Here is a 57,671-nt window from a genome sequence, read left to right on the forward strand (position 1 = left end):
ACGATATTATTTTTACGGCAAGCTGCAATCGCATTATTGGCTGTTACGATAACGTGTTCACTGTCTTTAACAGCCAGTGCACCACCACGACAAAAATCATTTTGTAAATCGACTAATAATAAAGCAGATTTCATTTGACCCTCAGTATCATCATTCATCGGAATAGCTTAATTCACCACGTAAGTTATTTTGCATTAATTCGCGGATAAGCGTGGGAGTATAATCTTGGCTCAGTAAGTAGTGTAATTTACTTAATGCGGCTTCAAATGTCATGTCATAACCACTGATTACACCCGCATCTGCGAGCGCGTGGCCGGTTGCATAACCTTCCATATTGACTCGGCCTGAAATACATTGCGTTAGATTTACAACGATAATTCCACGCTTAGTCGCTTCTCGAAGGATCCTTAATAGTTCAGGTTGTTGTGGCGCGTTACCCACACCGTATGAGCGAAGTATTAATGCTTTAACAGGTTGTTGTAAAATATTACTAACAATATCAATGGATAAGCCCGGATAAAGAGTGACGACGCCAATGGGCTGTGGCGTAATACGATGCGTCTTTAAGTCGCCAATACCAATAGGTGCAGGGCAGGTATTGAATGCGCGAATATGAATACCGGCTTCCATTAACGGTGAGCAATTGGGTGAAGTGAAAGCTTCGAAGCCATCGGCATGGGCTTTTACGGTACGGTTACCACGATAAAGCTTATTATTAAAAAATAATCCCACTTCATTGACGGGGTAATTTGCCGCCAAATATAACGCATTTAAAAGGTTAGTTTGTCCATCAGAGCGTAAAGCCTCTAAAGGAATTTGTGACCCTGTCACGATAATAGGTTTCTTTAAATTTTCAAACATGAAAGATAAAGCCGAGGCCGTAAATGCCATGGTATCTGTGCCGTGAAGGATCACAAAGCCATCATATAAATCATAATGTTGGCTGATATCATCTGCAATATATTGCCAGTCTTCTGGGGTGATATCTGACGAGTCGATCAGTGGTTTTAATTCACGGATAGTAAATTCAGGCATTTCAGGGCGGTGGAATTCTGGCATTTTGGCCAACTGAGCTTGCAAGTGACCTGAAACGGGGATATAGCCTTGAGCGGAGTGGCTCATCCCAATAGTGCCGCCAGTGTAGACAACATAAATGGATTTCTTCTGCATCTTTTTACCTAAGTCATGTACAGAGTAAGTAAGTTTTACTAAGTAATTATCTGGGATTATACACATCCTATCCCAATATGTATGGTTGGTGGATAGACCTCTAATGCTTTTTGTACGCGTTATTTTAATCGAAATTTTATTTCTAATATTGAATAAAGCCCCCTCTAATAAATATTAGAGGGGAAAATATTTAATTAATATCAGCGCAGTTTAAGCAAAAAGCATAACGATTTTGTGGGTCGTTCATTTTTAAAAAGAACTGTGCTTGCTGGCGGATATCGGTTGCAACAGCCGGAGGGAGAAAAGCTTGAAGTACATCAGGCATTGCGGCTTGAACATTGGTCGTTAGCTCAAGTAATAGTTGATCCATAAATGAAAGCTCTGGTTTCATCCAATCTAATTCGACGGAATCAATTTTAGCGAGTTCAGCTGCTTTCATTACGGCATCATCGAAATCACCTAACTGATCGACAAGGCCATTTTTCAATGCATCTTGTCCAATCCACACACGGCCTTGGGCTATTTTATCGATTTCCGCTGGGGTTTTATGACGCGATTGAGCCACTAAACCTATGAAGGTTTCATAGCCATTTTCAATGGTAATTTGCATCATATCAGCGAACTGAGGACTAATTCCTTTTGTCAGTGAAATATCAGCTAATGGTGAGGTTGATACACCATCAGTATAAACACCAATCGATTCTAATGAGTTCTCAAAGGTATTGATAACGCCAAAAATACCAATAGAGCCAGTAAGCGTACTTGGGCTAGCAATAATATAGTTTGCTGGCGTTGAGATCCAATATCCGCCTGATGCAGCCATACCGCCCATAGAAACGACGATGGGCTTTCCTGCTGCACGAACAGAGGCTAATTCACTGCGAATCAAATCTGAAGCACTAACACTTCCCCCAGGGCTATTTACACGTAATACAATGGCTTTGATATTATCATCAAGGCGTGCATCACGGATTTGTGCTGCGATGGTGTCGCCACCTGCAATCCCGGGTGTTTGTGGGCCATCCATGATTGCGCCTTGCACGACAATAACGGCAATATTTCCCGTATTGCTCACCGCTGTATTAGCGGTTTGTGCTGAGTAATCATAGATACTGATATTGTTAAATTGTTTGTCTTCTTTATTCCAGCCAAAATGTTTGCTCAGAATATTTTCCGACTCTTCTCGGGTATAAATTTTATCGACTAATTTTTGCTTTAGCGCATATTGAGCGCTGTTGCCTTTTGCTGCACGTAGCTGAGCTAATATGGTATCAGCGCCCGGGAATATTTGTTTATCGGTTGTTTTCCTATTATTTGAGAGTGTTGATAAATAGTTACCCCACAGGGCATTTAACCATTGTTGGTTAGCATCACGTGCTTCTGGTGACATATCATCACGCATCAGTGGCTCAACCGCTGATTTATAAGTACCCACTCGGAAAATATGGCTGCTTATTTTTAATTTTTCTAATAGTGATTTGTAGTAAATACTATTCGTCGAAAAACCGAATATACCAATTGAACCTTGTGGTGACAGGTAAATATCGTCAGCAAAACTGGCTAAATAGTATTGAGGTTGGCTAAAGCTGTCACCAATGGCGTAAACCGGTTTGCCCGATGTTTTGAACTCTTCAATTGCTTTACCAATATAGGCAAGGGAAGGTTGGTCGGCGCCGACTAAGTTATCTAAGCGTAATACCATACCGGTAACACGATCATCAGTAGTGGCAGTACGAATAGCATCAACGATATCAAACAGTGAATTTTCCTGCATACGGCTGCTCGATGTACCGAGCAGTTCACGGCTCATTCGGCCAAATGGGTCGGGGGTCGAAACCTGGTCAACGACAACGCCTTGAAGATCGACGTAGAGTGCACCAAAATAATTTTTTTCTGGCTTTGAGTCTGACTGGTACAGAGCAACAGAACCGATGACTAATAAAAATAACAGGATAAAAATCGTGTTAAAAACTAGTTCCCGAATAAAATTCAGTACCCGCCAGCTAAACTTAAAAACGGTAACAATAATTTCCCATATTGGGCGCATAACTTCTCCAAGACGCAATCTATACGGTGATCTAAACTTTACAATACAGTTATCTGCTAATGAAGCACATGATTATCCATAACAAAACTGCTATGAGCGATGTACAATGTAACGATTATATTTTTCAATACAGACAAATGATACAATTCAATGAATTAATAATGCTTTTACCCATAATTTTATGTGTTAGGTTGACCGCATAAGCTGCGATACCTTGTTGTATTAACTGTCTTACTTGATAAATTTAATAACAATAATTGCTGTTTTAAATGAATATCATATCAGTTTACTCTTAATCGGAGACGAATATGGATGCTTTAACCCTTTTGTTGAATCGTCGTTCAGCTTCAAGGCTGACTACGCCAGCCCCTCAAGGCGAAGAACTCGAAAATATATTAGCCGCAGGCATGAGAGCGCCAGATCATGGCGCATTACGCCCATGGCATTTTGTAGTGATGCAAAATGAAGGAATAACCCGTTTCAGTAAACTTCTTGAAAAAGCGGCAATTGATGGAAAATTGGGCAAAGAAGTTGAAGAAAAAGCCCGTAATGCGCCTTTTCGTGCGCCACTTATCATTACCGTTATTGCTAAAGTTCAGCAAAGCCCTAAGATCCCTCAATGGGAACAAATTGTTGCAGCAAGCTGCACTGTGCAAGCAATGCAAATGGCCGCAGTTGCTCAAGGTTTTGGTGGAATTTGGCGGTCGGGTTCATGGACGGAAGATCCCATTGTTCGTGAAGGTTTAGGCTGTGAAGAAAATGACCATATTGTTGGCTTTCTTTACATTGGTACGCCAGAACTTAAAGCACCAACTAAAGTTCAACGTCCTGACATGACTGAGTTCGTGACTCATTTTTAAAGAGATTGAACATGACTGAAAAAATTAGATTAACTCAATATAGCCATGGCGCAGGCTGTGGGTGTAAAATTGCACCAAAAGTTTTAGAGCAAATTCTACACACAGAACAAGCGAAATTTCATGACCCGCATTTATTGGTAGGCAATGAAACTAAAGACGACGCTGCGGTTTATGACTTAGGTAACGGCATTGGCATTATCAGCACGACCGATTTTTTCATGCCGATCGTGGATTCACCTTTCGAGTTTGGGCGTATCGCCGCCACTAATGCCATCAGTGATATCTATGCCATGGGGGGTAAACCCATTATGGCGATCGCTATTTTAGGATGGCCAATTGCTAAATTATCGGCAGAGGTTGCTCGTGAAGTTATCGAAGGTGGGCGAGCGGCTTGTGCTGACGCTGGGATTTCACTCGCGGGTGGTCACTCAATCGATTCATTAGAACCTATTTTTGGCCTAGCGGTAACGGGTGTAGTGAATACAGATTACGTGAAGAAAAATAGTGCTGCGATAGCGGGTTGTGAGTTGTTTTTAACTAAACCACTCGGTATTGGTGTGCTAACTACAGCAGAGAAAAAAGGGGTATTAGCACCAGAGCATCAACATCTTGCTGCAGAAACTATGTGCCAGTTGAATAAATTAGGCGCTGTCATCGCTCCTTTTGAGGGCGTTACTGCCATGACAGATGTCACTGGGTTTGGTCTATTAGGTCATTTAAGTGAGATTTGTGAAGGTTCTGGTGTTTGTGCGGAAATTTCGTTTAGCCAAGTTCCTAAATTGGCGGATGTTGAAAAATACATAGAAGCGGGTTGTGTTCCCGGTGGCACACAACGTAACTTTGATAGCTATGGTCATCTGATTGCACCCATGACGGAGCTTCAACGTAAATTACTTTGTGACCCACAAACATCAGGCGGGTTACTTATTGCAGTGAAACCTTCTGAAGTCTCTAAAATTAAAGACATTGCACATGAGCAAGGTGTTTTGTTACAGTCTGTCGGGAAATTATTACCCCAAACGGGCAATGGACCTTTAATTAAAGTGATTGATTAATTCATGCGTTTGTTTATTGCGGAAAAGCCCAGCCTTGCTAGGGCGATAGCGGATGTATTACCAAAACCTCATAAACGAGGAGATGGTTTTATTCAATGTGGTGATGGCCAAACAGTAACTTGGTGTATTGGCCACCTATTAGAGCAGGCGGAGCCCGATGCTTATGAGCCTCGCTACGCCCGTTGGAATCTACAAGACTTGCCTATTATTCCCGATAAATGGCAATTAAAACCGCGCCCTTCAGTAAGCAAACAACTGAAAACAATCGATGTACTGTTAAAACAAGCAACTGTCATTGTCCATGCAGGAGATCCTGATAGAGAAGGACAGTTGCTGGTGGATGAAGTTTTTGACTTTTTAAAGCTACCGGATGAAAAGCGAAAAACTATCAAGCGCTGCTTGATTAATGATCTCAACCCACAAGCGGTAGAACGTGCTATAGAGCGCTTACGAGAGAATAGAGAGTTTATTCCGTTGTGCGTATCTGCTTTAGCAAGGGCCCGTGCAGATTGGCTTTACGGCATCAATATGACTCGAGCCTACACCTTGTTAGGTCAACGTGGCGGTTATCAAGGGGTTCTCTCTGTTGGTCGCGTCCAAACGCCCGTACTTGGTTTGGTGGTAAGGCGTGATGAAGAAATAGAAAACTTTGTTCCCAAAGATTATTTTGAAGTTAAAGCGCATATCGTTACGCCACAAGATGAACGTTTTATTGCGGTATGGCAGCCAAGTGAATCCTGTATTGATTATCAAGATGAAGAAGGGCGTTTGTTCCATCGACCGCTTGCGGAGCATGTGGTATCTCGGATAGAAGGTAAGCCCGCATTCGTAACACAATATCAAGACAAACGAGAGTCTGAAATAGCACCATTGCCTTTTTCATTATCGGCCTTACAAATTGAAGCTGCCAAAAAATATGGTTTAAGTGCCCAACAAATTTTAGATATATGCCAGCGTTTGTATGAAACGCATAAATTAATTACTTATCCCCGTTCAGATAGCCGTTATTTACCTGATGAGCACTTTGCCGGTCGCCATTCTGTGCTAAATGCTATCGCGGTTCATCAGCCGGATTTAACCGAGTTTGAGTTACCTGAGTTGGATAAGAAAAATCGTTGTTGGGATGATAAAAAGGTCGATGCTCACCATGCGATTATACCCACGGCAAAAACCGCATCGGTGAAGCTTACTGAAAATGAAGCGCAGGTTTATCAATTAATTGCTCGCCAATATATTATTCAATTTATGTCAGATGCCGTTTTCCGAAAATGCACCATAGAATTGGAAATTGATAAGGGAAAATTTATTGCTAAGGCGAGGTTTCTTGCTGAAGCCGGTTGGCGTGTTGTCCTTGGTGGTAAAGAACGTGACGCTGAAAATGATGGTTTGCCATTACCCGTCGTTAATAAAGGTGATGAATTGTTGTGTGAGAAAGGCGAAGTGGTTGAACGTCAAACACAGCCTCCTCGACCTTTTACTGATGCGACTTTATTATCGGCTATGACAGGAATTGCGCGGTTCGTACAAGATAAAGCATTAAAAAAAGTATTGCGTGAAACGGATGGTTTAGGGACTGAAGCGACAAGAGCAGGGATTATCGACTTATTATTTAAGCGACAGTTTCTGTTTAAAAAAGGGCGCAATATTCACTCATCACCGGCAGGAAGAGCACTTATTCATGTTCTACCGGATATGGCGACTTTACCGGATATGACGGCGCATTGGGAATCACGGCTAACACAAATTAGTGAAAAAAAGACGCGATATGATGATTTTATGACGCCATTGAGTCAAACACTGATCCAATTGATCCATCAAGCTCGGCAATACACAAATTTACGTGCATTTAGAGAATTACCTCCCGCACCGACTAATAAAGGCAATAAAAAATCACCAAAAGCAAAAAGTACAAAAGGCGAGAAGAAAAGCAAGAAAGCGGGTGAATAGCAAAATAAAAAAGGAGTCTAAGACTCCTTTTACTCGATAGAAATAATGATTATTTAGTTAAATCAAAATCAGCCCATACCGGGGCATGGTCAGACGGTTTCTCCATTCCACGGATTTCGTAATCAATACCTGTATCAGTACAAAGCGCAGCAAGTTTTTTTGAGGCGAGTAGTAAATCTATACGTAGACCGCGGTTATCATCAAAGCCTTTTGAGCGATAATCAAACCAAGAATAGCAATCTGCAACATCAGGATTTTTTTCTCGATAGGTATCAATTAACCCCCAATCAAGTAATTTGCCTAGCCATTCACGCTCTTCCGGCAGGAATGAACACTTGCCTGATTTTAGCCAACGTTTGCGGTTTACTTCACCAATGCCAATATCAAGATCGGTCGGGCTAATATTTAGGTCTCCCATGACGAGAAGCTGGGACTCTGGTGTTTGTGTGGACGTAATATAGCTTTGTAAATCTTGATAAAATTTTTCTTTAGCTGGAAATTTAGTGGGGTGGTCTCGGCTTTCTCCTTGAGGAAAATAACCATTAACAACAGTTAATACACCTTGGTCTGTTTCAATATCCGCCATGATAATGCGTCGTTGGGCATCTTCATCATCGCTTGGGAAGCCTTTTCTTACGGCAATCGGCGCATTTTTCAATAATAATGCGACACCATAATGTGCTTTTTGCCCATGGTGGTAAATATGGTAGCCTAATTTACTCACTTCATCATAAGGGAACATATCATCATGAACCTTGATTTCCTGTAGACCAATCACTTCTGGTTGATGCTTTTCAATGATAGCGGCGAGCTGATGAGGCCGTGCTCGAAGGCCGTTAATGTTGAAAGAAATAAATTTCATGGATATTTGCCACCTAGTATTTTTTAGTTATCACTTTATCTGATTCTAACAGATGACAACATGAGTGTAACCATCGCTATCATCATTCAATCTACGAGATTATCACTATTTTGTAGGTTGGTCTCATGGATAATAATTAACTCGATATCAGTTTAGTGCTAATAAAATATATTATGATTATTTTTAATGTGGGCATAAATTATAAGACTATCCTAAATTTATTAGTTGAATTTAAAATTTATTAACTATAAAGATATTAACCTTAATTAAAAAATGATTATTTATTTTATAATCAATGAATCTGAATTTCATTTGAAGTCAATTGGTTATTTGTATTTTAATGTGATTTAATAGTGGAGCAATAAAAAATAATCAACCGAAACAGTATAATATATTGCTTTGCTATGTCGAAAAATATAAAAATACTTTTATGAAATATTGTTATTCATTCAATGAAAAATTAGATTTGGCTTTTTATTTAAAATCGAAATTTTTGGCTAACCTACATATTATTTTATTAATAATTATGTTTGTTAATATTTTATTAAATAGAACGAGGTCATAGATATGTTCTTTTCAAGAAAATTAGAGGCGTTTATGGCAGTTGTTGAGAATGGCTCGTTAAGCAAAGCCGCAAGGGTGATGAACAGGACGACACCTCCCATCGCGAAATCAATAAAAGACTTTGAAACTAGCTTAGGTAAACGGCTTTTTAAACGAGAAAAATTTGGAATGACATTAACTAAGGATGGCCAAGAACTTTATAATGATCTTAGAGATCTCTACTTGCAGGAGAAGGAAATCACTAAAAAACATTTTTCAGGTTACATTGTTAATGAAGCGAATATTTATTATGACTGGGGTAAGGAAAATCATTTAATTAATCTGTATCAAGCGGCACATCAAAACAATGTTCAAGTGAATATATTGCGATTTAATTATGATGAGGTAGATGAAATTATTGACTATGATGGCAACACATTAATTTTAAGTTCGGAATTAGTGATTAGCGAACGATTTTCATTGCAAAAGAAAATAGAAAATTCACCTTTAGGCATTTATTGCCGAAAAGAACTTTATGATAAATTTAATCATAATATGATAGAACTATTACAAAAAAGCACATGGTTGTGTGACCCTGCATTTTATAAAAGCTCATTGATGAGTGATTTGCTCGCTAAGGTAGATACAACAGATAGTAAATCAAGTATTCGGCAAATGGATAATATCGGGTGTTGCCTCAGTTTTATTCAGGATGGCGATTTTATTGGTATTATTGATCATTATCCAGAAGACGAATTAAATGATAAATCATTAACATATATCTCTTTGAATAGGCTACTCGACAAGTCTGATTGCTATATATACAAGTCAAAGGCACATTCAAGTGTTTTAAATCGCTTTATGGGGGTAGTTGATAGCTTAGGTAAGAACTGTGCTTAGATGGTGGTGGGAGAAGGATTCGAACCTTCGAAGTCTGTGACGGCAGATTTACAGTCTGCTCCCTTTGGCCGCTTGGGTATCCCACCAGATTTTTAATTGCTGTAATCGTTCACAGCGGGCGGCATCATATCAAATGACGCGCCCCTGTAAAGCATTTATTTTATAAAATCGTGCAAGTGCTGTATTTTTATACTTATTGTTTGTATAAACAACAGTTTACTGAGTTTATAAAATAATAGTACGGTTACCATAAACAAAAACGCGCTGAGCTAACACCCAGTATAACGCATGGCTAAGTACATTTTTTTCCACATCTCGACCAGCGCGCATCATGTCATCAGCAGTAAACGTATGATCGATGTTAATCACATTTTGAGTAATGATTGGCCCTTCATCCAAGCTATCATTTACAAAGTGCGCTGTTGCGCCGATTATCTTCACGCCACGTTCATATGCTTGATGGTATGGACGAGCACCTATAAAGGCAGGCAAGAATGAATGATGAATATTGATAATTTGGTTAGGGTAATGCTGAACAAACGCAGGCGTCAGTACACGCATGTATTTTGCCAATACCACATAATCGGGTTGGTATTGGTCAATTTGCGCTACCATTTTTTCATCATGTTGTTCACGCGTTAAGCCTTCGTGGCTAATGTGATGGAAAGGAATGTTGAACTGCTCGACCAAATGCTTCAGCGTATCATGGTTGCCGATCACGGCTGCAATCTCGACATCAAGGCCGTCATAGGCGCTTTTCATGAGTAAATCGCCAAGGCAGTGAGCTTCTTTTGTTACCATAATGACAATGCGGCGGCGACCCGAAGAATTCAGTTCTCGTTTAGAACCTACAGGTAGCGCATCGTCAAGGTCAGCTAACAATGTTTCATCGTTAAAAATACCTTCAAGTTCAGTTCTCATGAAGAAACGACCAGTGCGATGGTCAACGAACTCGTTATTTTGCACGATGTTGAGCTGGTGTTTGTAACAAATATTGGTAATTTTAGCGATTAACCCTTTCGCATCAGGACAAATAGTTCTGAGGATTTTTTTCTGTACATTTTTGTGTTGCATGAAGCTGTCTAATCCTTAACTTGCAAAAGCCTAATAACTTAGGCTAAAGGCGAACTGAGCATTTACGTTTGTTAATAAAATTGATGGTTAACTATTATTGCAGCATTTTTTGAATTTTTTACCTGACCCACAAGGGCATAAGTCATTCCGACCTATTTTAGGGGTTATGCCATCAATATAATACCAACGCGCATTAATGCGAATAAAACGGGAACGTTCATGAATAAGTTGTTTATGATCAGCTTTTTCATCAATAAAGCAAGCCGAAAATTCGACATATGCCTCATCTGGATTTTTAGCATAAGAAGAACTAATAACACGGAGGGCTATCCATTGGGTCTGTTCAAAACTTTTAGCTATTTCATCTTGCCATTCCTGTGCCTGACAATCGGGATGCCAAGTTTTAACCAGATAGTCCACATTTTTATGAACATAGGCGCTGTATCTAGAACGCATCAGTTGTTCGGGGGTTTCAGGGACAGCATTATCTAATAAGTACGGTTCACAGCAATTGCTAAACTCTTGCTGCTCACCGCAGGAACAAATATTTTTTAATTGTTGCTTCATTTTTTTCTCAATAAAAATACGTATAAAATGTAAAAATCACTATACTTGAAAAATGGGTAAATAATGATTTTGGCGTATTAATAATAGTATTGTTAATTAAACAGGGTTTTGTAGTCGCAGGGTGAATGATGATAAATAAAAAAATACTCATAATTGAAGATGAAAAAATTTTTCGTACCATCCTAGGCGATTACCTTAAAAGTATCGGAACAGAGGTTTATACGGCAGATAATGGGCAGTTAGCAATAGAAATGTTAACGATTGAACATATTAGTCCTGACGTTATCCTGTGCGACTTAAACATGCCGGTTATGAATGGTGAAGCGTTTATGGCGGAGCTTGTTGCTAGGGAGATTAATATTCCAGTCATTGTTATTTCTGCAACTACAGATTTTACCCAATTAGATAGAATGTTTCGTTTAGGTGCAAAAGATGCTCTTCTTAAACCGATTAAAAATTTAGATGAAGTGAAAATGACGATCCATGCCGCGCTATATCCTGAAAAACACGATACTGAAAGCGCCATTGAGCATGAAATACAAAATATATCGTCATTATTACAAAATGAAAAGCTTGATATGATGGCGATATTAAGGCAGTTACAACCGCCAGTGAATCAACAAGTAAATGGGTATCGGATTAACTATAGGCAATTAAATGAAGCTAACCGTTTTGGTTTATTGCTTGATTTGGCCGCTATTTCCGATAACCAAATAGGTTTTTATTGCATTGATGCGGAGCGCTCTCCGCAAGAGGGGGTAATGGCTGCTTTTTTGATAAGGGTTGTTTTTAACGATTTATTAAAAAGTGCCGTTAGTTATCCAGATAAGAAATTACCTAAAATTGATAAAATAATTAGCCAAATAAATCATTTATTGGAAGACTCTGGTTTCAATGGGCAATTTCCTTTGCTGTTAGGTTATTTTAATACTAAGAATAAATCTATCATACTTGCAAGCGCTGGGTTAGAGGCTGAAATTACCACCGAAGAAAACCATTATTATCTCTCAAGAAGCATGCCTTTAGGGACGTTAAAAGAGTATCAGTCTAATCAGTTGGATATTAAAGGAACATTTTGGAATTGTTTAATACGTAATAACAACCAAAAAATTAAACTGATGTTTAACCCAGAAAATTAGATTTAGCTTGAATTTATGACATAACACCCTTCTAAGACTCTGAAATAGGCATGGCGCTATTTATTCGATGTTGATTCCTGATATACTTCCGCGCACTAAAAATGCACTGCGATATACGCTTTAAATATCGGTAAAGGGTGCTTTAAAATTTCTGGAGTTATGACTAATGATAAAACGCAAAGTGCGTAAAGCAGTAATCCCAGTCGCAGGATTGGGTACACGTATGCTTCCAGCAACAAAGGCAATTCCAAAAGAAATGCTGCCAATTGTTGATAAACCGCTAATTCAATATGTAGTCAATGAGTGTATCGCTGCCGGTATTAACGAAATTGTCTTAGTGACTCACTCGTCAAAAAATTCCATTGAAAACCACTTTGATACCAGTTTTGAACTTGAAGCTATTTTAGAAGCACGTGTAAAGCGTCAGTTGCTTGAAGAGGTTCAGTCAATTTGCCCAAGTCACGTTACGATCATGCAAACGCGGCAGGGTATCGCTAAAGGTTTAGGACATGCGATTTTATGTGCTAAGCCTTTAGTTGGCGATGAGCCTTTTGCGGTTATTCTGCCTGATGTTATATTGGACCGTTATAGTACAGATCTCACTAAATTTAATTTGAGTGAAATGTTAGATCACTATGAGCAATCAGGTGCAAGCCAAATCCTTGTTGAGCCAGTACCTGAAGATGAAGTTTCTAACTACGGCATTGTTGATTGTAATGGCGTGACATTACAACCAGGGGATAGTAAGCCGATTGCACGTATGGTTGAAAAACCACGTAAAGAAGAAGCACCTTCTAATTTGTCTATTGTAGGTCGTTATGTTTTATCTGAAAAGATCTGGGACGCATTGGCTAGAACGGCACCCGGTGCTGGGGATGAAATACAATTAACGGATGCCATTGCTATTATGATGGAAAATAAAGAACCTGTTGAAGCATACCACTTATGTGGTAAAAGTCATGACTGCGGAAATAAATTAGGTTACATGAAAGCCTTTGTTGAATATGGCATGCAGCATGATTCTTTAGGGGATGATTTTACTCAGTGGATTAAAACATTAGCAAATAAATAAAACACATCGGTTTTTTCGTAATACTGTATCTATTTATTCGATGTTTATTAAAGGTCAACTATCAATAGTTGGCCTTTTTTATACACACTAAATAGGTGTGACATTTCCTTTGTGATGCATCGGTTAAGATAAATTATTTAACATTATTTGGTTGTTTTTTTTGTAAAGGTAAAATTTATAAGATATTAAGTAGTTATCTATGGAATGGTATTTTTTATCTTAATTAACATTACATTTCTTTACTTTGATTTAGCCTTGTTAATTCTGTTTTTTATTTAAAGAACGCTAAATAATGCATTGAGATGCTAAATACGATGAGTAAATTAGGGTTTCATTAGCGCTATATGTAGTGAGAGAATTTTTATGGCAGGGCTAATATAAATAATTATATAAGGCTATAAACAAAAACACCCTTATAAAAAGGGTGTTTAGAATAGATGCTGAGGCTATTAGATTAAGAAATCATCTAAAGATTTGCCTTGCTCTTCAATGGCAACTTTGATTACAGCAGGAGTACGGCCTTGGCCTGTCCAAGTTTTAGTTTCGCCATTTTCGTCAACATATTTGTATTTAGCTGGACGAGCAGCGCGTTTAGCACGGGTGCTAGTTGCTTTACTTGAGTCCATTGTTTGCAGAAGGTCGTTTAAGTCTACGCCTTGCTCTAAAATCATTTCGCGAACTTTATCAAGTTTACGAGTACGCTCTTCTAATTCAGCGCGAGCTTGGCTTTCTTCATCACGGCGTTCTTCAACAACGACAGTTAATTTTTCTAGCATCTCTTCAAGTGATTCTAAAGTTGCTTCGCGAGCTTGTGCACGAAGAGTACGGATATTATTTAACGCTTTTAAAGATTCGCTCATTTTCCTGGTCTCAAATTAATTGTTGGCATGTGTACAGTAATAATAGAATGCTATTTTAAATTCTGCAATAGCTAAATTACTTTACTAGTTTAAAAGTTATCTTTAACGAATGCAATTTTTTTACAAAAGAAATATAAACTTTTCGTTGATATATATATAGCACTATTATCAATAACAGAACTAATGAAAAAAAATGGTAATATAGACAAGAATTATCTTACTTAATATTTTGCGAAGTAACATGTGATTCATCGGTTTACTTTATGAATTTAGTAAAAGTGTGAGGAAGGACTAACTTAAATTTTCTTTTTTTGATGTAATAAATTAGCGATATGTGCCTTAGTTAAAACTGTTTATAGTTTATATCAAATTGGTTTTATTGCTTATAAGTCATCCATTTTACATAAAAACTGCACAATAAATGCTTAAAAATAAATTTTCAATAAGTAACAATGCTATCGAGTTGTTGCTAATCTAATGCTGAGTTTTATGATAAAATTATTAGGTATATTATTTTTGAGGAAATCGCCGGATGGCTCAGTTATATTTTTATTATTCAGCAATGAATGCAGGAAAGTCAACGTCATTGTTACAGTCATCGTATAACTATAATGAACGGGGAATGCGGACAGTTATTTTTACTGCGGAAATTGATAACCGCTTCGCGAAAGGGAAGGTTGCATCACGTATTGGTTTATCAGCAGAGGCTTTATTATATTCACCGACAACAAATATGGCTGAAATCATCAAACAAGAAAATAGTGCACAAAAAGTACATTGTATCCTTATTGATGAATGTCAATTTCTAACAAAAAAGCAAGTCGAAGAATTATGTGACATTGTCGATAATACCGATATTCCCATTTTATGTTATGGGCTGCGCACTGACTTTTCAGGGCAATTATTTGAAGGGAGCCAATATTTACTCGCGTGGGCCGATAAATTAGTCGAGCTTAAAACAGTTTGTTACTGTGGACGTAAAGCGAATAAGGTCTTAAGGATAGGTAGTGATGGCATTGCAATGTATGAAGGCGCACAGGTCGATATAGGCGGTAATGAAAAGTATATCTCTGTATGCCGTAAACACTATTCTGAGGCAATTGAGCAAGCTCAATTAATGAATGCTGGGGTTATTCCTAAAAAACCGATTCATTTTAGTTAAATATATTATTGATATTTATAAATTGGTCGTCTGTTGATTAATTTATTTCATTCAACGTGTATTTAAACGGAACGTGCTGATTTATTTTAAAATGTGAGTGCCTCTGAGTCAGTGTTATTATAAATAGGTTTCGCTAAAGTGGTATACCCGCTAAGAGAGAAAAAGGCACTGTAGAATATACAGTGCCTTTTAATTTAACTAACTAATAAGTTATTTTTTAGTGCTTTTCTTTTCGGCTTTTGCTGGCGGGGTAACTTCAACAATTGCCTCTTCCGAAAATTCGCGGCCATAATAACAATCTAATAATAGCTGCTTAATCTCAGAGATCAGTGGGTAGCGTGGGTTAGCACCAGTACATTGGTCATCAAATGCGTCTTCAGACAGTTTATCTACGTGAGCTAAAAAGTCGGCTTCAGCAACACCCGCTTCACGAATTGATTTAGGGATCCCTAAGTCAGCTTTAATTTCGTCAAGCCAATCCAACAGTTTTTGAATTTTAACACCGGTACGGTCGTCGGGTTTTGTTAATTTCAAGTGTTCGGCAATTTCAGCGTATTGACGACGTGCTTGTGGTCGGTCGTATTGGCTAAATGCCGTTTGTTTAGTTGGATTATCATTGGCATTGAAACGAATAACGTTACAAATTAACAGGGCGTTAGCGAGACCATGTGGAATATGGAACTCAGAGCCAAGTTTATGTGCCATTGAGTGACAGACACCTAAGAATGCGTTAGCAAAGGCGATACCTGCAAGTGTTGCCGCATTATGAACACGTTCTCTTGCGACTGGGTTTTTTGCCCCTTCATGATAACTAGCGGGTAGATATTCTTTCAGTAAGCTTAAGGCCTTAAGTGCTTGTCCGTCAGAAAATTCGTTTGCTAAAACAGAGACGTATGCTTCTAATGCGTGAGTGACAGCATCTAATCCACCGAATGCAGTAAGTGATTTAGGCATATCCATCACTAAGTTAGCATCAACAATAGCCATGTGAGGGGTTAGTGCATAATCGGCGAGTGGGTATTTTTGGCCTGTTTTATCATCAGTAACAACGGCAAATGGAGTTACTTCTGAACCAGTACCTGAAGTTGTTGTGATAGCGACTAATTTCGCTTTCACACCCATTTTAGGGAAGCGGTGAATACGTTTACGGATATCCATAAAGCGTAGTGCCAACTCTTCAAAGTGGGTTTCAGGATGTTCATACATCACCCACATGATTTTCGCCGCATCCATTGGTGAGCCGCCGCCTAAAGCAATAATGACATCAGGCTTAAATGCATTCATTTGCGCAGCACCTTTACGTACGACAGAAAGTGTTGGGTCAGCTTCAACTTCGAAGAATACGTCTGTTTCGATATGATGTTTTTTCAGAACGTTAACGACTTCATCAACATAACCATTGTTAAATAAATAGCTATCAGTGACGATCAGAACGCGTTTTGCGCCGTCTGTCGCAATCTCTTCTAGCGCGATAGGTAAACAACCACGGCGGAAGTAAATTGAGTTAGGAAGTTTATGCCATAACATATTTTCAGCTCTTTTCGCCACAGTTTTGGTATTAATTAGGTGTTTTGGACCTACGTTTTCAGAGATGGAGTTACCCCCCCAAGAACCACAACCAAGCGTTAAAGATGGCGCGAGTTTAAAGTTATACAGATCACCAATACCACCTTGTGATGCAGGTGTGTTGATCAATATACGCGCGGTTTTCATTTTCTGGCCAAAATAGTTAACGCGTTCATGCTGATTATCTTGGTCGGTATATAGACAAGATGTGTGTCCAATGCCCCCCATCTCGACCAGTTGTTCTGCTTTATCAACGGCATCTTCGAAGTTTTTACCGCGATACATAGCCAGCAATGGTGATAATTTTTCATGAGCAAAAGGCTCGGATTCATCAATCGCTTTTACTTCACCAATAAGTATTTTGGTTGTTGTTGGCACGGTAATACCGGCCATTTCAGCAATTTTGAATGCAGTTTGACCAACAATTGCTGCATTTAAATTGCCATTTTTCAGAATGATATCCTGAACGGCTTTAAGTTCTTTGCCTTGCAGCAAGTAACCGCCATGGTTAGAAAAACGTTCACGAACTTGGTTATAAATTTCATCAACGACAACAACGGATTGTTCTGATGCACAGATAACACCGTTATCGAATGTTTTTGACATCAAAATAGAAGCGACTGCACGTTTAATGTCAGCAGTTTCATCGATCACAACAGGTGTATTACCTGCACCAACACCAATAGCCGGTTTTCCTGAACTATAGGCAGCTTTAACCATACCGGGACCACCTGTCGCTAAGATCAGGTTGATATCAGGGTGGTGCATTAATGCGTTAGAGAGCTCAACAGAAGGGGCGTCAATCCAGCCAATAATATCTTTTGGCGCGCCAGCAGCAATGGCGGCATTTAATACAATTTCAGCGGCACGGTTGGTTGCATTTTTAGCACGAGGATGGGGAGAAAAAATAATGGCATTACGCGTTTTTAAGCTAATTAACGATTTAAAAATAGCCGTAGAGGTTGGGTTAGTTGTTGGTACAATACCGCAGATGATACCGATAGGTTCTGCAATGGTGATGGTACCAAATGTTGGGTCTTCAGAGAGAACGCCACAGGTTTTCTCATCTTTATAGGCATTGTAGATATATTCAGAAGCAAAGTGGTTTTTGATCACTTTATCTTCAACAATACCCATACCGGATTCTTCAACCGCGAGTTTGGCTAGAGGTATGCGAGCATCTGCGGCAGCAAGGGCAGCAGCGCGGAAAATTCTATCCACTTTTTCTTGAGAAAAATTGGCGAATTCGCGTTGAGCTTTTTTGACACGAGCAACGAGTTCATTGAGTTCGGTAACGTTAGTTACGGACATATAGATTACTCCTGATAAATGTTAAAATTTTTAAGCCAATGAGCAATGTGTCTATAATAATTGTTGAAATAAGACCACCTAAAAAGAAAAGTATAGATAGTTTTATTAATAAGTCTGCTCGATATCGCCTATTGGCTTAAAAATCTCTCTGTGAATAAACAAAAATAGCATTTCTTGTTATATCTGGCCTATCAGTTAAGAACAGATTAACAAATCAGTAATTTAATAAAGTGATCTAAATCACAAAAAATACAAGCTGACACCTTTCAGCAGGTGGTGTTTTGATGAAGTTACATAGATGATAACGATTGACGAATTAATTTATCATTAGGGAGTTATATCCCCTTTATATTGGCGTATATCGGATATAAATGCTTTATTTTTACAATTTTATCCCATTGGTTATGTAAACCCTTTGATTAGAAAGTGAAGCCATTAATAAATAAAGTAATTGATTTAAAGAAAATCATGCTTTGCTCAAGGAATTTTATAGTATCAATGATAAACTTAAATATAGGTAAAAACTTCTCTAATGAGAATATTTTGAGGGTGTTAATGGGTGAGCGCTGCATTACTGGATTTATCGGGCTATATTAAGTTTTTTATCGGTCTATTTGCGCTAGTAAACCCAGTTGGGATCCTACCTGTGTTTATTAGCATGACTAACTATCAAAGTAGCGCAGGTCGAAATAAAACGAATACGGTAGCAAATACATCCGTTGCTATTATTCTTTGTACATCGTTATTAGTTGGGGACTCAATTCTTCAATTATTCGGTATTTCTATTGATTCATTCCGCATTGCCGGAGGAATATTAATCGTCACCATCGCAATGTCGATGATCAGCGGTAAAATAGGTGAAGATAAACAAAATAAACAAGAAAAAACAGAAACTGCTATACGCGATAGCATTGGCGTTGTTCCGTTAGCACTTCCACTAATGGCAGGGCCGGGGGCGATTAGCTCTTGTATTGTTTGGTCTTCGAGGTGGCATGGCTGGCAAAATTTTATTGGTTTAGCGGTAACCAGTATTTTATTCGCTTTTTGTTGTTGGTTATTGTTTCGTTCCGCATCTTTATTAGTACGTTATTTGGGGCAAACCGGAATCAACGTTGTCACTCGTATTATGGGACTATTATTGATGTCATTAGGCATTGAGTTTATTGTGACCGGAGTGAAATCCCTCTTTCCCGGCTTATTGTAATTTATAAAACTTTTCCTATCAAAGATAGCCGCGGAGTCTCTGGCGGCTACCTTCCTACTCGTTATTCCTAATTTAAGCCAAAGCTCTTTCATGTGATTACTAGGGGCTGTTGATCTTTGCTGCTTATTTTTACAGCATAAAAAAAGCAATAAAAAACCAATTAAACTAAGGTTTATATTGATTATTAACAATAATCACTTCTCCAACTAAAAAAGGATACCGAAAGCTGCCCTTCGGGTTCGATTAAAGAACGTTTCACTCATTTTATTCTACGTTGAGTGGCTCTTTTAGTTCACTAAGCGGCGAACCTCTCGCCTTGCCTAAAAGGTCTTTAATTCGAATAAAAATTGACCTTCAAAGATCAACAGCCCCTAATAAATATTCATTATTTAGATAAAAATAGTTTAAATAAAGAACAGTCAGTTAACTAGGTCATCAGTATCAGTCATTATATGCCGCATTTTTTGCTAAAACAGGCATAAAAAGTATGGAATTGTGAGCTAAGTAAAATTATTCACTATTCTAATTGATGTTTGTTAATGATATGTTTGGATACCGATTTGGGGATAGTCGATATCTAAATAAAGTCATTTTTATAACTTCATGTAAAATAAGTGTTATGCCTTGATTTAACCAATGTTGGTATTTTTTGTGGTAAATTTTTAGTCGAAAATGTTAATTAATTGTTTCTGTAATTGGTCGTTTGTTCGTGAACGCGTTACGTTGGGTAGGGATTTAGTTTTTCAGTCAATGGATGCAACTTCTCCTTATATTGGAGATAGCGAAAGACGTGATATATCGCCAATAATTGAAGAGGGCATAATGATTAATTCGACCAAGGGTTTAAGTTTACTTTCATTATTATTTATAGCGCTATATACAAATGCTTCTGACATCTCTAAAAATATACCACAAGTTATTACCATTAATAACGGCTCAGAAGTTGTCTCACTTGACCCTCATAAAGTTGAGGGAGTACCTGAAAGTAATATTATTTTAAATTTGTTAGAAGGTTTGGTTTATACGGACGTTGATGGTAAAACCGCCCCAGGTGTAGCTAAAAATTGGCGTAATGAAAATTATACCACTTGGATCTTCACTTTACGGGATGATGCGCGTTGGAGTGATGGAACGCCAGTTACGGCTGAAGATTTTGTCTATAGCTGGCGACGATTAGCTGACCCAACTACTGGTTCCCCATATTCGAGTTATTTACAAAATGCGTATATTGAAAATGCGAATCAAATTTTAAAAGGTAAAATGCCCGTTGAATCGTTGGGTGTGAAAGCTTTAGATCCTTTACATCTGCAAGTCACATTAAGTCATCCAGTTCCTTATTTTATTGATATGCTTTCGCATACTTCGATGAAACCAGTTAATAAAAAAGCTATTGAAACATTTGGCGATAAATGGACTCAGCCACAAAATTTCATCGGTAATGGTGCTTATTTATTAGACTCATGGATTGTAAATGAGCGAATTGTGGTTAAGCGTAACCCAATGTATTGGGATAATAAAAATAGCCGAATTGAACAAGCAACATTTTTATCGATTACATCTGAAGTTAGCGATATTAATCGTTATCGCAGCGGAGAGGTCGATATTTCAAATTCTGCGATCCCACCTGCTTTATTTAAAAAAATGCAGGCTGAAAATCCAAAAGAACTCTATGTGCGCCCCTATCTTTGTACTTTTTATTATGAAATTAATAACCAAAAAACCCCGTTTACTGACAAAAGGGTTAGAAAAGCAATTAAATTAGGCTTAGATAGAGAAATTATTACAAATAAAATTATTGCTCAAGGGCAAACTGTAGCTTACGGTTTTACACCTACTTTTATTAATAATGGTCATTTTGATTTGCCTGATTGGGCTAATTGGAAAGATGAAAAACGTCATCAACGGGCAAGGGAATTATTAGCTGAGGCTGGTTTTACACAAGATAATCCGTTGAAGTTTGCACTGTTATACAACACGTCAGATCAAAATAAACAGCAAGCTATTGTTGCTGCCTCTATGTGGCAAAAAAATATTGGCGCCCAAGTTTCATTACAAAATCAAGAATGGAAAACGGTACTGCAAAGCCGTCATGAAGGCAATTATGATGTTGCTCGAGTAACTTGGTGTGCAGATTATAATGAGCCAACATCCTTCTTGAATATGATGCTATCTGAAAATAGTAACAATACCGCATTTTATAAAAACAAATCGTTTGATGCTTTACTAGAAAAAGCATTAATTGCGCCAAACGACCTCGCTCGTAAGCAAATTTATCAACAAGCAGAAAGCGTATTAGATGCTGATTCTGCAATAGTTCCTGTCTATTATCGCGTGAGTGCTCGAATGGTAAAACCTACCGTTGGGGGATTTAAAGGCAATGACCCTCTTGATTACACCGACATTAAGCGGTTATATATAAGTGAAGTTAATAAATAACATTTAAATAATTAAAAAAAATGGTTACCAAAAATAGGGTAAGCAGATACATAAACAACACAATCATAATAATAGTATGGGAGTAGCTGATACGATGAGTAAATTAATGAATAAAACGCTTATTGCATTAAGCGTCACTGCGGGATTAATGGCAGCGGGTATCACAAATAGTTTTGCAGCAACAATACCAGCAGGTGTTGAACTTGCAGAAAAACAACTTCTTGTGCGTAATAATGGCTCGGAGCCCCAATCATTAGATCCGCATAAAATTGAAGGAGTGCCTGAATCGGCACTCTCAAGAGACCTATTAGAAGGTATTACGATTGTTGGGCCCGATGGTGAAATATTACCCGGTTCAGCAACAAGTTGGGAAAATAAAGATTTTACTGAATGGACTTTTAAAATTCGTGAAGGCGCAAAATGGTCAAATGGTGACCCTGTCACTGCTCAGGACTTTGTTTATAGCTGGCAACGCTTAGCAGACCCTGATACAGCCTCTCCTTATGCCAGTTATTTGCAGTATGCGCATATTAAAAATGTTGATGATATTATTTCAGGTAAGAAAAAGCCTGAAGAACTTGGTGTCAAAGCCCTTGATGATCAAACCTTAGTTGTTTCTTTAAGTGAAGCCGTACCGTATATCCCTAAATTATTGGCACATCCCTCCATGTCACCAGTCAATAAAAAAACAATTGAGAAAAATGGGGCTAAGTGGACTCAGCCACAAAACTTTGTTGGTAATGGTGCTTATAAGCTAAAAGATTGGACAGTCAATGAGCGTATTGTTTTAGAACGTAGTCCAACCTATTGGGATAATGCCAATACCGTGATTGATCAAGTTACTTTCCTGCCAATTTCATCGGAAGTCACCGACGTTAACCGTTACCGAAGTGGTGAAATTGATATGACCTACAGCAATTTACCGATAGAGCAATTCAAAAGCTTGAAAGAAAATATGCCGAATGAATTGCGCGTCAGCCCTTATCTTTGCACTTATTACTATGAAATTAATAATGAAAAGCCGCCATTTGATAATCCTAAAGTAAGGGAAGCATTAAAACTTTCTATGGATAGAGATGTGATCACTTATAAAGTGAAAGCACAAGGGGATATTCCGGCTTATGGCTTTACACCTCCATTTACCAATGGGGTAAAAACAGAGAAGCCAGATTGGTACGCCAATATGACTCAAGAACAGCGTAATGAAAAAGCCAAACAATTGCTTGAAGAAGCCGGTTACAATAAAGCAAATCCATTAAAATTCAATTTGTTATACAATACCTCTGACTTACATAAACGTATTGCTATCGCTGCCGCATCTATGTGGAAGAAAAATATTGGCGCTGAGGTAAAACTTGAGAACCAAGAGTGGAAAACATTCTTAGATAGCCGACACCAAGGCACTTATGATGTTTCTCGCGCTGGATGGTGTGCAGATTACAATGAGCCATCTTCTTTCCTAAATATGTTACTTTCTTATAGTAGTAATAATACCGTTCACTATAAAAATACCGATTTTGACGCTGTAATGAAAAAAACATTACAGGTTAAAACCGATGAAGAACGTGCAGATCTTTATAATCAAGCCGAAAAATTACTCGATAAAGATTCTGGAATAGTTCCCCTTTATTACTATGTCAATACACGTTTGGTTAAGCCCTATGTTGGTGGTTATAGCGGTAAAGATCCATTAGATAATTTGCATACAAAAGATCTCTACATTATTAAGCACTAATTATAGCAATCTGGCTCTAATAAAGGAGCCAGATATTAGCCTAATAGGCAACAGAAGTAGGAAAGGGCAATGTTTAAATTTATTTTGCGTCGCTTCCTTGAAGCGATCCCGACTCTTTTTATTCTTATCACCATCTCATTTTTTATGATGCGTCTGGCTCCGGGAAGTCCTTTTACGGGTGAACGTAAACTCTCTCCTGAAGTGATGGCAAATATTGAAGCTAAATATCATCTTAATGACCCAATGTATAAGCAATATTTTAGTTATCTTTTTCAGCTCTCTAAAGGGGATTTTGGCCCGTCGTTTAAATATAAAGATTATAGCGTAAATGAATTAGTCGCTAAAGCCTTCCCAGTATCGGCAAAACTCGGGGCAACCGCATTTATCGTTGCGGTTATTTTTGGTGTATCAGCCGGCGTGATTGCCGCGCTGAATCAAAATACTAAGTGGGATTTTACAGTCATGGGCTTTGCCATGACGGGGGTTGTCATCCCAAGCTTTGTTGTCGCACCGCTATTGGTGCTTATTTTTGCCATACATCTTAAATGGCTGCCCGGAGGTGGTTGGGATGGTGGTAATCTCACCCACATTATTTTACCGATGGTTGCACTTTCGTTGGCGTATATCGCCAGTATTTCGCGTATTACCCGTGGTTCAATGATTGAAATTATGCATTCGAACTTTATCAGAACAGCGAGAGCAAAAGGTTTACCGCTAAGAACGATCATTCTACGCCATGCGCTTAAGCCTGCGTTGCTCCCAGTGCTCTCTTATATGGGACCTGCGTTTGTGGGGATTATTACCGGCTCAATGGTTATTGAAACTATCTTTGGTCTACCGGGTATTGGTCAGTTATTCGTTAATGGTGCCTTAAACCGTGACTACTCGTTAGTGCTCAGTTTAACAATATTAGTGGGTATTTTAACCATTGCCTTTAATGCCATCGTTGATGTGCTTTATGCCGTCATTGATCCAAAAATTCGTTACTAGGTCGGAGAAGCGCTATGTTAGTCAACAAGAAAAATAGTGAAGCTCTGGAGCATTTTTCGGAGCAGCTCGATATTGAAGGGCGCAGTCTTTGGCAGGATGCTCGACGCCGATTTATGCATAATCACGCGGCTATTTTTAGTTTATGTGTCTTATTTTTAATTACGTTATTTGTCATTTTTGCCCCAATGTTATCGCCATTTCTTTATGATGATACCGACTGGGAAATGATGTCTACCGCACCGGATATGGCAACAGGACATTATTTTGGCACAGATGCCTCGGGTCGTGACTTACTGGTTCGTGTTGCTATTGGTGGGCGTATCTCATTGATGGTCGGTGTTGCTGCGGCGCTAGTCGCCGTTATCGTCGGAACATTATACGGCTCGTTGGCGGGATATGCAGGGGGGAAAATTGACTCCCTTATGATGCGGATACTTGAAATCCTTAATTCATTCCCCTTTATGTTCTTCGTTATTTTATTAGTGACCTTGTTTGGTACCAATATTTTACTGATATTTGTCGCCATCGGTATGGTGTCATGGCTGGATATGGCGCGTATTGTTCGAGGGCAGACGCTCAGCCTTAAACGTAAAGAGTTTATTGAGGCAGCATTAGTTAGTGGTGTGAGTACGCGCCATATTATCCTGCGGCATATTGTCCCTAATGTGCTTGGTGTTGTGGTGGTTTATGCTTCGTTATTAGTACCAAGTATGATTTTATTTGAATCATTTTTGAGTTTTCTCGGGCTAGGCACACAAGAACCGTTGAGTAGTTGGGGGGCATTATTGAGTGATGGTGCCAACTCAATGGAAGTGACACCATGGTTATTACTTATTCCCGCAGGGTTCTTAGTCATAACATTATTTTGTTTTAACTTTATCGGCGATGGCTTACGTGATGCCCTCGATCCGAAAGACCGTTAGAGGGGATAGCTATGTCAACAATTACATCAAAAAGCCCTCTGTTATCCGTAAAAGATCTCAATGTGACTTTCTCAACGCAAGATGGCGATGTCACGGCGGTTAATAAACTTAATTTTGAATTAAGTGCAGGGGAAACGCTGGGGATCGTCGGGGAGTCAGGTTCCGGTAAGTCTCAAACCGCTTTTGCGCTAATGGGACTACTGGCAAAAAATGGCCATATTGGTGGTTCAGCCATTTTTAACGGGCGAGAAATTCTTAATTTAAAAGAAAAAGCGCTGAATAAGATGCGAGCAGAAGAAATATCAATGATATTTCAAGACCCAATGACATCTTTAAACCCTTATTTGAAGATAGGGATCCAACTTTCTGAAGTACTTATGCTTCATAAAGGCATGAGTAAACATGAGGCTTTTGAAGAATCCGTTCGCATGTTAGATGCGGTTAAGATGCCGGAAGCTCGCAAACGAATGCATATGTACCCTCATGAGTTCTCAGGTGGAATGCGCCAGCGTGTCATGATAGCAATGGCATTACTTTGCCAACCAAAGCTACTCATTGCTGATGAGCCAACGACAGCGCTTGATGTGACTGTACAAGCTCAAATTATGACATTATTGAATGAGCTAAAACGTGAGTTTGATACAGCGATTATCTTAATTACGCATGATCTTGGGGTTGTTGCGGGTGTCTGTGACAAAGTATTAGTGATGTATGCAGGACGCACGATGGAATACGGTACTGCGCGTGACATTTTTTATGCACCATCACACCCATATTCCTTAGGCTTATTAGCTGCCGTTCCGCGTCTTGATGGTGATGATGATAGTTTAGCCACTATTCCGGGTAATCCACCTAATTTATTGAGATTACCTAAAGGTTGCCCATTTTCCCCGCGCTGCCAGTATGCGGTTGCGCAGTGTGTTGAAACGGAACCCCAATTGTCCGCATTTTCTCAAAGCCGGTTACGAGCCTGCTTCAAGCCGGTGGAGGAGCTAGTATGACAGTCCAAGAAAATAGACCCGTCTTATTAGAAGTGAATGATTTAAAAGTTCATTTTTCAATTAGAGAAAAAACACAGTGGTTTTGGCAGCCAGATAAAAGTTTGAAAGCGGTTGATGGTGTGACATTGCGTCTCTATGAAGGTGAGACGCTAGGTGTTGTCGGTGAGTCGGGTTGTGGTAAATCAACATTTGCTCGTGCCATCATCGGCCTTGTTAAAGCGACAGGGGGAACGGTAAGTTGGTTGGGTAATGACCTTCTTGGCATGAGCGATAAAGAATGGCGCAATGTGCGCAGTGATATTCAGATGATTTTTCAAGATCCTCTGGCGTCGCTTAATCCACGAATGACAATTGGCGACATTATTGCTGAACCATTAAAAACCTATCATCCAAAAATGTCATATGCTCAGGTCACTGAAAAAGTGAAAACTATGATGATGAAAGTCGGTTTATTACCCAATCTGATCAATCGCTACCCTCATGAGTTTTCAGGTGGACAGTGCCAGCGAATTGGTATTGCAAGAGCGCTTATTCTAGAACCAAAACTGGTTATTTGTGATGAGCCAGTATCTGCTCTCGATGTTTCTATTCAAGCACAAGTTGTTAATTTACTGCAAGAACTTCAGCGAGAAATGAAACTGTCGTTAATTTTTATTGCACATGATTTGGCTGTGGTTAAACATATTTCTGACCGTGTTCTTGTGATGTATTTAGGCCATGCAGTTGAATTAGGGACTTATGATGAAGTGTATAACAATCCATTACACCCTTATACTCGAGCCTTAATGTCAGCGGTGCCTGTCCCGGATCCAGATAAAGAGAAAAATAAATCAATTGAATTGCTTGAAGGGGAGTTGCCTTCACCGATTAATCCGCCATCAGGTTGTGTCTTTAGAACACGCTGCCCGTTAGCGGGTGATGAGTGTAGTAAAACGCGGCCGTTGCTTGAAGGGAGCTTTAAGCATGCAGTGTCATGTTTAAAGATTGATCCGCTTTAATCCGTATTCAGATAAAAACGAAAAAGGGCTAAGTTAAATTAGCCCTTTCAAGTTATTTTGACGTCTTGGGAACTATTTTTTCCATAAAATATGGTGGAATGGCTGAGCGGGATCTCGGCTAATCAGAATACGTGCAAAAATATCGTTGATTTCGTCATCAGCGGTTTTCGCTAAGCCAATAATAACCTCACTGCAGTTGTCTAAAACCAGCCCTATAGTATTAATGCTCTGCCAGCTAAGGCTGAGGGGGACTGTTTCTGCGGCACCACATTCTTCAAATTGCAAAGCAAAAATGAGCTGATCAGCGGGTTCTAAATTATCCATTGCGCCTTCGAGAAAATAGTCATAGGCGATTTCGATGATTTCATCTTCGTCGATTAAATTTGTATTTACTGAACCAGTCATGATGCATCCTAAAAATTACAATTATAACAATGGGCTGAAGAAATAGCACAGGCGCTCAACCACACGATTCCAAAACGGTCGTTGTTCCCATTCCTCAATCTCTAAACGGGTAGAACGTGCGATGTAATCATACTGTACCAGTGTTAAATCGCTACCAAAACTTTTGTCATCAATCACAACTGTGATTTCAAAGTTTAACCACAGACTACGCATATCTAAGTTTACGGAGCCAACTAAACTTAATTCACCATCGACAAGCACGCTTTTAGTGTGTAACAAACCATCTTCAAATTGGTAAATTTTCACACCAGCTTCAAGTAATTCAGTGTAAAATGAACGACTTGCCCAACGAACAAGAAATGAATCATTTTGGCGTGGCATGATAATATTGACATCAACACCGCGCATTGCCGCTGTGCATATAGCATGTAATAAATCGTCACTTGGCACGAAATACGGTGTTGTCATGATTAACTGCTTACGAGCAGAAAACATGGCGGTCATTAAAGATTGTTGAATAAGCTCATCAGGGAAGCCGGGTCCAGAAGCAATGACTTGGGTTGTATGACCGTTATCACGCTCAAATGGCATAATATTGGCATCAGGTGGCGGTGGCAAGACTCGCTGGCCGGTTTCCATTTCCCAGTCAAAAGCGTAAACAATGCCAAGTGTCGTACTCACAGGGCCTTCCATTCGGACAAGAATATCAATCCACTCCCCAACACCGGAATCTTGCTTAAAATAGCGAGGGTCAACCATATTCATACTTCCGGTGTATGAAATGTAGTTATCAATAATTACTATTTTACGATGCTGGCGTAAGTCCATACGACGCAAGAAAAAACGCATTAAATTGACTTTGAGTGACTCAACAAATTCAATGCCAGCTGCCCGCATTTTTGCTGGGTAATCACTACGAAAAAAGTGCCAGCTTCCCGCAGAGTCAACCATTATACGGCATTTCACACCCCGTTTAGCGGCATTAAGTAGGGCATCTGTAACGCCATCAACTAAACCACCTGGCTGCCAAATATAAAACACCATTTCAATAGAATGTTGTGCGTTATTAATATCATTAACAATTGCTTTAAGTGAATCCTCGCAAGTTGTTAGCAGTTGAATTCGATTACCTTTAACGCCCGCTATACCTTGACGTTTTTCACATAACTGAAATAACGGCTCGGCAACAGGGCTATTCTCTGAGGTGAAAATATGTTTTGAATGGCGTAAATTTTCTAACCATGTTGCGACAGAAGGCCACATATGATGGGCTTTATCAACACGGCGTTTACCTAAGTGCAATTCACCAAAGGCGACATACGCAATAATCCCCACCAAAGGAAGAATATAAATAATTAATAACCATGTCATGGCAGAAGTGACAGGCCTTCTTTTGACTAGAATACGAACGGTAATTGCAGCAATAACCAGCCAATAAAGAAAAAACAGTAGCCAGCTAACTAAGGTATAGACTGTAGCCATAATTAATTTTATGCCTCACTCTTCGAACCATAACGTTGTTGACTGTACTTATGTGCGCTAATTACATGCATGTATATGCGCTTAGAAACACATTTGCTTGTCGCCTAGTTACAATTCGAGTTATTTAGGGGTTATATCCGTTATACTTCGAACCGCAGTGTGTAAGTCACAAATGTAATACCGCGATTTAAACTATTTAGGGTAATAAAGTCATTACTAAGACTAAACTTAATAGAATTTAACAAAAATTTTCAGTAAAAGCTCAGTTAAATGCATAAATTTATAATGAAATTATAATTTCGCGGGTTTACCTTTGGCCATTGAAGCGAATTTAGCTTACCTTTTTTAAGGGAAAGTTCTTCTTGGTTCTAACAACCAAAGGCATATAATATTTTTTTCAATTTGATTACTCACCTGAAAAGGATAAAAAAATGAGACGCAGTAGGCAAGAAGTTGCCCGTTGGAGGATGTTAAGACAGGCACTTCGTCGTCGCAGACGCTGGCTGGAAGGGCATTCTAGACGCAATATGCACATTTACTCAATGCGGAAAATAGACATCTATAAGCGCCGCCATTCGCTGCTATTTTCTCAATGGTGTGAATAGGGTTATTGAGGGGCATTCTCACAATTTTCACTTTGATCGATAAACCTTATTGAATATGATTGCTATTTGCATTTAAACTAGTGGTTATATTCATTAGGTTGACAGGTGTAGGGTAGAAATTGCATATGCGTTGGATTCGTTGGGTTCTCATTATTGTCATCTCGTTATCTATTCATGCTGGGCTTGCCATGGCATGGATTTTTAATCAGCCAAATTTGGTTCGAAATCCTGAGCCCATGACTATTGCCATGATAGCTTTTGAAGAAGAAGCGCCTGCGGCACAGCCGGTTGAGCAGGTAGAAACACCAGTCGAACCAGAACCTGAGCCAATCGTAGAACCGGAACCTATCGTCGAGCCTGTTATTGCACTACCTGAAAAAAAACCAGAAGTGAAGAAAAAGCCTAAGCCAAAACCGAAGAAAGAAGAGAAAAAAATAAAAGAAGAGGCGAAACCAGCTGACAAGCAACTGGCCATGAATGATTCAAAATCAGATTCAAATTCGCAATCGAAAGCTGAAAAATCGAATGTGATTGCAAAGAACAATGGTCCGGTTAATAACCAATCTACTAGTAAAAGAGGGCCGAAAGCACTTAGCAAACAAGCACCACCATACCCTGACCGTGCTCGTCGACTCGGTAAAGAAGGTTATGTTAAAGTTCGTTATGATATAGATGATGATGGGCGAGTTTCAAATATTGAGTTTGTTGAGGCCTCACCAAAAGGGTTATTTGAGCGAGACGTAAAACGCACAATGAATCGTTGGAAATTTGAAAAACAACCGGCAAAAGGTTACGTGACAGAAATTTACTTCAAGCTTGATGGTTCTGTTAGCCAAGTATAAACTTTTAGCGTCACCATAGAATTAAAAAAGCCGCTGATGAAATAAGGTTCATTTCGTCAGCGGCTTTTGTCTTTGGTTTACCCGTAAAGCTAAATTAACTCATGTCGCCTTCAATCTGAACTTTCTAACTGAAAGTGTTGTTTTTCTTTAGGCAATTCACGTGGTGTACTATCGTCATTGACGGCAACATAGGTAAAAACAGCATCTGTCGCTCGATAGCGTTGGCCAACGGGTTCAGTCGCAACTTTTTTCACCCATACTTCAATATTGATGGTGATGGAGCTTTTTCCTGTTTTTAAACAACGCGCATAGCAGCACACAACATCGCCGACAGCGACTGGTTTTTGAAATTTGATGCCGTTGACTGCCACGGTGACTACGCGGCCAAGTGCAATTTCTTTTGCTAAAATAGCACCGCCAATATCCATTTGAGACATGAGCCAGCCACCAAAAATATCACCATTGGCGTTAGTATCGGCAGGCATTGCTAGTGTACGTAAAACAAGTTCCCCGTTTGGTAATTGCATATTTAACTCTTAGTTAAAATAATAATTTATACTCTTCATTCTTCAATTTACTTGGATGGCGCTTTCACTCTGCGCTTACAAGCAAATTGAATTATTTGGCGTATAGATAATGATTGAGCGTTTATAGCAAATAATCCAAGTAAAAGTAAACTACAACAGGCTACTTTGGTATGCTTTACTTGCTAAAATGGTATTATTTATTCAACGTTGTAGTTATTGAATACAATAAATGATTTTAAATTCATCAATTAACTAAATTAATGCAAAGATTAAACAAGAAGTGTCTTTTGCGTTTAGTCAGTTGATTAGATTGTCTATAATAAAATCATAGTGATATCTTTAAAGGTAATATAAGGGAGTTAACATGAGATTAATATTGGCATTATTACTGCCTTGGCTGCAGTTTTTCACAATTGGGCGACCTTTTGCTGGCATTATCTGCTTAATTCTACAACTTACGCTGATTGGCTGGATCCCTGCTGCAATTTGGTCAGTTTATGCATTATCTCAATATAACACCGATAAAAAGATCAATAAGGCATTTGGAAGAGATTGATTTTTTTAATCATAAATAAAAAAACCTGCCGATGAAAATGAAGCAGGTTTTTTTTATTTAGGCAAATTACATAAATATACAACGTTATTCTTTATGTTCTTTAGCGGGCTCTTTAGTCATGTTTTTAAAAATATAGACAACACTCAGGACGGTAAATATTAAAGTACCCACGGTGAGGCCAAAGACTTTGAAATTAACCCAAACCTCTTGCGCCATCCAAAAGGCCACATAAATATTAACCGCTGCACAAACAATAAAAAAGATAGCCCAAGCGCTGTTGAGTTTTGCCCAATAACTGTCGGCTAATTTAATTTCTTGATTGCTACCGAGCATTCTTTGGATTAACGGTTTCTCGGTAAACCACTGGCTGATCAGTAATGCAATAGCGAAAAGCCCATAAATAATAGTGACTTTCCATTTAATAAACACATCACTGTGGAAAATAAGTGTTAATGCCGAGAACGCCATAACAATAATGCAGGTAATTTTGGCAACTTTCTCTACTTTTTTATAAATGAGGTAAGTTGCGAGTAATGCCAGTGGTGTTGCGATCATTAAGGCACCACTCGCATAGAAAATGTCGTATCGTTTATATACGATAAAAAAGATGATCAAAGGAATAAAATCAATAAGCTGTTTCATAGCAGTGGATACAGAGCCTCAACATGAAAATAATGGGGTAGTTTAACGTATTTCTACTTTATTTGTTAAAAGTTTGCATCTTTTTACCAATAAACACGGCTTGTTACCAATCATATTTGCACTATTTTACTATTATTTGACTTAGTTCTAGATAAACTTGAGTAGTTCATATATATATAGTACATAATTTTATTTAACTTATTAATTTATAGAGATTTTTCATAATATGATAAAGGCTAGGCTATTTGTCTGGATGCCAGGTTTAGAAACGCTGTTCAAATATCAACTTTCAGATTTAGGCCCTGATGTGAAGGCCGGGCTATCTGTTGCAGCGGTTGCTTTGCCTGTTGCAATAGCTTATGCCGAATTGATGGGCGTCAATGCCATTGTTGGCCTCTATGCCTGTATCTTACCCATGTTTGTTTATGCCTTATTCGGAACATCGAAGCAACTTATCATTGGCCCCGATGCTGCTACTTGTGCGGTAATCGCAGCAGCCGTTAGTCCCTTAGCCATGGGAGACGATAATACGCGATGGCAGTTAGTTATTGTCATGAGCTTAATGACAGGGGTCTGGTGCCTTATTGCCGCAAGATTCCGTTTGGGTACCTTTGCTGATTTTTTATCTCGCCCCATATTACAAGGTTTATTAAACGGGGTTGCCTTAACTATTGTTGTTAGCCAAATAGGAAAAATTTTTGGTATTACGACACTGCCTTCTGGCTTTATTGAACGCCTAATTGCTTTTCCCACGGCATTAATTGAAACACATATTCCCACTTTATTGGTCGCTGTAGCGACATTAGCGGTGACAGTCTTTATCCGAAAAGTACGCAGCAAATGGCCATCGTTATTGATTGCAATGGTATTGGCGACGACAGCAAGCGTATTATTTGATCTCGAAAAATATGGTATTAGCATTGTTGGAAATCTTGGTGATGGGCTTCCTTCAATTCCAATGCCTGATTTTCCACCAGGTCTAATTCGTGATCTTGTTATCCCATCCTTAAACCTTGCAGTAATAAGCTTTGTGAGTTTTATGATGACTGCGCGTAGTTTCGCCAGTAAAAATGGTTATACCGTTGATGCAGATCAGGAGCTTCGTGCTTTAGGATTGGCTAATATCGCTTCCGCGTTATCTCAAGGCTTCGCCGTTAGCGCTGCCAGTAGCCGTACTGCGGTTAATGATATGATGGGAGGTAAAACACAATTAGTCTCAATTGTCGCTGCACTGACTATTTTAGCCGTGTTGTTATTTTCGATGGATTTACTGGGTTATATTCCAATGCCAGCCCTTGGCATGGTATTGGTTATTTCGACTTTCTCACTGATGAGCTTCCGCAGTATTTTTTCAATGCGTAAACGTAATCGTGGTGCTTTTTTCTTATGTATTTTTACATTATGTGCAGTCTTAGTCGTCGGTCTTATTAGTGGGGTTGGGCTGGCCGTTTTATTGGGATTATTGCAGTTTATTCGAGTGATATTTCGCCCTACCGATCAGCTGTTGGGCGTTGATGAACAGGGCATGTTACACTCGATAACGAAGGATAATGAAATTAAACCGATTGAAGGCGTCTTAATTTATCGTTTTAATTCACCGTTAACGTATTTTAACGTTAACTACTTTAAAGAGCGTTTGAATAAACATTTGGATAATCAGTTAAAAAGACCTGCTTGGGTGATCGTAGATGCTGCCGTGAGCTTTACTCATAATGATGTGAGTGTCTTTTCCGCACTGAATGATATTGTGACGGCTTTAAAAGCGAAAGGGGTTACTTTGGTACTTGCTGGGCGTCGTACATCAATAAAACGCTGGTTAGAGAAAAATAAGATTAATCGTTCTGATGATGACTTATTAGTTGTTCCTGATATTTATTTTGCTATTCGACTGATACAAAGTAAGCAGCAAATACAAATTAAAAATGTCGAAGATAGAAGAGCAGAAGAGGAGTTAAAAGATAAAGAGTTGGCAGGAACTGACAAGATAGACAAATTTTTATTATCAGACTCAGATTGAATTGGATATATCAAAAACCTGAATACAGATAATTCTTAAGTAATAGTACAGTATTGTAATAATCAAGATAATAAGGGCGCATAATACGCCCTTATTTGTGAAAACAAGGGTGATTTTTAAATTAGTTTTTACCAATTAACATGTACAAGCGATAAAAGTAAATCAACGCAAAAGCAGCAATAAAGTTATTAATTAAAAATGATATCCCATTTGCCATAATGTGGTTTAACTGAATACTACTCAGTAAAACGCTGACAAGCATTTGTGATGCCATCCAGATTAATACCATTGGTAATGCAATGCGCCAATTGGCATAAGCCATTTTCCAGCTTTTACCCATCGCACTGAAAGGATTGGTGCTTTCGCTAATTAAAATAGCCGGCGCTAAAGAGAAGCCGATAGCGAGAATAATACCGGGAATAACTATGATGGTGATGCCGAGTTGGATAAGCAACGAACAAACCACTAGTAAAAGGAACATGGAAGGGGCTTTTGCTAATGAAGATGTTATTGCTTGAACACCGGTCATTTCATCATCACGAGACATTCCAGCAATATAAGAGAGAACACCACAAATTAGGACTAAGCTACCGAGCGTTACGGACAGTATCAAACCAAAAGAAACACGCAGGATGCTACTTTTATCCTGCTCGGAAAGGCCAGTAACCCAGTCTTGTAGACCGGAATTCCCCGCTTCTATCAGCTTGCTTTGTGCTTCAACAAGAACACCAATCATTTGCTCACTCGGGATCATCAATGAATAAATAATCAGGCTAACTGCGGTTGCTAACAGCACAATTGTGGATAGGCCACTCAGCTGATTTTTAAAAAAGTTAATGCTGTCACCGATGAGTGAATTGGCCGAAATGGACATTTAACTGCTCCTATCTACAAATGGATCAAAATTGTAGACGATTGTAACTGAGTATCCGGCTCTTAGGTAGAGAAAGATAAGAAAAGTCGGGAGGTTAGCAACAATGGACACTTATTAAGCTGATACATGGAAATATGAAGATAAAGCTTAATATCGGTAATTTATCATATTCACTTCTAGCGAGTTAATTACGCATATATTGGATTAATCATAAAATATAGTTAATTACACTTAATATGTATTTTAAATGCAACTTCAATTCAGAGGATAATATAAGAAAATAGAAAATCATTTTATATTTTCTGACTTATTTCTTAAAAATTGATTCAAATCAAAATTTAAAATAATATAAATGAAATAATAAAGTCATATTTATTGGATTGGCTATAAATAAGTAAAAGATGTGATCTTGATTTGAACATGAATTTAAATATTACGGTATATTTTCCTAAAATAATAAAACAGGAATGGGATTAATAATGAAAAAACTCACTGCGCTTGTCTTGGCTGCGGCAACTCTTGCTCCAGCAGTTTCAATTGCTCATGAAGCTGGCGATTTCTTATTTCGTGCAGGTACTGCAACGGTAAGACCTAACGCGGGTTCAGATAATGTCTTAGGTTATGGCTCTTTTGGCGTTAATAATGACACACAATTAGGCTTAACTTTCGGTTATATGATCACCGATAATATTGGCGTGGAATTATTAGCAGCAACACCTTTCCAGCATAATGTTAGCTTAGGTGAATTTGGAAATATTGCATCAGTTAAACATTTACCACCAACATTAATGGCACAATATTATTTTGGTAGCAAAGAAGATAAATTACGTCCTTATTTAGGTGCGGGTGTTAACTACACTTTTTTCTTTGATGAAAAGTTTAATTCAACTGGGAAAAGTGCACAGTTATCAGATTTAGACCTATCCAGCTCTTGGGGCTTTGCCGCACAAGCAGGTATGGACTATATGTTGACTGAAAACTGGATGCTGAACGCCTCGGTTTGGTGGATGAATATCGAGACAGATGTTAAGTTTAAAGCGGGTGGCGAACAGCAAAAAATTGATACACGTTTAGACCCATTTGTATTTATGTTTGGTGCGGGCTACCGTTTCTAAATATTTAGCAGGATGCCAAACAGGTTAATTCCTGTGACCTGAAGGATTAGGGTGTAGTAGGAAATCCGAGAGTATTTATATTCTCGGATTTTTCATTTTTAACGTTCACTTAATTACAAATTCAATTTATCTCATCAAAAAATAAATAACAAATACTTCACAAAATAACCCAATAAAAATAACATAACGTTATCAATGAAATTATTTATTATGCGTTTTTATATCTTAGCTTCATTATTTTTAATGCTTAAAATTATTATTTAAATTTAATTAAGCAGTAACACTATAATGGTATTAGATAATAATCTTATGAAAATAAATTATTGGTATTTAAATGTTGAGCCATTGCAGAAGGGATTTAATTGAATATAAAGGCTATCATTGAGCGTTGATAGCCTTTATTGCTAACAATTACTTTAAGGTAGCGGCTTTCATGCTTGAAACAAATTGCGTTAATTCATTCAGCATAATATCAGGTCGTTTTAAATTATTTTCGATAATTTTCACTACCGCTGAACCTGATATAGCACCCGCCGCCCCATTTTTAATTGCTTCTGCTACCTGAGCAGGTTCTGAAATACCAAAACCTTGTAATGCAGGCGCTGCGCCGAATTCATTGAGTTTACCAATAAGATGAGTCAGTGACACTTCTGCACGTTTTTCAGTTCCCGTGACACCCGCTCTTGATAATAAATAGGTATAACCATGACTATGCTGGCCAATACTTTTAAGCAGCTCATCATCACCATTTGGCGGGCAAATAAAAATAGGCGCGATATTGTGCGCCAATGCCGCTTCACGGAAGGGCGTTGATTCACACATAGGAACATCTGCAACTAAAACGGAATCAACACCGGCTTGCTGGCAGCGACGATAGAAATTTTCAATGCCATTACTAAAAACAAGATTAGCATAAACTAACAAGCCAATAGGAATATCAGCGTGCTTTTCACGAACACGTTTGAGTAATTCAAAACAGACCGTCGGGGTTATCTCACTTTTAAATGCTCGTAAATTGGCATTTTGAATCGTGGGGCCATCGGCGAGTGGGTCAGAAAAGGGAATTCCGATTTCTAGCGCATCTGCGCCGCCTTCGATTAAAGCATCAATAATTTTTAATGAGAGTTCAGCGTCAGGATCGCCCAAGGTAACAAAGGGAACGAAAGCACCTTGATTTTTGCTATTCAACTGTTTAAAAAGCTGGGTATAACGTTCCATTAGATTTCTCCTTTGCTGGCCAAAATATCATGCACTGTAAAAATGTCTTTATCACCGCGACCGGATAAATTGACAATTAAAAGCTGTTCCTTATTAGGTTCTTTTTCCGCCATTTTTAAGGCATAAGCCAGTGCATGGGAAGATTCTAATGCGGGAATAATACCTTCTTTACGAGACAGTAACTTAAAGGCATTTAATGCTTCATCATCTGTAACTGAGACATACTCAGCCCTGCCAATACTGTTTAAATGTGCATGCTGTGGACCGACAGAAGGAAAATCTAATCCCGCAGAAATAGAATAAGATTCTTCAATTTGGCCTTCATCCGTTTGCATCATGGGTGATTTCATACCGAAATAAATGCCAACTCGCCCATGTTTTAGTGGCGCGCCATGTTGACCTGATTCAATTCCTAATCCTGCGGGCTCAACCCCAATAAGATTGACGTTTTCTTCGGGAATAAACGATGCAAATAGACCAATTGCATTTGAGCCACCGCCAATACACGCAATAACGGCGTCAGGTAGGCGACCTTCACGCTCTAAAATTTGCTGTTTAGCCTCATCACCAATCATACGTTGGAACTCACGAACAATGGTTGGGTAGGGATGGGGTCCCGCAGCAGTACCTAATAAATAATGTGCCTTGTCATAGCTGCCAGACCAGTCTCTTAATGCTTCATTACAAGCGTCTTTCAATGTGGCTGAACCACTGTGTACAGGAATAACTTCTGCACCCATTAATTTCATACGAAAAACATTTGGGGACTGACGTTCAACGTCTTTAGCACCCATATAAATACGGCATTTCATATTGAGTAACGCACAGGCAAGCGCAGTAGCAACGCCGTGTTGACCCGCGCCGGTTTCTGCGATGATCTCTGTCTTACCCATACGTTTAGCCAGTAAAGCTTGGCCTAAAACTTGGTTAGTTTTGTGAGCGCCACCATGTAAGAGGTCTTCACGTTTTAAATACAGTTTAGTTTTGGTGCCTTCTGTCAGGTTACGACATAGGGTTAATGCTGTGGGGCGACCTGCATAGTTTTTTAATAGGCCATGAAATTCTTTTAAGAATTCAGGATCGCTTTGTGCATCAATAAATGCATCTTCTAATTGATTTAATGCAGGGATCAGAATTTCTGGGACATATTGCCCACCAAACTCGCCGAAATAGGGATCTAATTTGCTCATTGTGTTATCCATCTCGTTTAATTAATTTCGTTCATGGCCTGTTTTAAATAGGCTGAACTTAAATAAGGGTTTAATGCGTGCTGAGTGATGCAAATACTTGATTTATTTTTTGCTCGCTTTTGATACCCGGCTCAGTCTCTACCCCTGAATTAAAATCAAGGCCATTACAAAGTAGCTTCGCTGCTTGTTGGCAATTTTCACTATTCAATCCACCGGCAATCATTAACCGATATTTTGTGGTTTGTGGGATTGTTGACCAATCAAACACATTACCCGTGCCACCACGGCCATTATCAAGTAATAGAACATCTATTTTCTGAGAATTATAAGCGGCAATATTCGCTTCAGACATATTAACCGCTTTCCAAATTTCACAATGCTCGGGCAATAGGGCGCGCAATTGTTCGATATAATCATTGTCTTCTGTGCCATGAAGTTGGACTGCGGATAAAGCCAGTTGTTCTGCAAGGTGAGAGACAAAATCAATGGATTGATTACGGAAAACACCAACATATTTTAAGGGAACAGAGTGAATAATTAGCTTGGCTTGTGACAGTGTCACTTTGCGCGGTGAGGATTCAGCGAATATCAAGCCGCCAAAGCTCGCCCCTGCTGCTAATGCCGCTTTTGCATCCTGTTCTCGGGTCAACCCACAGACCTTATGTTCGCCAATCAACAAGTTGCGTAGTGCTTTATTTAAGTCATCTTGCTCCATTAAAGCACTGCCAATTAGAAAACCATCAGCAACATTACTGAGAGATTGAATATGTTGATGTTGATGAATACCGGATTCGCTGATGACTATTGTGTCTGGTGCTAAGCGCGGTGCAAGTTCGCGAGTACGGTTTAAGTCAATGGACAAATCGCGTAAATCACGATTATTGATACCAACAACCTTGGCTTTTAGCTTTATCGCTCGTTCGAGTTCTTCTTCATTACTGGCTTCCGTTAGCACGCCCATATTGAGTTCATGTGCAATTTTAGCAAGGGCGATATATTCGTCATCATTTAAAACAGATAGCATCAATAAAATCGCATCAGCCTGGTAATAACGCGCTAAATAAATTTGATAAGGCTCGATGATAAAATCCTTACACAAGACAGGCTGTTGAACAGCATTACTCACAATAGTCAGATAGGCCATATCACCTTGAAAATATTTTTCGTCCGTTAATACGGAAATTGCAGAAGCGTAGGGTGCATAGGTTTTAGCAATAACTTCAGGATTAAAATCTTGTCGAATTAATCCTTTTGATGGCGATGCCTTTTTACATTCTAAAATAAAGACAGGGCGTTTTGCTGTCAGCGCGTTATAAAAACTGCGACTACTTGGCTTAATTCGCGAGATAAAGCTCTCTAGGGGTTGCGTGTTTTTTCGCTCAGCCAGATAAATAATTTTATCGTCGACAATTTTTTGCAGTACGGTGGCTTTCATTTTATTGATTCCTTAACGCTAATGCAGTGACACGATCGAATGATTTACCACTACGAATGATATTCAGGGCATGTTCGCTGTTTTCTTTTAAATCTTCATGGCCATTAATGCGCATTAACATGGCAACATTCGCTGCTACAGCCGCTTCGTGTGCCGCTTTACCACGGCCTTGCAATAAATGGCTGAGTAAAATTCGATTTTCGTCAGGCGTGCCACCTTCTAAATCGCGTAATTGGTAAGGCATCAAACCAAAATCGGCAGCGGTCAGTTGATATTGGTGCAAAATGCCGTTTTTTAATTCAGCGACTTGTGTCGTCGCATGTAATGAAACTTCATCCAGCCCTCCACTGTGTACCACAGCTGCGCGGGTAAAACCAAGCATTTGCAGTGTTTTAGCAACGGGTTCGACAAGCGCTTCGTGATATACACCAATTAAGGCTAATGGTGGGCGCGCAGGATTAATTAGTGGGCCTAATACATTAAATAATGTACGCGTTTTCAATTGGGTGCGAACCGGTGCAGCATGGCGAAAACCACTATGATATTGAGGGGCAAATAGAAAACAAACCCCAAGTTCGTCAAGGGCATCACGCGCACTTTGTGCGCTTAAATCAAGGGATATACCAAACGCGGCTAATAAATCAGAAGAACCAGAACGGCTTGAAACACTCCGGTTACCGTGTTTAGCAACTTTAATGCCACTCTCTGCGGCGACAAAAGCACTGGCGGTTGAAATATTGATGCTGTTTGCACCATCACCACCGGTTCCAACGATATCGCTAAATAGATAGTCTGGACGTGGAAATGGCTGTGCATTTTCTAAACAGGCAAGGGCTGCTCCGGCGATTTCTTGCGGTTGTTCTCCGCGCATTTTCATACTGATCAGTACCGCAGCTAGCTGCGACTCAGTTAATTCGCCTTGAATAATAGCATTGAATAATAATTGACTTTCTTGTTGTGTCAGCGCGTTGGCGGCGAATAATTTGTCATAAATATTTTGCATGATAGGCTCTCTCTTTCCCTTTATTGCGAATGTTTAGTTGTGTTTTTATTGGGTGTAGAAAGAGCCCACGCCACGGTATTTTCTAACAACATTTTGCCCTGAGTGGTTAAAATCGATTCAGGATGAAATTGAAAACCACAAACACGTTCCTGATCATTACGAACCGCCATAACCATGCCATTAGATTGGGCGCAGAGCGTTAATGTGTCTGGGATTAGGCTGCCAACCAGAGAGTGGTAACGTGCAACGGAAAGTGGATTTTCAAGCCCAGTAAACATGGCAAGTTCATCATGAGTCGCCATGGAAGATTTACCGTGTAATATTTCCCCCGCGGCTGATACCGTGCCACCATAGGCTTCAACAATAGCCTGGTGACCTAAGCAAATACCGATAACCGGAATTTTGCCTTTGACTTGCTTGAGTACTTCAGGCATTGAGCCAGCTTCACTGGGTTTCCCAGGGCCTGGAGATAAAACCAAAATAGGTGATTCCATTTTATTTAGTACTGACAAAATGTGTTCTGCCGCAACCGTATTACGGTAAATCACAACCTGATGCCCCCCTGAGCGAAGTTGGTCAACAAGGTTATAGGTAAAGGAATCAACATTATCGAGCAGTAAAATATTAGCCATTAGAATAATTCCTCTACTTGGTGTGCTTGAGCGATTGCACGGATCACTGCGCGTGCTTTATTGCGGGTTTCATCGGCTTCAGCCTGTGGCGAAGAATCAAGAACCACACCACCGCCTGCTTGTACGGTCGCAATACCCTTTTCGACATAAGCAGAGCGAATAACGATGCAAGTATCTAAATCACCTTTTCCATTGAAATAACCTACAGCACCACCATAAGCGCCACGACGTTCCTGCTCGTATTCGGCGATGAGCTGCATCGCTTTAACTTTTGGTGCACCGGTTAATGTGCCCATATTCATACAAGCTTGGTAGGCATGAAAAACATCAAGGTCGTGACGTAAAATACCGACCACATGAGAAACTAAGTGCATCACAAATGAATAGCGGTCGACTTTAGTTAAATTTGCAACATAACGACTGCCTGCTTCACAGATACGCGCCAGATCGTTACGTGCGAGATCGACCAACATGATATGTTCGGCCAACTCTTTTTCGTCGGTACGCATAGAGAGTTCAATACGGCTATCTAAATCAAGATCAAGCTCACCTTGGGCATTACGACCGCGAGGGCGAGTTCCGGCAATTGGATAGATTTCTACTTGTCGGCTCGCAACATTGTATTTCAACGCACTTTCAGGGGATGCCCCGAATAGCGTAAAATCTTGGTCTTGCATATAAAACATGTAAGGACTTGGATTTTGTAATTTCAGTTTTTGATAAGCAATCAGTGGGTGTGCGCAAGGTAGCGTGAATTTACGAGAAGGAACCACTTGAAAAATATCACCACGATAAATCGCTTCTTTTAATGCGTTAACCACAGCACCGTATTCGTTATCATCTTTATTGGTATGAACGGCAAAGTCAGATATGGAGCCAAGTGGTAGCGCAGGTAAAAAAGGACGGCAAGAGGCGATAATTTCGTTATGGCGTTGTTTTATCGCTTGGACAACCGACTCGTTGTGAGTAAAAATACAGCTTTTCAGGCGAGCCGCTTGGTTTTGATGGTCGATCACTAAATAATGTTCTGCGACAAAAAAACAATAATCAGGGCAGCTATTAATCGTTTTTACCTTCGGTAGTGATTCAAAGCCAGCGACTAAGTCATAAGCGAATAATCCACCAATAAAGATGTTTTCTGGTTTTTCAGAGTAGCGTTGTGCTAATGCAGGCAAAGTACGTAAGACATCTAAGCATGATGTCGCCTTTAAACGACTATCTTCATCTAAGTTGGCCTCGGGTTGGCAAAATGTGACCACTAAGTGCTGTGAAGTAATGACGCTGCTTTCAATTTGCTCAGCAAGCTGTTCCAATATCATCGGTAATAATGCACTGCCATTATCGGTAAGCGCTTCAATTTCGACACGTTGACCCAATGCACGAATACGCAGTGAGCTTTCGACAATCAATAAGCTTTGTAAGTTAGCTTTGTTATTAATTTCTGCCGATTCTAATAACATGGTTGAAGGTTTACTCTGACATAAATGATTAAATAGTAATGTTGGGTCGGGCTGGTAGTTAATTGGGCTATCCAGATAGTTAAAATGTGCTAATGTGGTGTTTTGATTATTCATTTTGTTGCCTTTAAGCTAATTTTAGACATAAAAAAACCCGCCTTTTTAGGAGCGGGTTTGGCACTGAGGCATGATGAAATTATGCGTGTGCGGCTTCCGCCCAATTTGGAAAGTCACGCCACCAACGATTTGTTAGATTTAATAAAGTCATACCTTGCCTCACTGGATAAACCGATTCATTTTGGCCTCAAGCCATCTTGCGTACTAGTAAACTGGATCGCACGGTTTGTGTCAAGGGCTTTGTTAGTTCTTTTTGAAAAACAGCTAAAAATAGAACATGGAGTAAATAAATTATGTCGCAAGTGTCGACGCCATTGCTGACTCGCTATGATTTACATAGCCATACCAATGCATCAGATGGTGAGTTTACGCCCGCTGAATTGGTCGAACGCGCGATAGAAATGGGCGTAAATATATTATCAATCACGGATCATGACACCTGTGATGGCCTTATTCAGGCCCAGCATTATATTGCAGAAAACGCTCGCCCACTTGAATTAGTCAATGGTGTTGAAATTTCGACGCTTTGGGAGAATATTGAAATTCATATTGTAGGGCTAAATTTTTCACCTTTTGCACCACCGATGGCAGAGTTGTTGGATGCTCAGTCACAACGGCGCTTAGAAAGAGGGGTCGAAATAGGCCGTCGACTACAAAAAGCGGGTATTGAGGATGCTTGGGAGAATGCGGTTGCTTTGTCAGGGGGCGGGCAGGTGACACGGGCGCATTTTGCGCAATATATTGTTAAAATAGGTAAAGAAAAAAATATCAGTAATGTTTTTAAACGTTATTTATCAAAGGGTAAAACGGGATATACCCCTGCGCAATGGTGTAGTATTCAAGATTCAATCGACGCAATACATGCCGCAGGGGGTGTCGCGGTATTAGCTCACCCATCAAAATATCAATTATCAAACAAGTGGTTAAAGCGCCTAGTTGCCTATTTTAAAGCGTGTAATGGGGATGCGATGGAAGTGTCGCATTGTCAGCAGCCTCCCCATGAAAAACAGTATTTAGCGGAGTTGGCTAGAACCGCCAATTTGAAAACTTCAGTAGGCTCAGATTTTCATCGACCTTGCTCATGGATAGAATTAGGCCGTAATTTATGGTTACCCGATGATGCTCAAGCCGTTTGGACGCTTTGGGATGAGATAAAAAAGCGATAAATAAAATAGTTGGTTGAATAGTCGAATTGTTGATGTATCAGTGATGCGGTGTAGAATATATAAGATAAGTTTTTTCATTAATTATTGATGAATTATTGTTTTGTTAGTAGATGGTGCCATTTTTAGGTATTTTGCCGGGTGATACTGTCGATACTCAGAGTAGAGGTATGTATGAGCCAGTTTTTTTATATCCATCCGGATAATCCTCAAGCAAGATTGATCAGCCAGAGTGTTGATATCTTGAATAAAGGCGGGGTTGTTGTTTATCCAACAGACTCCGGTTATGCCATTGGTTGTCGTTTAGAAGACAAGGATGCATTACAACGTATTTGTCGTATTCGACAGTTAGATACTAATCATAATTTCACATTAATGTGCCGTGATTTATCTGAACTGTCTAATTATGCGCATGTTGATAATACGGTGTTTCGTTTAATTAAAAATAATACACCGGGCAACTACACCTTTATATTGCGAGCAACAAAAGAAGTACCACGCCGTTTGATGAATGAAAAACGTAAAACGATTGGTTTACGTGTTCCTTCAAACCCGATTGCGCGTGATTTACTTGAAGCGGTTGGTGAACCACTCATGTCCACGAGTCTTATTATGCCCGGGGATGATTTTACCCAGTCCGATCCCGAAGAAATTCGTGACTTATTAGATAGACAAGTGGATTTAGTCATCCATGGTGGGCACATCGGCCAAAAGCCAACCACCGTGATTGATTTTACGGATGATATACCAGTCGTGGTTAGGGTTGGAATGGGAGACCCATCACCGTTTGAGTAGCACAGAGAACGGACTATATTAGTAATAGGGTATCACTACAAACCTGTGTATAATGCGCGGGTTTTTAAATTTCATACTTTTTGTCTTTGTTACGAAAAGTCAGTTGACGCCTGTGAAGGCGACAGTAGAGGGTTACATGAGCGATAAATCGCAAAAAACTGAAAAGTTACAAAAAATTCTTGCTCGTTCAGGGCATGGTTCACGTAGAGAAGTCGAAACATTTTTACAGGCTGGGCGTGTCAGCGTTGATGGTAAAATAGCGACGCTTGGCGATCGCGTTGAAGTTAAAGCCGCAACTAAAATTCGTTTAGATGGCCGCTTACTGGCAATCAAAGAGCCAGAAAAAGAAATTTGCCGTGTAATGGCATATTACAAGCCAGAAGGCGAGTTGTGCACGCGTCACGACCCAGAAGGGCGTCCAACAGTATTCACGCGTTTACCAAGATTAACAGGGGCTCGATGGATAGCGGTAGGCCGTCTTGATGTTAATACCAGCGGTTTACTGTTATTTACTACCGATGGTGAATTAGCTAACCGTTTAATGCATCCAAGCCGTGAAGTAGAACGTGAGTATGCTGTACGTATTTTTGGTGAAATGAATGATGAAAAAATACGTCAGCTGACGAGAGGCGTTCAATTAGAAGATGGTCCAGCAGCGTTTAAAACGGTTTCGTATCGTGGTGGCGAAGGCATGAACCAATGGTATAATGTGACTTTGACAGAAGGCCGTAACCGTGAGGTTCGTCGTCTGTGGGAGTCGGTTGGTGTGCAAGTCAGTCGCTTGATCCGAGTTCGTTATGGTGATATTGACCTGCCTAAAGGGCTACCTCGTGGTGGTTGGACGGAATTAGGCTTAGAACAAACTAACTATTTAAGAGAGCTAGTTGGACTCGGCGCTGAAACGGAAAGTAAGGTTGCGGTTGAACGTGACCAGCGCCGTTTGAAAGCGAATCAAATTCGTCGGGCAGTTAAGCGTGCTACACAGGTTGCTTCTCGTCCTGGTACTACGGCTTCTCGCCCAGGTACTACGGCATCGCGACCTGGTGCTAAACGTCAATCAACGAAGCCAACGGCAAAACGTCGTACTCGTATCTAATCTTGGTTATTGATTGAATATATGAAAGGTTATGGATAGCAATCCATAACCTTTTTTTGTATTTACCTTTAAATCATTACGCTAGAAAGTCGTTTTTATCACAATGACATTTAATTAAAATTCAAATAAACAATAAATCAATTAGTTTTTGTTATGTGTTTGCTCACATAACTGTTTCATCGCTATTGAGAAAATTCTGCTTTTAATTTATTTTTGATATAGATCAAGAATGAATAAAGGATATTGTTTTCTATGACAAATCCACAATTAGCGAAGTGGCTAGGGGTATTTAGCTTAATTATTAGCGGTTGTGATGTATACCAGCCAGCCATGATAGAGAGTGGGCGCTTTTACTTTAGTAATGACACGGAAAATGATTTTACTTTTTTTATAAATCATAAATCTTTAGTTATCCCTAAAAATACCACTGGCAGTATTTTACTTGAACCGGGTGCTCATACCATGACAACCAAGGGTAATGAAACGATTCAATTTATCGTCTATCCCGGTAATAAAGGCGGCATATTAAACCCGCAAAAACAATTCTATTATGCATATAGCTTTATCCACGGAACGAACGGTATTCCATCTATATATCATTTAACTATCCAGCGTTTAATTGTTAACCATTATCAGTTAAGCGGCAAAATTCATAGCAGTAATGACTTTGTGATAGATAATAATGTGTTCAATTGTGATTTTGCAATTGGCGGCAAAGTGCCTGAAGAGCTGACGGAACATACAGGGGTTAGTCAGGTAAAAACAAAATGTTTTTCACATCAGGAATTATTGAATGTGATTACCGCTGATGATGCGTTGATATCACAATTATCAGTCAGAAGCGCGCATCCAAATGAAAAAGAGTCCGTTACACTGAGATTTGACTATCCCGTGGCACAGCCTAATTTTAACAATAAAGATCTTCAAATATACGCACAAGACATCATTGAGCTAGTCAATGATTTTCGAACAGCTCTAGACCCAAATAAAAAGCAATTTTATTATAATCAATATCATAGGAAAGTTTCAAATATGGCTAAGATCTATAGCCAAATGGGAAGTGAGGGACGTTGTCTCAAGGATAAACAAAAGTATGCTATTTTTATAAATCAAACGAGAGCTATTTTTGGTGCAGGTGCATTATTACTTAATTAGTTCATATATCGATATAAGTCATAGCCAATAATTTTAATTGACTATGACTAGATGATTACCAATCAATGCCTTTTTGCGCTTTGATACCCACATCAAAAGCATGTTTGATCGGGCGCATTTCGGTTACGGTATCGGCAAGTTCTAACAATGTTTTATGACAAGCACGTCCAGTAATAATGACTGACATGCTTTCTGGCCTATTTTTTAGTGCATTAACAACATCATCTAATGAAAGGTAGTGGTAGGCAACCATATAGGTTAATTCATCAAGCACGACTAAATCCAATTTAGGATCGCAGAGTAGTTGTTTGGCATGATACCAAGTTTCAAGGCAGGCGATGGTATCCGTTTCTCGGTTTTGGGTATCCCAAGTAAAGCCAGTCGCCATAACATGGAAAGGAACACCGTGGGGCTCAAGTAATTCACGTTCGCCATTATCCCAACTTCCTTTGATAAACTGAACAACTGCCGCTTTTTTACCATGACCCACTGTGCGACATACCGTCCCAAAGGCAGCCGTGGTTTTCCCTTTACCATTTCCGGTGAACACTAACAGAATGCCACGCTCAATTTGTGCAGCTTCAATTCGTGCATCAACTTTATCTTTCAAACGTTGTTGACGTTCTTCGTGCCGGCTTTGTGACATGTGATTACTCCGCGGGACCTGCTTTGCGGCCCGGCTGGGCATCATAGCTAGTGCCTGTTTTACGTAAGCTATCATCACCCATTAAATAAATATAAATGGGCATAATCTCGGCAGGGGTTTTCAATTTTTGAGAATCTTCATCAGGGAATGCACTCGCACGCATCGAGGTGCGTGTTCCACCAGGGTTGATACAATTAACTCGAAGGTTAGTTTGCTTATATTCTTCAGCAAGAACTTGCATCAAACCTTCAGTTGCAAATTTAGAGACAGCATAAGCACCCCAACCAATACGGCCTTGCTTGCCGACACTTGAACTGGTGAACACTAATGAGGATGCAGGGGCTTTAAGTAATAAAGGAAGCAATGCTTGGGTTAACATAAAGGTTGCATTTACATTCACCTGCATAACATCGTGCCATAATTGAGTTGGCTGTTCTGTGATAGGGGCGACAACACCGAGAAGCCCAGCATTGTGCAATACACCATCAAGATAGGAATGATTTTTGGCGATAAGATTCGCTAACTCATGGCACTCTTCACTGGTTACCGTTAATAAATCTAACAGATAAACCTCAGAGGATTTTCCTGTTAACTCTGTAATTTCTTTACTAACCGCATCTAGTTTATGTTTTGTCCTACCAACTAAAATTAATCTTGCCCCAAAGCGTGAATAAGTTAACGCTGCTTCACGACCAATTCCGTCTCCAGCACCTGTAATTAAGATGGTTTTGCCCTTTAAGAGATCTTGTCTAGGTTGATATTGAAGCATATTTTTTCCTATCATATTTATTAACAATTATTAATATCATCGCATTGATTAAGTTTATTGGCTAATCTAACACATATGTTTGTACTTTTTTGTACATAGACGCTGTTTTTTTTACTGGTTGTTTGTTAATAATCGTGAGACTATTTTTTATTAAAGATGAATATTAAAAGGATCAATTTGTGGAGTATTTCTCTTTGTACGGACTCTTTTTAGCAAAAGTGTTAACCATCGTAGTGGCAATTGTTTTACTGGCGGTTTTTGTCTTTGGTGTAGGCATGCGTCGTCAAGGATCGAAAGGTTCTTTAAAAATCACAGATCTAGGCGAAAATTATCGCGAACGTCAGCGCCAAATGCAGCAAATCAAAATGAATGATTCAGAGCATAAAGCCTGGTCGAAGGCGTTTAAAAAGCAATTAAAAGTTAAATCAAAAAATGAGAAAGCAGGGGCAAAAGTCGGTCAATCGACGGTCAAAAAGCCTTGTTTATATGTCTTAGACTTTAAAGGCAGCATGGATGCACGTGAAGTTACCTCTTTAAGAGAGGAGATAAGCGCCATACTTGCGGTTGCTGATCAGCAAGATGAAGTTTTACTGCGTTTAGAAAGCCCCGGCGGTATGGTTCATGGCTATGGTCTAGCGGCATCTCAATTATTGAGGTTAAAAGAAAAAAATATCCCTCTGACGATTGCGGTTGATAAAGTCGCGGCTAGTGGTGGCTATATGATGGCCTGTATTGCCAATAAAATTATTGCAGCGCCTTTTGCTATCGTTGGCTCAATAGGTGTAGTTGCTCAAATACCAAATATTCACCGTCTACTTAAAAAGCATGACGTTGATGTTGAATTGCATACCGCGGGTGAATATAAAAGAACGCTGACTATGCTGGGCGAAAATACAGAGCAAGGTCGCAAAAAATTTGTTGAAGATTTAAATTCAACCCATGAACTGTTCAAGCAATTTGTTCATGAAAACAGACCTTCATTGGATATCGATGCTGTCGCAACAGGTGAGTACTGGTACGGGTCTCAAGCTTTAGAAAAAGGGCTTGTGGATCAAATTGGCGTCAGTGATGATGCGATTATTAGTGCAATTGATACAAAAGAAATTGTTGGTATCCGTTATGCATTAAGCAAAAATATGATGGATAGATTTACGGGAAGTGCCGCAGAAAGCGCTGACAAATTATTGTTACGCTGGTGGCAGCGTGGACAGAAACCACTCCTATAATTAATTGTGAATTCGCAAATATCTTATTTTAAATCTACTATTAATTACCGGCGGTTAAGCCGGTAATTTTTTACGATTCATTTTCAGTCAGGCGATACTGTTCTGAAAGAATATGCGCTAAGTGTTTATACATATTAAAGGCGGCAGTACTTTTAATCGATGGAATGCCCTTTTCATCTAAAAAGAACTCCCCCTTGAAAACTAAAGTACCACGATGTTGTTCTACGGTATCAACAAACATGCCGTGAATATAATCATCATGTTTCCTTATGATATCGTTAGCTTTTTCAAGCAGTTCTTTTTTCGTAATGTACTGTATATCGTCTTGCATTATATGGCTCCCTTGAAAAAATAATTGGTTGCTTCTAACATTTTATCAGGTAGAGTGTGTGGTTTTCAATTGTATCTAAACATCATTACTTGGTTAAAATCAGTCAGCTAGGGCATTTTGTGCTCTTTTAAGAATAACGTGACTGAGATTATAAGTTTTGTTTCAGCACAAATTATTGTGTGAAAATATATTGATATATTGTGATTGTGTCGCAATATAAAAAAGAGATTCTTTATTTTGCGCATTTTAATGTAGAAATGCGCCATTGTTGATATTTAGGTAAAGGTAAATATGGGTAAAGCTCTTGTAATAGTGGAGTCCCCGGCAAAAGCCAAGACGATTAATAAGTATCTTGGTAGTGGCTACGTTGTCAAAAGCAGCGTCGGCCACATTCGTGATCTGCCGAAAAGCGGCTCTAGCTCACAAACCGGCTCACAAAAGAGTACAGGCTCATCTACCGATAAAGCAAAGAAGGTAAAAAAAGATCCTCAGCAAGCGTTAGTTAAGCGCATGGGGATTGATCCTTACCATGGTTGGGACGCGAATTATCAAATTCTACCCGGTAAGGAAAAAGTGGTGTCTGAATTACAGACGTTAGCAGCGGATGCAGACCACATTTATCTCGCAACGGATTTGGACCGCGAAGGAGAAGCCATTGCTTGGCATTTACGCGAAGTAATTGGTGGTGATGACTCACGTTTTAGCCGTGTCGTATTTAACGAAATAACCAAAAATGCGATTACTCAAGCTTTTGAAACGCCTGGCGAATTAAATATCGACAGGGTTAACGCACAGCAAGCGCGTCGCTTTATGGATCGTGTTGTGGGCTACATGGTTTCGCCACTGTTGTGGAAAAAAGTCGCAAGAGGGCTTTCTGCGGGACGTGTTCAATCCGTTGCGGTTAGATTGATTGTTGAGCGTGAACGCGAAATCAAAGCATTTGTTCCTGTTGAATATTGGGAATTGCATGCGGATTTATCTGATAAAGGCGCCATCAACTTACGTATGGAAGTCGCGTCACAATCGGGTAAAGCATTTAAGCCTGTAACGAAAGCACAAACTGAAGCTGCAGTTAAATTACTTGAAAAAGCGCGCTTTGAGGTGATTGACCGAGAAGACAAGCCGACATCAAGTAAACCTAGCGCACCTTTTATCACCTCAACACTACAGCAAGCGGCAAGTACGCGTCTTGGTTTTGGTGTGAAAAAAACCATGATGATGGCTCAGCGTCTTTACGAAGCGGGTTACATTACTTATATGCGTACTGACTCAACTAACTTGAGCCAAGATGCATTGAGCATGGTACGTGACTATATTAATGATAACTTTGGTGCGAAATATTTACCTAAAGATGCCATTGCTTATAGCAGTAAAGATAATTCTCAAGAAGCGCATGAAGCTATCCGTCCTTCGAGTGTTGATGTATTAACTGAAACACTTAAAGATATGGAAAATGATGCTAAGCGATTATATCAGCTGATTTGGAACCAATTTGTGGCGTGTCAAATGACACCAGCAAAATATGATTCAACCACGCTGATAGTAAAAGCGGGCGATTTTGAGCTTAAAGCAAAAGGGCGTACATTGCGTTTTGATGGTTGGACTAAAGTCATGCCAGCATTGCGTAAAAATGATGATGATAAGACCTTGCCACCTATTCAAGTTGGTTCTGAATTATCCTTGTTAGAATTACTGCCAACTCAGCATTTTACTAAGCCGCCAGCACGCTTTAGTGAAGCTTCTTTAGTTAAGGAATTAGAAAAACGGGGTATCGGCCGACCATCGACATATGCTGCTATCATTTCGACTATCCAAGATAGAGGATATGTCAAAGTTGATAACCGCCGCTTTTATGCCGAAAAAATGGGTGAAATTGTTACCGATCGATTGGAAGAAAATTTCAACGATCTAATGAACTATGATTTCACTGCCCGTATGGAAAATCAGCTCGACCATGTTGCTAATCATGAAGCAGAATGGAAAGCCGTGTTAGATGAATTCTTCTCAGACTTTAGTAAGCAATTAGAAGTTGCAGAAAAAGATCCAGAAGAAGGCGGTATGCGTACTAATCCAATGGTGATCACCTCAATCGTCTGTCCTGATTGTGAACGCCATATGGGAATTCGTACCGCATCTACAGGTGTGTTTCTGGGTTGTTCTGGTTATGCTTTACCCCCAAAAGAGCGTTGTAAAAAGACGATTAATCTGATCCCTGAAGATGAAGTTCTTAACATTCTTGAAGGGGAAGATGCGGAAACCAATGCTCTGAGAGCTAAACGTCGCTGCCCGAAATGTGGTACTGCAATGGATAGCTATTTGATTGATAACCAACGTAAATTACATGTATGTGGTAACAACCCAGCATGTGAAGGTTATGAAATCGAAGAAGGTGAATTCCGTATTAAAGGTTACGATGGCCCGGTTATTGAATGCGAAAAATGTGGTTCTGAAATGCACCTTAAAATGGGGCGTTTTGGTAAATACATGGGTTGTACCAATGATGAGTGCAAAAATACGCGTAAGATTTTAAGAAGTGGTGAAATCGCACCACCGAAAGAAGATCCTGTACCGTTGCCTGAATTAGCCTGTGAAAAATCTGATGCGTACTTTGTTCTACGTGATGGTGCAGCTGGCATTTTCCTTGCCGCAAATACGTTCCCTAAATCAAGAGAAACGAGAGCTCCATTAGTCGAAGAATTGCAGCGATTTAAAGATCGCTTACCTGAAAAGTTTGCTTATTTAGCTGAAGCTCCAGCTAAAGATACCGAGGGTAATCCAACAGTTGTTCGTTTTAGCCGCAAGACTAAACAGCAATATGTGTCATCTGAAAAAGATGGCAAAGCAACGGGTTGGAGCGCTTTCTATGTTGATGGTAAATGGCAAGTGAAAGAGAAGTAATTCTCTGCAAAGCACCTTTTAAACGTTTTTAACGAAAAAAAACCAGTTAGTTTAAGCTAACTGGCTTTTTTATGACTTACTAGCTGATTGTTTATTAAGATTAATATACCCAATAAACCTTCTCTATATAGCGAAAAAAGCCATCATAATAAAGAATGAAATACAAGCAATACTATTGACTTAATGAAAGTTAGCTTTCATTATAAGCTGTATAATATTGGTTAAAATGACTTTATTAACATAATGTTTTAATGGGGGTAACAAATGGGGAATGCACTACAAAAAGCAAATCGCTTAAACATACCTACTCGCGACAAAGCTAAAATTGCGGCACCAAAAGCAGCAATTAGTGAGCAGAGCACTCATGATAATCAAGTCAAAAATGCATTTGACTTTGGTTTTGCTCGTTATGAAAAAGCGATGAAAAAATTAGCAAAGGTATAACGAGTGCTCAATATTTTAGGGGAGTCTGTAGAGGGGATAAACTATTTATCTATAGATGATATAAAACATATTAATAGGACGTTGATAGAATTACAAACCCCGAATGAACCTATTGAAATAATCAATTCTAGTAATCTGAGCTCATCTCAATCAAGGCCGAGTCAAGTAAGATATTATAAGCAAACCGATGATATGTTTGTTTTATCTTCAGTATTGATCGAAAGCCTTATTCAAAACCACCCGTTCGCTAATGCAAATAAGCGAACAGCTATGATGGCCGGCTATGTATTTTTATTATTAAATGGCTATGAATTAACGGCACCTGAAGATGATATTGTCGAAATGGCTTCTGGCCTTGCGACAAAAGATTATTCACTTGAAGATTTAGAAAATTGGCTGTGTTATTGGTCTCGCTCATTTGATTCAAGGCAATTATGTGTAAAAAATGCTAATACTAATAGCGACTCAATTCTTAAAATTAAAATAGACTAAAAACGCCTGATTTTTTATCCAAAAAAAATATAATATACACTTCTCATACCATCCCGCCTTAGTGAAAAATCCGACTGTGATATAACTATCATTTATTAACTAAAGCCAAATTCCAGCACCAAAGTAATAACGGTTCTATGCTAACCTAGGATAGAGTGATTAAGTATTTCACTTAACAGTAACATGTGCTTACCTCATTAATTAAGGTAGGCCGATGGAATGAAAACAAACGTTATCCTCCGGAGGCAGAATGAAGTTCAAAATGTGTTTACTCGCGGCTCTATTTACTGCAAGCGCTGCTTATGCGGCAGATACAACCGTAGTATTAAAAGAAGCAACCCCAACAGGGGAAGGTAAAGCAATTGGCGAGGTTATTATCTCTGAAACGGAATATGGGTTACTGTTCACCCCGAAATTAACTGGGTTGCAAGCAGGTATTCATGGTTTCCATGTTCATGCTAACCCTAGCTGTGAGCCAGATGAAAAAGATGGCAAGCCGGTTCCTGCATTAAAAGCCGGTGGACATATGGATCCGGCAAAAACAGGTGTTCATAAAGGCCCTTACGATAATAGCGGCCACTTAGGTGATTTACCCGGCTTAGTGGTAGACGCTAAAGGTAACGCAAACTATGCCGTATTAGCACCACGCTTAAAATCGCTAAAAGATGTGCAAGAGCATGCACTAATGGTGCACGTAGGTGGCGATAATTATTCAGATAATCCAGAAGCGCTTGGTGGTGGGGGGGCGCGGATGGCCTGTGGGGTCATCAAGTAACGCTTACTCGTCATATTTCACGTTGTGACGTTGTTGGCTTCGTTTGGCTCCTCGGGTCACATACTGGTGTATGCTCCCCGAGTTATCCTCACTAGCCGCCTAGTCACAACATGAACTATTTAGAGTAAGACTCGCCTGTGATTTAAATTTTTAGTGAAAAGGTATCATATTTCACGTTGTGACGTTGTTGGCTTCGTTTGGCTTCTCGGGTCACATACTGGTGTATGCTCCCCGGGCTTGAAAATATTGGCGTGATATCGAAGAAGGCTCTGATACTATTCAGAGTCTTCTTGTTAGTATCACCAAATGCGAATACGCTGCTCTGGCTCTAAATACAGTGCGTTGTCTTTATCAACACCAAAGGTTTTGTACCAGTCATCAATATTACGAACAACCCCATTTGCTCGGAATTGGTTTGGACTGTGTGGGTCAGTTAAAATTTTATTACGTTCAGATTCTTTATTTGATAATTCTTGCCATGTTCTTGCCCATGCAATAAAGAAGCGTTGCAAACCGGTTGTACCGTCAATAATCGGCGCTTCGCCATTTGGGTAGTTTTCTTTTGCAAATTGCTTATAAGCACTTAATGCAATGTTTAGCCCACCTAAGTCACCAATATTTTCACCTAACGTCAACTGACCATTCACTTTTTGACCATCAACATCGAAGTTATTGTATTGGCCGACAAGCTTCTCAGTTTTTTCCTTGAAATGTGTTTTAGCGCTTTCACTCCACCAATTACGTAATTGTCCTGTGCCATCATATAAACTCCCTTGGTCGTCAAAACCATGTCCCATTTCATGACCAATAACGGCACCTATTGCACCGTAATTATAGGCAGGGTCAACATTAGGATCGAAAAAAGGCGCTTGTAAAATCGCGGCTGGGAAGACAATTTCATTTTGAACGGGATTAAAATAAGCGTTCACGGTTTGTGGGGTCATACCCCATTCCCATTGGCGAACAGGCTGTCCAATTTTACTCATCTCGTTATTGTAAGACCAATCCAATACTTGTTTATAATTACCAAATAAATTATCTGGTTTAAGGCTAACGGAACTAAAGTCATTCCACTTATCGGGATAACCCACTTTAACCGTAAATTGCGCTAATTTTTTAAGCGCTTCTTGACGGGTTTGATCATCCATCCAGTCGTTATCTTTCAAGCGTGAGTTAAATGTCCCTCTAACATAACCGACTAAATCTTTAATCTTTTCTTTGGATTGAGGATCAAAATATTTCTCCACATAGATCTGGCCTAAAGGTTCACCTTGAAGGGAGTTAACCGTTTGTAGTGCGCGTTCTTGGCGGGTACGCTGCTTTTCTATACCATTAAGCTTTGTTGAATAGAAATCAAAATGCGCATCAGCTAATTGTTTGTTTAAATAACGAGCGTTATTACTGGTATATTGGAAAATAAGATAATCTTGTAATGTTGAAACTGGCGTATTGGCATAAATTTGCGCTGTTTTTTCCACTGCCGTATCGGTTTCAACAATCACTTTTTCGAGCTGTTTATCAGACAGACCCCAATGCTGAATAAAATTATTCCAATCAAAACCTTTGGTGTAATCCTTCATTTGCGCTAGAGACATCGCATGGTAATTTTTAATAGTATCGCGGCGTGCTTCAGGGCTCCAATGTACCTGAGCAAGAGATTTCTCTAAATCAAATATTTTCTGGGCCTTTTTATCAACCTCTTTTTCACCTGCAAGTTTTAAAATTGTTGCAATATAGGCGATATAATTTTTACGAATTTCTTTCATTTGCGGTGTGTCATCGAGATAATAATTGCGGTTCGGTAACCCTAAGCCGCCTTGCCCAATATACAACACGTAGGTATCGGGTGCTTTTGCATCTAAATCGACCCAATAGGAAATTAGCGAATTATAAGCCGGTAAAGTCATTAATCGGCTTATATCATTATGATTTTTGGCTTGTTTGATGGCTTCTAAATCAGGCTTTATAGGGGAAATTCCGTCTTTTTCTATTACATCTTCATTTAAGTAACTTAAGTATAGATTACGAATATTGCGTTGGTTATGGTCTAACTGGCTTTCCGGTATTTCTTTTAACTCATCAATAATTGATTGAGTCTGTTTTTCTGTATTGAGATAGAGGTCAACAAAGGAATTTATACGTGGCATCCCCGTTGGTATTTTTGCTTTGCTTATCCAGTCGTCATTGACGTATCGATAAAAGTCATTACCTGGGCTAATTGAATCTGATAGCACAATTTTTTGCTGGCCATACGATATCTCTTTTGCAGCCAAATGAGATGCAAAAGAGAGCGTTGACATGCCAATGAGTAAAGCCAAAACATTAATACGCATGTAAAAAAC

Annotated in this window: 49 protein-coding genes, 1 tRNA gene, 2 pseudogenes and 1 other annotated feature (1 of these 53 cut by a window edge); of the genes and pseudogenes, 28 read left to right on the forward strand and 24 right to left on the reverse strand. The window is 39.3% G+C overall.

Annotated features, from left to right (window positions below; genetic code table 11):
- The 3 genes from pncA to sppA all read right to left on the reverse strand — a co-directional run.
- Nucleotides 1-134, reverse strand: the 5' portion of a protein-coding gene (pncA, locus tag M998_RS00620; RefSeq protein WP_175403108.1) for a bifunctional nicotinamidase/pyrazinamidase. The gene continues 493 nt to the left of window position 1, outside the view; the window shows 134 of its 627 coding nt (coding positions 1-134); the start codon lies at nt 132-134; the stop codon falls past the left edge of the window.
- Between the two features lie 16 nt (nt 135-150).
- Nucleotides 151-1,170: an asparaginase gene (ansA, locus tag M998_RS00625; protein ID WP_068907115.1), complete on the reverse strand. Its 1,020-nt coding sequence runs from the start codon at nt 1,168-1,170 to the stop codon at nt 151-153.
- A 190-nt stretch (nt 1,171-1,360) separates the two neighbouring features.
- The gene (gene sppA, locus M998_RS00630) at nt 1,361-3,217 is read right to left on the reverse strand and encodes a signal peptide peptidase SppA (RefSeq protein ID WP_068907116.1); all 1,857 of its coding nucleotides are present in this window, start codon (nt 3,215-3,217) and stop codon (nt 1,361-1,363) included.
- Nucleotides 3,218-3,525: 308 nt separating this feature from the next.
- On the opposite strand from sppA, the gene M998_RS00635 reads away from it, so the two are divergent.
- The 3 genes from M998_RS00635 to M998_RS00645 are packed head-to-tail and all read left to right on the forward strand — an operon-like array spanning nt 3,526 to nt 7,079.
- Nucleotides 3,526-4,077, forward strand: coding sequence for an NAD(P)H nitroreductase (locus M998_RS00635; RefSeq protein WP_068907117.1), 552 nt, complete (start codon nt 3,526-3,528; stop codon nt 4,075-4,077).
- 11 nt (nt 4,078-4,088) lie between these two features.
- Complete coding sequence (gene selD / locus M998_RS00640) at nt 4,089-5,132, forward strand: selenide, water dikinase SelD (protein WP_068444225.1); 1,044 nt, start codon at nt 4,089-4,091, stop codon at nt 5,130-5,132.
- A 3-nt stretch (nt 5,133-5,135) separates the two neighbouring features.
- Nucleotides 5,136-7,079, forward strand: a complete 1,944-nt coding sequence (locus tag M998_RS00645) for a DNA topoisomerase III (RefSeq protein WP_068907118.1) — start codon at nt 5,136-5,138, stop codon at nt 7,077-7,079.
- Nucleotides 7,080-7,128: 49 nt separating this feature from the next.
- On the opposite strand, the gene xthA is transcribed toward M998_RS00645, so the two are convergent.
- Nucleotides 7,129-7,941 (reverse strand): exodeoxyribonuclease III, encoded by an 813-nt coding sequence (xthA, locus tag M998_RS00650; protein ID WP_068907119.1) that lies wholly within the window; start codon nt 7,939-7,941, stop codon nt 7,129-7,131.
- A 567-nt stretch (nt 7,942-8,508) separates the two neighbouring features.
- On the opposite strand from xthA, the gene M998_RS00655 reads away from it, so the two are divergent.
- Nucleotides 8,509-9,384, forward strand: a complete 876-nt coding sequence (locus M998_RS00655) for a LysR family transcriptional regulator (protein WP_068444215.1) — start codon at nt 8,509-8,511, stop codon at nt 9,382-9,384.
- Between the two features lies 1 nt (nt 9,385).
- On the opposite strand, the gene M998_RS00660 is transcribed toward M998_RS00655, so the two are convergent.
- The 3 genes from M998_RS00660 to M998_RS00670 all read right to left on the reverse strand — a co-directional run bounded on the left by M998_RS00660 (nt 9,386) and on the right by M998_RS00670 (nt 11,025).
- Nucleotides 9,386-9,470 (reverse strand) — tRNA-Tyr (locus M998_RS00660).
- A gap of 139 nt (nt 9,471-9,609) precedes the next feature.
- A complete protein-coding gene (gene purU, locus M998_RS00665; protein WP_068444212.1) occupies nt 9,610-10,458 on the reverse strand; it encodes a formyltetrahydrofolate deformylase in 849 nt (282 codons plus the stop codon).
- A gap of 87 nt (nt 10,459-10,545) precedes the next feature.
- Nucleotides 10,546-11,025: a YchJ family protein gene (locus M998_RS00670; RefSeq protein ID WP_068444210.1), complete on the reverse strand. Its 480-nt coding sequence runs from the start codon at nt 11,023-11,025 to the stop codon at nt 10,546-10,548.
- Between the two features lie 128 nt (nt 11,026-11,153).
- On the opposite strand from M998_RS00670, the gene rssB reads away from it, so the two are divergent.
- On the forward strand, nt 11,154-12,164 hold the full coding sequence (gene rssB / locus M998_RS00675) for a two-component system response regulator RssB (protein ID WP_068444207.1): 1,011 nt from the start codon (nt 11,154-11,156) through the stop codon (nt 12,162-12,164).
- A 166-nt stretch (nt 12,165-12,330) separates the two neighbouring features.
- Nucleotides 12,331-13,236: a UTP--glucose-1-phosphate uridylyltransferase GalU gene (gene galU / locus M998_RS00680; RefSeq protein WP_068444203.1), complete on the forward strand. Its 906-nt coding sequence runs from the start codon at nt 12,331-12,333 to the stop codon at nt 13,234-13,236.
- Between the two features lie 449 nt (nt 13,237-13,685).
- Here the strand turns inward: galU and hns are convergent, their stop codons facing one another.
- Nucleotides 13,686-14,096 (reverse strand): histone-like nucleoid-structuring protein H-NS, encoded by a 411-nt coding sequence (hns, locus tag M998_RS00685; protein WP_068444198.1) that lies wholly within the window; start codon nt 14,094-14,096, stop codon nt 13,686-13,688.
- A gap of 532 nt (nt 14,097-14,628) precedes the next feature.
- On the opposite strand from hns, the gene M998_RS00690 reads away from it, so the two are divergent.
- A complete protein-coding gene (locus tag M998_RS00690; protein WP_068444196.1) occupies nt 14,629-15,258 on the forward strand; it encodes a thymidine kinase in 630 nt (209 codons plus the stop codon).
- 210 nt (nt 15,259-15,468) lie between these two features.
- On the opposite strand, the gene adhE is transcribed toward M998_RS00690, so the two are convergent.
- Nucleotides 15,469-18,135, reverse strand: coding sequence for a bifunctional acetaldehyde-CoA/alcohol dehydrogenase (adhE, locus tag M998_RS00695; RefSeq protein WP_068444192.1), 2,667 nt, complete (start codon nt 18,133-18,135; stop codon nt 15,469-15,471).
- 559 nt (nt 18,136-18,694) lie between these two features.
- Between adhE and M998_RS00700 the strand changes: the two genes are divergently transcribed.
- From M998_RS00700 to oppF, 7 genes are all read left to right on the forward strand, one after another.
- Nucleotides 18,695-19,339: a YchE family NAAT transporter gene (locus tag M998_RS00700; RefSeq protein WP_068444189.1), complete on the forward strand. Its 645-nt coding sequence runs from the start codon at nt 18,695-18,697 to the stop codon at nt 19,337-19,339.
- A gap of 822 nt (nt 19,340-20,161) precedes the next feature.
- Nucleotides 20,162-21,775: an ABC transporter substrate-binding protein gene (locus M998_RS00705; protein ID WP_068446494.1), complete on the forward strand. Its 1,614-nt coding sequence runs from the start codon at nt 20,162-20,164 to the stop codon at nt 21,773-21,775.
- Between the two features lie 94 nt (nt 21,776-21,869).
- The gene (oppA, locus tag M998_RS00710) at nt 21,870-23,510 is read left to right on the forward strand and encodes an oligopeptide ABC transporter substrate-binding protein OppA (RefSeq protein WP_068444186.1); all 1,641 of its coding nucleotides are present in this window, start codon (nt 21,870-21,872) and stop codon (nt 23,508-23,510) included.
- A gap of 69 nt (nt 23,511-23,579) precedes the next feature.
- Complete coding sequence (oppB, locus tag M998_RS00715; protein WP_068444182.1) at nt 23,580-24,500, forward strand: oligopeptide ABC transporter permease OppB; 921 nt, start codon at nt 23,580-23,582, stop codon at nt 24,498-24,500.
- A 14-nt stretch (nt 24,501-24,514) separates the two neighbouring features.
- A complete protein-coding gene (gene oppC / locus M998_RS00720) occupies nt 24,515-25,423 on the forward strand; it encodes an oligopeptide ABC transporter permease OppC (RefSeq protein WP_068444178.1) in 909 nt (302 codons plus the stop codon).
- Between the two features lie 11 nt (nt 25,424-25,434).
- Nucleotides 25,435-26,424, forward strand: a complete 990-nt coding sequence (locus M998_RS00725; RefSeq protein ID WP_068444175.1) for an ABC transporter ATP-binding protein — start codon at nt 25,435-25,437, stop codon at nt 26,422-26,424.
- Nucleotides 26,421-27,422, forward strand: coding sequence for a murein tripeptide/oligopeptide ABC transporter ATP binding protein OppF (gene oppF / locus M998_RS00730; RefSeq protein WP_068444173.1), 1,002 nt, complete (start codon nt 26,421-26,423; stop codon nt 27,420-27,422). Before M998_RS00725 ends, oppF begins: the two co-directional genes overlap by 4 nt.
- A gap of 72 nt (nt 27,423-27,494) precedes the next feature.
- On the opposite strand, the gene M998_RS00735 is transcribed toward oppF, so the two are convergent.
- Together M998_RS00735 and cls are read right to left on the reverse strand one after the other, a co-directional pair.
- Entirely contained in the window at nt 27,495-27,827 is a 333-nt protein-coding gene (locus M998_RS00735; protein ID WP_068444171.1) for an HI1450 family dsDNA-mimic protein, read from the reverse strand.
- A 21-nt stretch (nt 27,828-27,848) separates the two neighbouring features.
- The gene (cls, locus tag M998_RS00740) at nt 27,849-29,309 is read right to left on the reverse strand and encodes a cardiolipin synthase (RefSeq protein WP_068444169.1); all 1,461 of its coding nucleotides are present in this window, start codon (nt 29,307-29,309) and stop codon (nt 27,849-27,851) included.
- A gap of 431 nt (nt 29,310-29,740) precedes the next feature.
- Between cls and M998_RS19490 the strand changes: the two genes are divergently transcribed.
- Both M998_RS19490 and M998_RS00745 read left to right on the forward strand, forming a co-directional pair.
- Nucleotides 29,741-29,914, forward strand: a complete 174-nt coding sequence (locus tag M998_RS19490) for a YciY family protein (protein WP_137021576.1) — start codon at nt 29,741-29,743, stop codon at nt 29,912-29,914.
- A gap of 125 nt (nt 29,915-30,039) precedes the next feature.
- Nucleotides 30,040-30,756, forward strand: a complete 717-nt coding sequence (locus tag M998_RS00745) for a TonB family protein (protein ID WP_068444166.1) — start codon at nt 30,040-30,042, stop codon at nt 30,754-30,756.
- 110 nt (nt 30,757-30,866) lie between these two features.
- Here M998_RS00745 and yciA read toward each other — a convergent pair whose 3' ends face one another.
- Nucleotides 30,867-31,283, reverse strand: coding sequence for an acyl-CoA thioester hydrolase YciA (yciA, locus tag M998_RS00750; RefSeq protein WP_068444164.1), 417 nt, complete (start codon nt 31,281-31,283; stop codon nt 30,867-30,869).
- 364 nt (nt 31,284-31,647) lie between these two features.
- Between yciA and M998_RS00755 the strand changes: the two genes are divergently transcribed.
- Nucleotides 31,648-31,839 (forward strand): YqaE/Pmp3 family membrane protein, encoded by a 192-nt coding sequence (locus tag M998_RS00755; RefSeq protein WP_068444161.1) that lies wholly within the window; start codon nt 31,648-31,650, stop codon nt 31,837-31,839.
- 84 nt (nt 31,840-31,923) lie between these two features.
- Here M998_RS00755 and M998_RS00760 read toward each other — a convergent pair whose 3' ends face one another.
- The gene (locus tag M998_RS00760; protein ID WP_068444158.1) at nt 31,924-32,481 is read right to left on the reverse strand and encodes a septation protein A; all 558 of its coding nucleotides are present in this window, start codon (nt 32,479-32,481) and stop codon (nt 31,924-31,926) included.
- A gap of 226 nt (nt 32,482-32,707) precedes the next feature.
- Here M998_RS00760 and M998_RS00765 point away from each other — a divergent pair, with 226 nt between their 5' ends.
- Entirely contained in the window at nt 32,708-34,498 is a 1,791-nt protein-coding gene (locus M998_RS00765; RefSeq protein ID WP_068907120.1) for a SulP family inorganic anion transporter, read from the forward strand.
- A gap of 121 nt (nt 34,499-34,619) precedes the next feature.
- On the opposite strand, the gene M998_RS00770 is transcribed toward M998_RS00765, so the two are convergent.
- Nucleotides 34,620-35,372 carry a YciC family protein gene (locus M998_RS00770; protein ID WP_068907121.1) on the reverse strand — a complete coding sequence of 251 codons (753 nt, stop codon included), beginning with the start codon at nt 35,370-35,372 and terminating at the stop codon, nt 34,620-34,622.
- Between the two features lie 479 nt (nt 35,373-35,851).
- Between M998_RS00770 and ompW the strand changes: the two genes are divergently transcribed.
- Nucleotides 35,852-36,487 carry an outer membrane protein OmpW gene (gene ompW / locus M998_RS00775; protein WP_068907122.1) on the forward strand — a complete coding sequence of 212 codons (636 nt, stop codon included), beginning with the start codon at nt 35,852-35,854 and terminating at the stop codon, nt 36,485-36,487.
- 411 nt (nt 36,488-36,898) lie between these two features.
- On the opposite strand, the gene trpA is transcribed toward ompW, so the two are convergent.
- From trpA to M998_RS00805, 6 genes and pseudogenes are all read right to left on the reverse strand, one after another.
- Nucleotides 36,899-37,705: a tryptophan synthase subunit alpha gene (gene trpA / locus M998_RS00780; protein WP_068444148.1), complete on the reverse strand. Its 807-nt coding sequence runs from the start codon at nt 37,703-37,705 to the stop codon at nt 36,899-36,901.
- Entirely contained in the window at nt 37,705-38,895 is a 1,191-nt protein-coding gene (gene trpB / locus M998_RS00785) for a tryptophan synthase subunit beta (RefSeq protein ID WP_068907123.1), read from the reverse strand. Before trpB ends, trpA begins: the two co-directional genes overlap by 1 nt.
- 70 nt (nt 38,896-38,965) lie before the next feature.
- A complete protein-coding gene (trpCF, locus tag M998_RS00790) occupies nt 38,966-40,330 on the reverse strand; it encodes a bifunctional indole-3-glycerol-phosphate synthase TrpC/phosphoribosylanthranilate isomerase TrpF (protein ID WP_068907124.1) in 1,365 nt (454 codons plus the stop codon).
- Between the two features lies 1 nt (nt 40,331).
- Nucleotides 40,332-41,324, reverse strand: a pseudogene (gene trpD, locus M998_RS20190) (anthranilate phosphoribosyltransferase); the annotation flags it as partial.
- Between the two features lie 71 nt (nt 41,325-41,395).
- A pseudogene (locus M998_RS20195) lies at nt 41,396-41,965 on the reverse strand (glutamine amidotransferase-related protein); the annotation flags it as partial.
- Nucleotides 41,965-43,539 (reverse strand): anthranilate synthase component 1, encoded by a 1,575-nt coding sequence (locus tag M998_RS00805; protein ID WP_068907126.1) that lies wholly within the window; start codon nt 43,537-43,539, stop codon nt 41,965-41,967. The gene M998_RS00805 and the pseudogene M998_RS20195, both read right to left, overlap by 1 nt.
- A gap of 27 nt (nt 43,540-43,566) precedes the next feature.
- Nucleotides 43,567-43,669 (reverse strand) — a sequence feature (Trp leader region).
- Between the two features lie 163 nt (nt 43,670-43,832).
- Between M998_RS00805 and rnm the strand changes: the two genes are divergently transcribed.
- The 4 genes from rnm (at nt 43,833) to M998_RS00825 (ending at nt 47,748) form a co-directional block, all read left to right on the forward strand.
- Complete coding sequence (gene rnm, locus M998_RS00810; protein WP_068907127.1) at nt 43,833-44,705, forward strand: RNase RNM; 873 nt, start codon at nt 43,833-43,835, stop codon at nt 44,703-44,705.
- Between the two features lie 171 nt (nt 44,706-44,876).
- Complete coding sequence (locus M998_RS00815) at nt 44,877-45,497, forward strand: L-threonylcarbamoyladenylate synthase (protein ID WP_068444130.1); 621 nt, start codon at nt 44,877-44,879, stop codon at nt 45,495-45,497.
- 136 nt (nt 45,498-45,633) lie between these two features.
- A complete protein-coding gene (rluB, locus tag M998_RS00820; RefSeq protein WP_068444127.1) occupies nt 45,634-46,593 on the forward strand; it encodes a 23S rRNA pseudouridine(2605) synthase RluB in 960 nt (319 codons plus the stop codon).
- 252 nt (nt 46,594-46,845) lie between these two features.
- Nucleotides 46,846-47,748 carry a hypothetical protein gene (locus M998_RS00825; RefSeq protein WP_068907128.1) on the forward strand — a complete coding sequence of 301 codons (903 nt, stop codon included), beginning with the start codon at nt 46,846-46,848 and terminating at the stop codon, nt 47,746-47,748.
- A 55-nt stretch (nt 47,749-47,803) separates the two neighbouring features.
- Here M998_RS00825 and cobO read toward each other — a convergent pair whose 3' ends face one another.
- On the reverse strand, nt 47,804-48,394 hold the full coding sequence (gene cobO, locus M998_RS00830) for a cob(I)yrinic acid a,c-diamide adenosyltransferase (protein ID WP_068907129.1): 591 nt from the start codon (nt 48,392-48,394) through the stop codon (nt 47,804-47,806).
- 4 nt (nt 48,395-48,398) lie between these two features.
- A complete protein-coding gene (locus tag M998_RS00835) occupies nt 48,399-49,163 on the reverse strand; it encodes a YciK family oxidoreductase (RefSeq protein ID WP_068444117.1) in 765 nt (254 codons plus the stop codon).
- A gap of 179 nt (nt 49,164-49,342) precedes the next feature.
- Here M998_RS00835 and sohB point away from each other — a divergent pair, with 179 nt between their 5' ends.
- Nucleotides 49,343-50,389, forward strand: a complete 1,047-nt coding sequence (gene sohB, locus M998_RS00840; protein ID WP_068444114.1) for a protease SohB — start codon at nt 49,343-49,345, stop codon at nt 50,387-50,389.
- A 70-nt stretch (nt 50,390-50,459) separates the two neighbouring features.
- Here the strand turns inward: sohB and M998_RS00845 are convergent, their stop codons facing one another.
- Nucleotides 50,460-50,720, reverse strand: coding sequence for a DUF2498 family protein (locus M998_RS00845; RefSeq protein ID WP_068444111.1), 261 nt, complete (start codon nt 50,718-50,720; stop codon nt 50,460-50,462).
- A gap of 291 nt (nt 50,721-51,011) precedes the next feature.
- On the opposite strand from M998_RS00845, the gene topA reads away from it, so the two are divergent.
- The 4 genes from topA to sodC all read left to right on the forward strand — a co-directional run bounded on the left by topA (nt 51,012) and on the right by sodC (nt 55,329).
- Nucleotides 51,012-53,618: a type I DNA topoisomerase gene (gene topA / locus M998_RS00850; RefSeq protein ID WP_068907130.1), complete on the forward strand. Its 2,607-nt coding sequence runs from the start codon at nt 51,012-51,014 to the stop codon at nt 53,616-53,618.
- A 264-nt stretch (nt 53,619-53,882) separates the two neighbouring features.
- On the forward strand, nt 53,883-54,062 hold the full coding sequence (locus M998_RS00855; protein ID WP_068444106.1) for a hypothetical protein: 180 nt from the start codon (nt 53,883-53,885) through the stop codon (nt 54,060-54,062).
- A gap of 3 nt (nt 54,063-54,065) precedes the next feature.
- Nucleotides 54,066-54,554 carry a type II toxin-antitoxin system death-on-curing family toxin gene (locus M998_RS00860; protein WP_068907131.1) on the forward strand — a complete coding sequence of 163 codons (489 nt, stop codon included), beginning with the start codon at nt 54,066-54,068 and terminating at the stop codon, nt 54,552-54,554.
- 250 nt (nt 54,555-54,804) lie between these two features.
- Nucleotides 54,805-55,329, forward strand: a complete 525-nt coding sequence (sodC, locus tag M998_RS00865; protein WP_068444103.1) for a superoxide dismutase family protein — start codon at nt 54,805-54,807, stop codon at nt 55,327-55,329.
- A 299-nt stretch (nt 55,330-55,628) separates the two neighbouring features.
- Here sodC and M998_RS00870 read toward each other — a convergent pair whose 3' ends face one another.
- Nucleotides 55,629-57,662, reverse strand: coding sequence for a M13 family metallopeptidase (locus tag M998_RS00870; RefSeq protein WP_068907132.1), 2,034 nt, complete (start codon nt 57,660-57,662; stop codon nt 55,629-55,631).
- Nucleotides 57,663-57,671: the final 9 nt, after the last annotated feature.

Source organism: Providencia heimbachae ATCC 35613 (assembly GCF_001655055.1).
Lineage (GTDB): Bacteria > Pseudomonadota > Gammaproteobacteria > Enterobacterales > Enterobacteriaceae > Providencia > Providencia heimbachae.

What these genes read in the sequence shown, in the direction of transcription:
- ansA (WP_068907115.1), bottom strand. Translation starts at nt 1,170, where the DNA reads ATGCAGAAGAAATCCATTTATGTTGTCTACACTGGCGGCACTATTGGG.
- sppA (WP_068907116.1), bottom strand. Translation starts at nt 3,217, where the DNA reads ATGCGCCCAATATGGGAAATTATTGTTACCGTTTTTAAGTTTAGCTGG.
- M998_RS00635 (WP_068907117.1), top strand. Translation starts at nt 3,526, where the DNA reads ATGGATGCTTTAACCCTTTTGTTGAATCGTCGTTCAGCTTCAAGGCTG.
- selD (WP_068444225.1), top strand. Translation starts at nt 4,089, where the DNA reads ATGACTGAAAAAATTAGATTAACTCAATATAGCCATGGCGCAGGCTGT.
- M998_RS00645 (WP_068907118.1), top strand. Translation starts at nt 5,136, where the DNA reads ATGCGTTTGTTTATTGCGGAAAAGCCCAGCCTTGCTAGGGCGATAGCG.
- xthA (WP_068907119.1), bottom strand. Translation starts at nt 7,941, where the DNA reads ATGAAATTTATTTCTTTCAACATTAACGGCCTTCGAGCACGGCCTCAT.
- M998_RS00655 (WP_068444215.1), top strand. Translation starts at nt 8,509, where the DNA reads ATGTTCTTTTCAAGAAAATTAGAGGCGTTTATGGCAGTTGTTGAGAAT.
- purU (WP_068444212.1), bottom strand. Translation starts at nt 10,458, where the DNA reads ATGCAACACAAAAATGTACAGAAAAAAATCCTCAGAACTATTTGTCCT.
- M998_RS00670 (WP_068444210.1), bottom strand. Translation starts at nt 11,025, where the DNA reads ATGAAGCAACAATTAAAAAATATTTGTTCCTGCGGTGAGCAGCAAGAG.
- rssB (WP_068444207.1), top strand. Translation starts at nt 11,154, where the DNA reads ATGATAAATAAAAAAATACTCATAATTGAAGATGAAAAAATTTTTCGT.
- galU (WP_068444203.1), top strand. Translation starts at nt 12,331, where the DNA reads ATGATAAAACGCAAAGTGCGTAAAGCAGTAATCCCAGTCGCAGGATTG.
- hns (WP_068444198.1), bottom strand. Translation starts at nt 14,096, where the DNA reads ATGAGCGAATCTTTAAAAGCGTTAAATAATATCCGTACTCTTCGTGCA.
- M998_RS00690 (WP_068444196.1), top strand. Translation starts at nt 14,629, where the DNA reads ATGGCTCAGTTATATTTTTATTATTCAGCAATGAATGCAGGAAAGTCA.
- adhE (WP_068444192.1), bottom strand. Translation starts at nt 18,135, where the DNA reads ATGTCCGTAACTAACGTTACCGAACTCAATGAACTCGTTGCTCGTGTC.
- M998_RS00705 (WP_068446494.1), top strand. Translation starts at nt 20,162, where the DNA reads ATGATTAATTCGACCAAGGGTTTAAGTTTACTTTCATTATTATTTATA.
- oppA (WP_068444186.1), top strand. Translation starts at nt 21,870, where the DNA reads ATGAGTAAATTAATGAATAAAACGCTTATTGCATTAAGCGTCACTGCG.
- oppB (WP_068444182.1), top strand. Translation starts at nt 23,580, where the DNA reads ATGTTTAAATTTATTTTGCGTCGCTTCCTTGAAGCGATCCCGACTCTT.
- oppC (WP_068444178.1), top strand. Translation starts at nt 24,515, where the DNA reads ATGTTAGTCAACAAGAAAAATAGTGAAGCTCTGGAGCATTTTTCGGAG.
- M998_RS00725 (WP_068444175.1), top strand. Translation starts at nt 25,435, where the DNA reads ATGTCAACAATTACATCAAAAAGCCCTCTGTTATCCGTAAAAGATCTC.
- oppF (WP_068444173.1), top strand. Translation starts at nt 26,421, where the DNA reads ATGACAGTCCAAGAAAATAGACCCGTCTTATTAGAAGTGAATGATTTA.
- M998_RS00735 (WP_068444171.1), bottom strand. Translation starts at nt 27,827, where the DNA reads ATGACTGGTTCAGTAAATACAAATTTAATCGACGAAGATGAAATCATC.
- cls (WP_068444169.1), bottom strand. Translation starts at nt 29,309, where the DNA reads ATGGCTACAGTCTATACCTTAGTTAGCTGGCTACTGTTTTTTCTTTAT.
- M998_RS19490 (WP_137021576.1), top strand. Translation starts at nt 29,741, where the DNA reads ATGAGACGCAGTAGGCAAGAAGTTGCCCGTTGGAGGATGTTAAGACAG.
- M998_RS00745 (WP_068444166.1), top strand. Translation starts at nt 30,040, where the DNA reads ATGCGTTGGATTCGTTGGGTTCTCATTATTGTCATCTCGTTATCTATT.
- yciA (WP_068444164.1), bottom strand. Translation starts at nt 31,283, where the DNA reads ATGCAATTACCAAACGGGGAACTTGTTTTACGTACACTAGCAATGCCT.
- M998_RS00755 (WP_068444161.1), top strand. Translation starts at nt 31,648, where the DNA reads ATGAGATTAATATTGGCATTATTACTGCCTTGGCTGCAGTTTTTCACA.
- M998_RS00760 (WP_068444158.1), bottom strand. Translation starts at nt 32,481, where the DNA reads ATGAAACAGCTTATTGATTTTATTCCTTTGATCATCTTTTTTATCGTA.
- M998_RS00765 (WP_068907120.1), top strand. Translation starts at nt 32,708, where the DNA reads ATGATAAAGGCTAGGCTATTTGTCTGGATGCCAGGTTTAGAAACGCTG.
- M998_RS00770 (WP_068907121.1), bottom strand. Translation starts at nt 35,372, where the DNA reads ATGTCCATTTCGGCCAATTCACTCATCGGTGACAGCATTAACTTTTTT.
- ompW (WP_068907122.1), top strand. Translation starts at nt 35,852, where the DNA reads ATGAAAAAACTCACTGCGCTTGTCTTGGCTGCGGCAACTCTTGCTCCA.
- trpA (WP_068444148.1), bottom strand. Translation starts at nt 37,705, where the DNA reads ATGGAACGTTATACCCAGCTTTTTAAACAGTTGAATAGCAAAAATCAA.
- trpB (WP_068907123.1), bottom strand. Translation starts at nt 38,895, where the DNA reads ATGAGCAAATTAGATCCCTATTTCGGCGAGTTTGGTGGGCAATATGTC.
- trpCF (WP_068907124.1), bottom strand. Translation starts at nt 40,330, where the DNA reads ATGAAAGCCACCGTACTGCAAAAAATTGTCGACGATAAAATTATTTAT.
- M998_RS00805 (WP_068907126.1), bottom strand. Translation starts at nt 43,539, where the DNA reads ATGAATAATCAAAACACCACATTAGCACATTTTAACTATCTGGATAGC.
- rnm (WP_068907127.1), top strand. Translation starts at nt 43,833, where the DNA reads ATGTCGCAAGTGTCGACGCCATTGCTGACTCGCTATGATTTACATAGC.
- M998_RS00815 (WP_068444130.1), top strand. Translation starts at nt 44,877, where the DNA reads ATGAGCCAGTTTTTTTATATCCATCCGGATAATCCTCAAGCAAGATTG.
- rluB (WP_068444127.1), top strand. Translation starts at nt 45,634, where the DNA reads ATGAGCGATAAATCGCAAAAAACTGAAAAGTTACAAAAAATTCTTGCT.
- M998_RS00825 (WP_068907128.1), top strand. Translation starts at nt 46,846, where the DNA reads ATGACAAATCCACAATTAGCGAAGTGGCTAGGGGTATTTAGCTTAATT.
- cobO (WP_068907129.1), bottom strand. Translation starts at nt 48,394, where the DNA reads ATGTCACAAAGCCGGCACGAAGAACGTCAACAACGTTTGAAAGATAAA.
- M998_RS00835 (WP_068444117.1), bottom strand. Translation starts at nt 49,163, where the DNA reads ATGCTTCAATATCAACCTAGACAAGATCTCTTAAAGGGCAAAACCATC.
- M998_RS00845 (WP_068444111.1), bottom strand. Translation starts at nt 50,720, where the DNA reads ATGCAAGACGATATACAGTACATTACGAAAAAAGAACTGCTTGAAAAA.
- topA (WP_068907130.1), top strand. Translation starts at nt 51,012, where the DNA reads ATGGGTAAAGCTCTTGTAATAGTGGAGTCCCCGGCAAAAGCCAAGACG.
- M998_RS00855 (WP_068444106.1), top strand. Translation starts at nt 53,883, where the DNA reads ATGGGGAATGCACTACAAAAAGCAAATCGCTTAAACATACCTACTCGC.
- sodC (WP_068444103.1), top strand. Translation starts at nt 54,805, where the DNA reads ATGAAGTTCAAAATGTGTTTACTCGCGGCTCTATTTACTGCAAGCGCT.
- M998_RS00870 (WP_068907132.1), bottom strand. Translation starts at nt 57,662, where the DNA reads ATGCGTATTAATGTTTTGGCTTTACTCATTGGCATGTCAACGCTCTCT.